72 protein-coding genes and 1 other annotated feature (1 of these 73 cut by a window edge) are annotated in these 55,342 nt (G+C 48.1%); of the genes, 3 read left to right on the forward strand and 69 right to left on the reverse strand.

The features are described 5' to 3' along the window. Positions 1–190: 190 nt before the first annotated feature. A complete protein-coding gene (locus AC0YOA_RS36080) occupies positions 191–412 on the reverse strand; it encodes a hypothetical protein (RefSeq protein ID WP_475790655.1) in 222 nt (73 codons plus the stop codon). A 103-nt stretch (positions 413–515) separates the two neighbouring features. Further along, on the reverse strand, positions 516–1,127 hold the full coding sequence (locus AC0YOA_RS36085) for a stage II sporulation protein M (protein ID WP_475790656.1): 612 nt from the start codon (positions 1,125–1,127) through the stop codon (positions 516–518). A gap of 111 nt (positions 1,128–1,238) precedes the next feature. Here AC0YOA_RS36085 and pdaB point away from each other — a divergent pair, with 111 nt between their 5' ends. Further along, positions 1,239–2,042: a polysaccharide deacetylase family sporulation protein PdaB gene (gene pdaB / locus AC0YOA_RS36090; RefSeq protein WP_210046644.1), complete on the forward strand. Its 804-nt coding sequence runs from the start codon at positions 1,239–1,241 to the stop codon at positions 2,040–2,042. 18 nt (positions 2,043–2,060) lie between these two features. Here the strand turns inward: pdaB and AC0YOA_RS36095 are convergent, their stop codons facing one another. Continuing rightward, positions 2,061–2,690, reverse strand: a complete 630-nt coding sequence (locus tag AC0YOA_RS36095) for a KinB-signaling pathway activation protein (RefSeq protein ID WP_475790657.1) — start codon at positions 2,688–2,690, stop codon at positions 2,061–2,063. Positions 2,691–2,889: 199 nt separating this feature from the next. Here AC0YOA_RS36095 and gerD point away from each other — a divergent pair, with 199 nt between their 5' ends. Beyond that, complete coding sequence (gerD, locus tag AC0YOA_RS36100; protein WP_475790658.1) at positions 2,890–3,570, forward strand: spore germination lipoprotein GerD; 681 nt, start codon at positions 2,890–2,892, stop codon at positions 3,568–3,570. Between the two features lie 100 nt (positions 3,571–3,670). Here gerD and AC0YOA_RS36105 read toward each other — a convergent pair whose 3' ends face one another. The 63 genes from AC0YOA_RS36105 to AC0YOA_RS36415 all read right to left on the reverse strand — a co-directional run bounded on the left by AC0YOA_RS36105 (position 3,671) and on the right by AC0YOA_RS36415 (position 52,446). After that, entirely contained in the window at positions 3,671–4,771 is a 1,101-nt protein-coding gene (locus AC0YOA_RS36105; RefSeq protein ID WP_475790659.1) for an Mrp/NBP35 family ATP-binding protein, read from the reverse strand. A 211-nt stretch (positions 4,772–4,982) separates the two neighbouring features. Beyond that, positions 4,983–5,756 (reverse strand): N-acetylmuramoyl-L-alanine amidase CwlD, encoded by a 774-nt coding sequence (gene cwlD / locus AC0YOA_RS36110; protein WP_475790660.1) that lies wholly within the window; start codon positions 5,754–5,756, stop codon positions 4,983–4,985. 127 nt (positions 5,757–5,883) lie between these two features. Then, positions 5,884–7,050 (reverse strand): sulfate adenylyltransferase, encoded by a 1,167-nt coding sequence (gene sat, locus AC0YOA_RS36115; protein WP_475790661.1) that lies wholly within the window; start codon positions 7,048–7,050, stop codon positions 5,884–5,886. 17 nt (positions 7,051–7,067) lie between these two features. Then, positions 7,068–7,760: a phosphoadenylyl-sulfate reductase gene (locus tag AC0YOA_RS36120; RefSeq protein WP_475790662.1), complete on the reverse strand. Its 693-nt coding sequence runs from the start codon at positions 7,758–7,760 to the stop codon at positions 7,068–7,070. Positions 7,761–7,908: 148 nt separating this feature from the next. Next, positions 7,909–8,301 carry a 30S ribosomal protein S9 gene (rpsI, locus tag AC0YOA_RS36125; protein ID WP_210046651.1) on the reverse strand — a complete coding sequence of 131 codons (393 nt, stop codon included), beginning with the start codon at positions 8,299–8,301 and terminating at the stop codon, positions 7,909–7,911. 19 nt (positions 8,302–8,320) lie between these two features. After that, positions 8,321–8,758 (reverse strand): 50S ribosomal protein L13, encoded by a 438-nt coding sequence (rplM, locus tag AC0YOA_RS36130; RefSeq protein WP_475772683.1) that lies wholly within the window; start codon positions 8,756–8,758, stop codon positions 8,321–8,323. A 212-nt stretch (positions 8,759–8,970) separates the two neighbouring features. Beyond that, entirely contained in the window at positions 8,971–9,711 is a 741-nt protein-coding gene (truA, locus tag AC0YOA_RS36135) for a tRNA pseudouridine(38-40) synthase TruA (RefSeq protein WP_475790663.1), read from the reverse strand. A 580-nt stretch (positions 9,712–10,291) separates the two neighbouring features. Beyond that, a complete protein-coding gene (gene rplQ, locus AC0YOA_RS36140; RefSeq protein WP_189000425.1) occupies positions 10,292–10,657 on the reverse strand; it encodes a 50S ribosomal protein L17 in 366 nt (121 codons plus the stop codon). Positions 10,658–10,671: 14 nt separating this feature from the next. Beyond that, positions 10,672–11,616: a DNA-directed RNA polymerase subunit alpha gene (locus tag AC0YOA_RS36145; RefSeq protein WP_210046654.1), complete on the reverse strand. Its 945-nt coding sequence runs from the start codon at positions 11,614–11,616 to the stop codon at positions 10,672–10,674. A gap of 128 nt (positions 11,617–11,744) precedes the next feature. Then, positions 11,745–12,140 (reverse strand): 30S ribosomal protein S11, encoded by a 396-nt coding sequence (rpsK, locus tag AC0YOA_RS36150; RefSeq protein WP_125663943.1) that lies wholly within the window; start codon positions 12,138–12,140, stop codon positions 11,745–11,747. An 18-nt stretch (positions 12,141–12,158) separates the two neighbouring features. After that, on the reverse strand, positions 12,159–12,527 hold the full coding sequence (gene rpsM / locus AC0YOA_RS36155; protein ID WP_210046655.1) for a 30S ribosomal protein S13: 369 nt from the start codon (positions 12,525–12,527) through the stop codon (positions 12,159–12,161). 17 nt (positions 12,528–12,544) lie between these two features. Further along, on the reverse strand, positions 12,545–12,658 hold the full coding sequence (rpmJ, locus tag AC0YOA_RS36160) for a 50S ribosomal protein L36 (protein WP_003333770.1): 114 nt from the start codon (positions 12,656–12,658) through the stop codon (positions 12,545–12,547). Positions 12,659–12,704: 46 nt separating this feature from the next. Continuing rightward, a complete protein-coding gene (infA, locus tag AC0YOA_RS36165; protein ID WP_015847200.1) occupies positions 12,705–12,920 on the reverse strand; it encodes a translation initiation factor IF-1 in 216 nt (71 codons plus the stop codon). A gap of 2 nt (positions 12,921–12,922) precedes the next feature. Next, positions 12,923–13,195 carry a KOW domain-containing RNA-binding protein gene (locus AC0YOA_RS36170; protein WP_210046703.1) on the reverse strand — a complete coding sequence of 91 codons (273 nt, stop codon included), beginning with the start codon at positions 13,193–13,195 and terminating at the stop codon, positions 12,923–12,925. A gap of 14 nt (positions 13,196–13,209) precedes the next feature. Further along, positions 13,210–13,971, reverse strand: a complete 762-nt coding sequence (gene map / locus AC0YOA_RS36175) for a type I methionyl aminopeptidase (RefSeq protein ID WP_210046656.1) — start codon at positions 13,969–13,971, stop codon at positions 13,210–13,212. Then, positions 13,968–14,621 (reverse strand): adenylate kinase, encoded by a 654-nt coding sequence (locus AC0YOA_RS36180; protein ID WP_210046657.1) that lies wholly within the window; start codon positions 14,619–14,621, stop codon positions 13,968–13,970. The genes map and AC0YOA_RS36180 overlap by 4 nt, the downstream gene beginning before the upstream one ends. 88 nt (positions 14,622–14,709) lie before the next feature. Continuing rightward, on the reverse strand, positions 14,710–16,011 hold the full coding sequence (secY, locus tag AC0YOA_RS36185) for a preprotein translocase subunit SecY (protein WP_210046658.1): 1,302 nt from the start codon (positions 16,009–16,011) through the stop codon (positions 14,710–14,712). Further along, a complete protein-coding gene (gene rplO, locus AC0YOA_RS36190) occupies positions 16,012–16,452 on the reverse strand; it encodes a 50S ribosomal protein L15 (RefSeq protein WP_210046659.1) in 441 nt (146 codons plus the stop codon). A 50-nt stretch (positions 16,453–16,502) separates the two neighbouring features. Next, complete coding sequence (rpmD, locus tag AC0YOA_RS36195; RefSeq protein WP_189000446.1) at positions 16,503–16,682, reverse strand: 50S ribosomal protein L30; 180 nt, start codon at positions 16,680–16,682, stop codon at positions 16,503–16,505. Between the two features lie 13 nt (positions 16,683–16,695). Beyond that, positions 16,696–17,193, reverse strand: coding sequence for a 30S ribosomal protein S5 (rpsE, locus tag AC0YOA_RS36200; RefSeq protein ID WP_210046660.1), 498 nt, complete (start codon positions 17,191–17,193; stop codon positions 16,696–16,698). 31 nt (positions 17,194–17,224) lie between these two features. Continuing rightward, the gene (gene rplR, locus AC0YOA_RS36205; protein ID WP_475790664.1) at positions 17,225–17,590 is read right to left on the reverse strand and encodes a 50S ribosomal protein L18; all 366 of its coding nucleotides are present in this window, start codon (positions 17,588–17,590) and stop codon (positions 17,225–17,227) included. Positions 17,591–17,655: 65 nt separating this feature from the next. Further along, positions 17,656–18,198 (reverse strand): 50S ribosomal protein L6, encoded by a 543-nt coding sequence (gene rplF, locus AC0YOA_RS36210; RefSeq protein ID WP_210046662.1) that lies wholly within the window; start codon positions 18,196–18,198, stop codon positions 17,656–17,658. 30 nt (positions 18,199–18,228) lie between these two features. Next, complete coding sequence (gene rpsH / locus AC0YOA_RS36215) at positions 18,229–18,627, reverse strand: 30S ribosomal protein S8 (RefSeq protein ID WP_189000457.1); 399 nt, start codon at positions 18,625–18,627, stop codon at positions 18,229–18,231. A 32-nt stretch (positions 18,628–18,659) separates the two neighbouring features. Next, a complete protein-coding gene (locus AC0YOA_RS36220) occupies positions 18,660–18,845 on the reverse strand; it encodes a type Z 30S ribosomal protein S14 (protein ID WP_169281342.1) in 186 nt (61 codons plus the stop codon). Positions 18,846–18,865: 20 nt separating this feature from the next. Beyond that, on the reverse strand, positions 18,866–19,411 hold the full coding sequence (gene rplE, locus AC0YOA_RS36225) for a 50S ribosomal protein L5 (RefSeq protein WP_210046663.1): 546 nt from the start codon (positions 19,409–19,411) through the stop codon (positions 18,866–18,868). Between the two features lie 32 nt (positions 19,412–19,443). Next, entirely contained in the window at positions 19,444–19,797 is a 354-nt protein-coding gene (rplX, locus tag AC0YOA_RS36230; protein WP_210046664.1) for a 50S ribosomal protein L24, read from the reverse strand. Between the two features lie 46 nt (positions 19,798–19,843). Beyond that, positions 19,844–20,212 carry a 50S ribosomal protein L14 gene (gene rplN, locus AC0YOA_RS36235; RefSeq protein ID WP_210046665.1) on the reverse strand — a complete coding sequence of 123 codons (369 nt, stop codon included), beginning with the start codon at positions 20,210–20,212 and terminating at the stop codon, positions 19,844–19,846. Positions 20,213–20,255: 43 nt separating this feature from the next. Beyond that, positions 20,256–20,519 carry a 30S ribosomal protein S17 gene (gene rpsQ / locus AC0YOA_RS36240; RefSeq protein ID WP_189000461.1) on the reverse strand — a complete coding sequence of 88 codons (264 nt, stop codon included), beginning with the start codon at positions 20,517–20,519 and terminating at the stop codon, positions 20,256–20,258. Positions 20,520–20,575: 56 nt separating this feature from the next. Continuing rightward, on the reverse strand, positions 20,576–20,776 hold the full coding sequence (gene rpmC, locus AC0YOA_RS36245; RefSeq protein WP_210046666.1) for a 50S ribosomal protein L29: 201 nt from the start codon (positions 20,774–20,776) through the stop codon (positions 20,576–20,578). Then, the gene (gene rplP, locus AC0YOA_RS36250; protein ID WP_210046667.1) at positions 20,766–21,200 is read right to left on the reverse strand and encodes a 50S ribosomal protein L16; all 435 of its coding nucleotides are present in this window, start codon (positions 21,198–21,200) and stop codon (positions 20,766–20,768) included. Before rplP ends, rpmC begins: the two co-directional genes overlap by 11 nt. Before the next feature lie 3 nt (positions 21,201–21,203). Continuing rightward, positions 21,204–21,872 (reverse strand): 30S ribosomal protein S3, encoded by a 669-nt coding sequence (rpsC, locus tag AC0YOA_RS36255; RefSeq protein WP_210046668.1) that lies wholly within the window; start codon positions 21,870–21,872, stop codon positions 21,204–21,206. A 13-nt stretch (positions 21,873–21,885) separates the two neighbouring features. Further along, a complete protein-coding gene (gene rplV / locus AC0YOA_RS36260) occupies positions 21,886–22,221 on the reverse strand; it encodes a 50S ribosomal protein L22 (protein WP_210046669.1) in 336 nt (111 codons plus the stop codon). A gap of 43 nt (positions 22,222–22,264) precedes the next feature. Then, entirely contained in the window at positions 22,265–22,546 is a 282-nt protein-coding gene (gene rpsS / locus AC0YOA_RS36265; protein ID WP_189000472.1) for a 30S ribosomal protein S19, read from the reverse strand. Positions 22,547–22,613: 67 nt separating this feature from the next. After that, complete coding sequence (gene rplB, locus AC0YOA_RS36270; protein WP_475790665.1) at positions 22,614–23,444, reverse strand: 50S ribosomal protein L2; 831 nt, start codon at positions 23,442–23,444, stop codon at positions 22,614–22,616. Between the two features lie 72 nt (positions 23,445–23,516). Next, positions 23,517–23,807: a 50S ribosomal protein L23 gene (gene rplW, locus AC0YOA_RS36275; protein ID WP_210046671.1), complete on the reverse strand. Its 291-nt coding sequence runs from the start codon at positions 23,805–23,807 to the stop codon at positions 23,517–23,519. After that, positions 23,807–24,430 carry a 50S ribosomal protein L4 gene (gene rplD / locus AC0YOA_RS36280; RefSeq protein WP_210046672.1) on the reverse strand — a complete coding sequence of 208 codons (624 nt, stop codon included), beginning with the start codon at positions 24,428–24,430 and terminating at the stop codon, positions 23,807–23,809. Before rplD ends, rplW begins: the two co-directional genes overlap by 1 nt. Before the next feature lie 29 nt (positions 24,431–24,459). Then, a complete protein-coding gene (gene rplC / locus AC0YOA_RS36285) occupies positions 24,460–25,083 on the reverse strand; it encodes a 50S ribosomal protein L3 (protein WP_210046673.1) in 624 nt (207 codons plus the stop codon). Positions 25,084–25,124: 41 nt separating this feature from the next. Beyond that, complete coding sequence (gene rpsJ / locus AC0YOA_RS36290) at positions 25,125–25,433, reverse strand: 30S ribosomal protein S10 (protein WP_005544556.1); 309 nt, start codon at positions 25,431–25,433, stop codon at positions 25,125–25,127. Between the two features lie 400 nt (positions 25,434–25,833). Continuing rightward, the gene (gene tuf, locus AC0YOA_RS36295) at positions 25,834–27,024 is read right to left on the reverse strand and encodes an elongation factor Tu (protein ID WP_210046674.1); all 1,191 of its coding nucleotides are present in this window, start codon (positions 27,022–27,024) and stop codon (positions 25,834–25,836) included. A gap of 126 nt (positions 27,025–27,150) precedes the next feature. Next, positions 27,151–29,229: an elongation factor G gene (gene fusA / locus AC0YOA_RS36300; protein ID WP_210046675.1), complete on the reverse strand. Its 2,079-nt coding sequence runs from the start codon at positions 29,227–29,229 to the stop codon at positions 27,151–27,153. A gap of 29 nt (positions 29,230–29,258) precedes the next feature. Further along, positions 29,259–29,729 carry a 30S ribosomal protein S7 gene (gene rpsG, locus AC0YOA_RS36305; RefSeq protein ID WP_189000494.1) on the reverse strand — a complete coding sequence of 157 codons (471 nt, stop codon included), beginning with the start codon at positions 29,727–29,729 and terminating at the stop codon, positions 29,259–29,261. Between the two features lie 53 nt (positions 29,730–29,782). Continuing rightward, a complete protein-coding gene (gene rpsL, locus AC0YOA_RS36310; RefSeq protein ID WP_210046676.1) occupies positions 29,783–30,202 on the reverse strand; it encodes a 30S ribosomal protein S12 in 420 nt (139 codons plus the stop codon). A 135-nt stretch (positions 30,203–30,337) separates the two neighbouring features. Then, positions 30,338–30,568 (reverse strand): ribosomal L7Ae/L30e/S12e/Gadd45 family protein, encoded by a 231-nt coding sequence (locus tag AC0YOA_RS36315; protein WP_210046677.1) that lies wholly within the window; start codon positions 30,566–30,568, stop codon positions 30,338–30,340. Positions 30,569–30,859: 291 nt separating this feature from the next. Next, the gene (gene rpoC / locus AC0YOA_RS36320) at positions 30,860–34,486 is read right to left on the reverse strand and encodes a DNA-directed RNA polymerase subunit beta' (RefSeq protein WP_475790666.1); all 3,627 of its coding nucleotides are present in this window, start codon (positions 34,484–34,486) and stop codon (positions 30,860–30,862) included. Positions 34,487–34,638: 152 nt separating this feature from the next. After that, positions 34,639–38,202, reverse strand: coding sequence for a DNA-directed RNA polymerase subunit beta (rpoB, locus tag AC0YOA_RS36325; protein WP_475772678.1), 3,564 nt, complete (start codon positions 38,200–38,202; stop codon positions 34,639–34,641). 422 nt (positions 38,203–38,624) lie between these two features. Continuing rightward, positions 38,625–39,227 (reverse strand): class I SAM-dependent methyltransferase, encoded by a 603-nt coding sequence (locus AC0YOA_RS36330; RefSeq protein ID WP_475790678.1) that lies wholly within the window; start codon positions 39,225–39,227, stop codon positions 38,625–38,627. Positions 39,228–39,328: 101 nt separating this feature from the next. Next, positions 39,329–39,691 carry a 50S ribosomal protein L7/L12 gene (gene rplL, locus AC0YOA_RS36335; protein ID WP_210046680.1) on the reverse strand — a complete coding sequence of 121 codons (363 nt, stop codon included), beginning with the start codon at positions 39,689–39,691 and terminating at the stop codon, positions 39,329–39,331. A gap of 73 nt (positions 39,692–39,764) precedes the next feature. Next, entirely contained in the window at positions 39,765–40,262 is a 498-nt protein-coding gene (gene rplJ / locus AC0YOA_RS36340; protein ID WP_210046681.1) for a 50S ribosomal protein L10, read from the reverse strand. Positions 40,263–40,321: 59 nt separating this feature from the next. Next, positions 40,322–40,485, reverse strand: a sequence feature (ribosomal protein L10 leader region). 14 nt (positions 40,486–40,499) lie between these two features. Next, entirely contained in the window at positions 40,500–41,192 is a 693-nt protein-coding gene (gene rplA / locus AC0YOA_RS36345; RefSeq protein ID WP_475790667.1) for a 50S ribosomal protein L1, read from the reverse strand. 109 nt (positions 41,193–41,301) lie between these two features. Continuing rightward, on the reverse strand, positions 41,302–41,727 hold the full coding sequence (rplK, locus tag AC0YOA_RS36350; protein WP_210046683.1) for a 50S ribosomal protein L11: 426 nt from the start codon (positions 41,725–41,727) through the stop codon (positions 41,302–41,304). Positions 41,728–41,822: 95 nt separating this feature from the next. Then, the gene (nusG, locus tag AC0YOA_RS36355) at positions 41,823–42,356 is read right to left on the reverse strand and encodes a transcription termination/antitermination protein NusG (RefSeq protein ID WP_210046705.1); all 534 of its coding nucleotides are present in this window, start codon (positions 42,354–42,356) and stop codon (positions 41,823–41,825) included. Positions 42,357–42,385: 29 nt separating this feature from the next. Continuing rightward, on the reverse strand, positions 42,386–42,595 hold the full coding sequence (secE, locus tag AC0YOA_RS36360; protein WP_475790668.1) for a preprotein translocase subunit SecE: 210 nt from the start codon (positions 42,593–42,595) through the stop codon (positions 42,386–42,388). A 20-nt stretch (positions 42,596–42,615) separates the two neighbouring features. Further along, entirely contained in the window at positions 42,616–42,765 is a 150-nt protein-coding gene (gene rpmG / locus AC0YOA_RS36365; protein WP_183604319.1) for a 50S ribosomal protein L33, read from the reverse strand. Positions 42,766–43,237: 472 nt separating this feature from the next. Further along, complete coding sequence (sigH, locus tag AC0YOA_RS36370) at positions 43,238–43,888, reverse strand: RNA polymerase sporulation sigma factor SigH (protein ID WP_210046685.1); 651 nt, start codon at positions 43,886–43,888, stop codon at positions 43,238–43,240. A gap of 303 nt (positions 43,889–44,191) precedes the next feature. Further along, positions 44,192–44,713, reverse strand: coding sequence for an NYN domain-containing protein (locus tag AC0YOA_RS36375; RefSeq protein ID WP_210046686.1), 522 nt, complete (start codon positions 44,711–44,713; stop codon positions 44,192–44,194). A 3-nt stretch (positions 44,714–44,716) separates the two neighbouring features. Beyond that, positions 44,717–45,487: a 23S rRNA (guanosine(2251)-2'-O)-methyltransferase RlmB gene (rlmB, locus tag AC0YOA_RS36380; RefSeq protein WP_475790669.1), complete on the reverse strand. Its 771-nt coding sequence runs from the start codon at positions 45,485–45,487 to the stop codon at positions 44,717–44,719. Beyond that, positions 45,484–45,933, reverse strand: coding sequence for a Mini-ribonuclease 3 (locus AC0YOA_RS36385; protein ID WP_379114377.1), 450 nt, complete (start codon positions 45,931–45,933; stop codon positions 45,484–45,486). The genes rlmB and AC0YOA_RS36385 overlap by 4 nt, the downstream gene beginning before the upstream one ends. Continuing rightward, entirely contained in the window at positions 45,933–47,339 is a 1,407-nt protein-coding gene (cysS, locus tag AC0YOA_RS36390) for a cysteine--tRNA ligase (RefSeq protein WP_475790670.1), read from the reverse strand. Before cysS ends, AC0YOA_RS36385 begins: the two co-directional genes overlap by 1 nt. Then, positions 47,336–48,004, reverse strand: coding sequence for a serine O-acetyltransferase (cysE, locus tag AC0YOA_RS36395; protein ID WP_475790671.1), 669 nt, complete (start codon positions 48,002–48,004; stop codon positions 47,336–47,338). The genes cysS and cysE overlap by 4 nt, the downstream gene beginning before the upstream one ends. 542 nt (positions 48,005–48,546) lie before the next feature. Continuing rightward, a complete protein-coding gene (gene gltX / locus AC0YOA_RS36400; protein WP_475790672.1) occupies positions 48,547–50,004 on the reverse strand; it encodes a glutamate--tRNA ligase in 1,458 nt (485 codons plus the stop codon). Between the two features lie 41 nt (positions 50,005–50,045). After that, on the reverse strand, positions 50,046–50,531 hold the full coding sequence (gene ispF / locus AC0YOA_RS36405; RefSeq protein ID WP_475790673.1) for a 2-C-methyl-D-erythritol 2,4-cyclodiphosphate synthase: 486 nt from the start codon (positions 50,529–50,531) through the stop codon (positions 50,046–50,048). 15 nt (positions 50,532–50,546) lie between these two features. After that, complete coding sequence (ispD, locus tag AC0YOA_RS36410; protein ID WP_475790674.1) at positions 50,547–51,272, reverse strand: 2-C-methyl-D-erythritol 4-phosphate cytidylyltransferase; 726 nt, start codon at positions 51,270–51,272, stop codon at positions 50,547–50,549. A gap of 82 nt (positions 51,273–51,354) precedes the next feature. Next, entirely contained in the window at positions 51,355–52,446 is a 1,092-nt protein-coding gene (locus AC0YOA_RS36415) for a PIN/TRAM domain-containing protein (protein ID WP_475790675.1), read from the reverse strand. Between the two features lie 185 nt (positions 52,447–52,631). Between AC0YOA_RS36415 and AC0YOA_RS36420 the strand changes: the two genes are divergently transcribed. Then, a complete protein-coding gene (locus tag AC0YOA_RS36420; protein ID WP_210046695.1) occupies positions 52,632–53,027 on the forward strand; it encodes a nucleoside triphosphate pyrophosphohydrolase family protein in 396 nt (131 codons plus the stop codon). A gap of 108 nt (positions 53,028–53,135) precedes the next feature. On the opposite strand, the gene pssA is transcribed toward AC0YOA_RS36420, so the two are convergent. The 3 genes from pssA to radA all read right to left on the reverse strand — a co-directional run. Further along, positions 53,136–53,894: a CDP-diacylglycerol--serine O-phosphatidyltransferase gene (gene pssA / locus AC0YOA_RS36425; protein WP_475790679.1), complete on the reverse strand. Its 759-nt coding sequence runs from the start codon at positions 53,892–53,894 to the stop codon at positions 53,136–53,138. Positions 53,895–53,987: 93 nt separating this feature from the next. Beyond that, positions 53,988–55,064 carry a DNA integrity scanning diadenylate cyclase DisA gene (gene disA, locus AC0YOA_RS36430; protein ID WP_210046707.1) on the reverse strand — a complete coding sequence of 359 codons (1,077 nt, stop codon included), beginning with the start codon at positions 55,062–55,064 and terminating at the stop codon, positions 53,988–53,990. A gap of 13 nt (positions 55,065–55,077) precedes the next feature. Then, positions 55,078–55,342, reverse strand: the final stretch of a protein-coding gene (gene radA / locus AC0YOA_RS36435; protein ID WP_210046696.1) for a DNA repair protein RadA. The gene runs 1,103 nt beyond the window's last position; 265 of the gene's 1,368 nt are visible here — the last part of the coding sequence; the start codon falls outside the window, past its right edge; its stop codon occupies positions 55,078–55,080.

The raw sequence follows: 55,342 nt of genomic DNA on the forward strand, positions 1-55,342 counted from the left end.
TTGACAGGTCGCTCATTGTTCAGTTTTCAAAGAACAAATGCTTCTTCAGTTAGGCACTATGTAACTTGGCCCTCTTTAGTAAGCTTATGTCGGCTGCCTCAGCGGCGACTTTTATAAGATACCATAGGCACTATCCACAATGCAAGCATTTTTTTTGAAATATTATGCACATGTGGATAATGGCCCGTTTTTAGCGGTATGTTCGCATATTTAGAGCGTAACGGGACAGTTCTTTTGAAGAGGCAATACGGGCATACATGCGGAAAACAACTTTGTACCGCTTGGCAATCGCTGCCTTAATATCGCCATCCAGCCGGGAATCGTTCAAATCGAGCAGCATTTCATCAAGTTCTTTGCGCAGGACATAGTCATATTCTTTGCATTCTTTGTCGTTGAACAATATTCCGAGCATAACCGGTAAGCAGCCCCCTTATATCGGTGTTACTTAAAACGGCGCCTTACGCATGTCGCGAAAGACGCCGCTTTATTGTTATGCTCAGATTTTGGGAATTTTATTACTTTCCGAGCAGCCAAAGTGTAAAGGTGCTCTCGATAACCGCCGCAATAAGCAGCAGACCTACAATGAAAACCATGGCAGGCAGCGTCCGCATGACGAACTGCTCCAAATCTTTGCCCCAGCCAGGGCGTTTGACAACCAATGATCCTATCCCTTTGAACATCATTGCACCAAATCGGAAGCCATAAGCGCAAGCGATAATGATGGCGGGAATTTCTATAATCCCATGTGGGAGAAGGCCTTTCATTAACATGATCATGGCATCTCCGCCCTGAGAAGCCGTAATGCTTGCAATATATCCAATCATCATGCCGTTGATGGCCAAGAATATGAAAGGAACGATACCCAGAATCGCTCCCAGATACATCACAATAATGGACTTGATGGCATTATTGAAGAAAATAAACACCATAAACCATAGAGTGGGGTTGCTGCTGTTATCAATGGTATCCGCCATCTGCTGGAGACCCGCCATTTGTCCCTGGATAAAGGAATCAAAACCGGGATTGGTAGCTCCTACGACAATACCGGCCAACATGATGACACAGCTGAAAATCAAATAATGGCGCATCGTACCCAAATGACGAAAAATTTCGCGCAAGCCATACATAGTGCTCACTCCTTTTTTGCATCTATTTTCGCATCTGTGACGAATAAGTTGGTGGTACGAGCATAGATTGTACTAGAACAAGCCTCAATCCAGAAAGGAGCGCCCAATCCAATGAACATGTTTTATGTAATAAACGGCCAAAGGTTGAAACGTTATTTTTTCATCGCGATCGGCATCATATTTGCAGTCGGCGTCATTTATGCGGAAAAGGACAACATCACGGTATTTTCTCCACAGCAGCCAGCCGCTATCTACAGCGTACCAACAGATAAGAAAGTAATTGCACTTACTTTTGACATCAGTTGGGGGGAGAAGCGGACCGAGCCTATTCTCGAAATATTGAAACAGAAAAATGTAACGGATGCTACGTTTTTCCTGTCTGCTCCCTGGAGTCAATCACATCCGGAAATCGTGAAGAAAATCGTTGACGCGGGATACGAAATTGGCAGTCATGGAAACAAGCATGAGAACTACAGTACACTTAATGATGATGAAATCCGAAAGCAAATCGAAACCGCTCATTCGGTTCTCACCCAAGTAACCGGCAAAACACCAACCTTGATTCGTTTACCTAACGGAGATTTTGACAAAAGGGTGCTGTCCATTGCCGAACAAATGAATTATAAAGTCATCCAATGGGACACCGATTCACTGGATTGGATGAACATCGGTACAGACAAAATTGTAAACCGCGTCGTAAGCAAAGCTCATCCGGGAGATATCGTTCTGATGCATGCCAGCGATTCTGTCAAACAAACCCATGAAGCGCTCCCTGCAATTATCGATCAGCTTCGTGAAAAGGGGTATGAATTCGTAACTGTCTCCGAACTGATCGCTCAAACCGAAGTGCAGGGCAAAACAGTTCAGGATAAACCGACCATGCTGCAGCAAATGGCTGCTTCTACAGGTTTTTAAAGAACAAATTTTGAAGAATTATACAGCCGATTTCGCATTTATTGCGGGGTCGGCTGTTCGTTTGCCCACAAGTCGGTGAAGCCACATAATTTGGTATGCATTGCAAACAAACATCGGAATCACCATAAATACGATAGCGCTCGGATTGCTTTCTTCCCCTGTCAGGGTCGGCCAAGATTCTAATATGGTTACCACGACCAATAAAAAAACTGTTGGAATAAATGCATGATTATTGGTTTGTTTCACTTTAAAATAGGCCACAAGCCACGCGGCTAAACCAAGAGCTACCGGCAACGACCAGAATATCCAATTATTTAAAAGCTCGCGATTTCCATACAAAATGTATCCAAGTCCGCCCAGCGCAAACAATGTTGTGTAGGCCTGCAGTGCATTCCATAAGTAACTTTTGCGAAGAACGCTTAGTGCGATGTAATTAAGCGTCAAATAAGCAAAAAAGCCCATTTGACTAAATGCGCCAAATAATAATCCTACCAGAAGCATCATAAGCGCATTAAATCCTGCTGCCTGAAGTCCCAAAAAACCAAAGGATTGGTCCGTCCATTGCATAATACTTCCAACTATCATGGTCACGACACCGCCAACCGCCATCGTGCTCCAGAACAGGAAAAACCATTTGCGTAAATTCACTCTTTCGTTCACTCCTCGGAAGGTTCATGCAAAACCATGTCAACCTTTATTTTACCACGTTCACAACAAAAAGCTATGTCGTGTCCATGATAATACCTTGAACATTGTCGCATACTATTCATGAACTACCACATGACAATTCAGCAATGAAGTCTTCAAAAGCCAATGAATTCTTAGTCAGAAAGGAGATGGGGTTAGCATGCTCAAACGCTTCGCGTTGATTGGTTACATGATTGCATTGACACTCATTATAACGAGCTGCGGATCCGAGCCTTCAGGTGGCGGATCAAGCGAGGCGGTCAGTTATAAAGATATGAAATCAATGGTTATTGACATACTGAAGACCGAAGATGCCCAAAAAGCACTTCAGGAATCCGCAATCGCCACAGGATCCGGAAGCTCGGGCTTTACGTCAAAATTGTTGTCTGTTCAGGATCAGGAGCAGGTCAGATTGGCAGTGAAGGAAACATTAGTCTCTCCTGATTATAATAAAGTCATTGAGCGGTTGATGCTTGATACCCGGTTTGCAGGAGAATTTGCCAATGCTGTAAACAAGCAAAACAAACAAATCCATAAGGATCTGCTGAAGGATCCATCCTATCAGAAAGATCTCATTCAAGTTCTAAAAAATCCGGAAATGGATAAAATGATTCTCGAAGTACTGCAGAGCACTCAATATCGTTCTCAGGTGATGACGATTATGCAGGAATCGATGTCCAGTCCAATTTTCCGATTGGAGATTCTGGATCTGCTGAAGAAGGCGGTTAAGGAAGAACTTAAACCTAAACCGGACGAGAAGGTGCAGAAACCTTCCGAGAAGGAAGGCCAAAGCGAAGAGGACTCTGGCGGCGGCGATATGTCCGATCAAGGCGGGGGCTAACTTTTAGTGAAAAATAAAAACCCGCTCGTACGGGATCCGGTTCCACCGGTTCCCATATAAGCGGGTTTTATATTTACAATCCAGGTATGGCTTCTGTTTCTTATGCTTCACATTTGGCAATAACTTTCTGGGCTATATCCGAATATAAACGGCCAATCTCCGTATCCGCTTTATAGACAGATGGAGAGAAGTCTTTCTCGGAAGGATGATTATCCGGCGCACCCAACGGGATTTGAGCCATTAACTCCGCATTCAGCGATTCCGCCAAACGTGCTCCTCCGCCGCGCCCGAACACATACTCCTTCTCGCCGCTTTTACTTTCAAAATAAGACATGTTCTCCACAATGCCAAGAATTTCATGCTCTGTTTTAATCGCCATGGCACCAGCCCGAGCAGCTACAAAGGCGGCTGTTGCATGAGGGGTAGTAACAATGATTTCTTTGCTTTGCGGGATCATTTGATGAACATCAAGCGCGACATCACCGGTACCCGGAGGCAAATCGAGCAGCAGATAGTCCAGCTCGCCCCACTCGATCTCTGCAAAAAAATTGCGCAGCATTTTGCCGAGCATGGGCCCGCGCCAAACGATCGGTGCATTGTCCTCAACAAAAAATCCCATCGACATGACACGAACACCGAATTTTTCAATGGGAATGACCCTTTCGTTTATCACTTCAGGTCTCTCCTCAATTCCCATCATATCCGGAACGCTAAACCCGTAAATATCGGCATCGACGATTCCGACTCTCTTCCCTTGGCGAGCAAGCGCAACGGCTAAATTAACGGTGACCGTAGACTTGCCTACACCGCCCTTGCCGCTGGCAACCGCGATAAATTGCACTCCGCTGCCCGCATGCAGCAGTGGGTGGGCTTCAAGACCAGCCGAATGGCCGCGTAAGGGTGCACGGTTCCCTTCCGAGCCGCCGGCTGATGCATTCTTCGATCCATCCACGCCTGCAGCGCCCTCCTCCGATGCTGCGGCCGTGCGGAAGCGGCTGTGAACCGTTTCTACTCCCAAACGTGCCATAGCCTCGCGCAGAGCCGCCTCAAACGCCGGCTGAGCCGCAGACTCGACGCCCTGAACGGTCAAAGAAACCTGACCCTCCTTCACCATTACATCACGGATGTTCACTTTGCCATCCTTGCTATATCGCACCGCTACAGCTTCAGCAGCTGAAATGGCTTCCTCACGAGTCAACATAAGTTCATCGTCACCTCATATTCAAATATATACGCAATACCGATCATAACGATATGTACATTATTGATTATATCACAAGAAGAACCAGCTATCGCCAGAGGAGATGTCCGGTACCGTTTTTTGCGGTGAAATATTATAAGCTAAGTATGGTGGACGCATATACTTATATTCAAAAAACCAACTCCTCCTTGCGGAGAAGCTGGCCATCTCGTTACGAGCCATTAGGAGTTCCCTTCCCCCATTTTTCTCCTGAGGAATAGCGAAGTATGCCTTGATACACGGAGGCCGCAACCATCTTTTGATAATTGGAATCCGCAAGACGACTTGCTTCGCCCGGATTTGAAAGAAATCCAACCTCGACCAGAGCACTGGGAATCTCTTCGGTAGCCTTCAACAGGTAAACCGTATTGACCTTGGCGGCCACCCGTTGGGTATTGTCCAGATTGCGTTTAATCTCCTCCTGGATGAAAGAAGCCAAAACCGCATTATCAGGATGATTGGGATAAAAGAAGGTTTGAGCGCCAGACCATTTTGGTGAAGGTATGCTGTTCATATGGATACTGATGAGCATTGAGGCGTTCTGTTCCTTCACGAATTGAGCGCGCCTCAGGAGATCCTCTGTTTTTCTTTTGCTGATTTTCTGGGTTCCTTCATTAGCCAGATCATAATCACCTTCACGCGTCATGACGACAACCGCACCGGATTGCTGCAAGTAGTCGCGAAGCTGCAGCGCAATCGCAAGATTGAGATCCTTCTCAACCGCTCCCTGTTTACTGACCGCTCCTCCGTCAACACCGCCGTGCCCTGCATCAATGGCAATAATTTTCCCGGAAAGCGGCATGGTCCAGTACGTCCATGTACGGGTCGCAGGCACTTCCTGCGTCAGCAAAAGAACCGTCAACAATACAACCGACATGCCAGCCACGATGCGTAAGGCTCCACGATATGTAATCCAGACAACGAATCGGTTACGAAAACCGCGCATACAAAAAACCACCCCAATCCCCAACAATGATAACGCAAGAGGCATGTCTTGCCTGCTCTCTTATCATCTTATGGGACGAGGTGGTCGGTTATGCGAATATCAGTTGTCCAATACAAATTGTTACTAACTAATTCACAGGCTGCTCTGACATGCCTTCGATCAGAATTTGAGCAACTTCCGGACGAGAGAACTCTGGAGGCGGACATATCCCGTCACGAAGCAGAGCGCGAACCTTGGTGCCTGACAGCGTCAGGTGATGCTCTTTATCATGCGGACATGTTTTGCTGGATGCCATGTTGCCGCATTTCTTACAGAAGAAGCTGTGCTCAAAATAAAGCGGCGTTATGCCGAGCTCCTCCGCAGAGAAGGTGCGAAGCAACTCCTGAGCCTCGTAAGTCCCGTAGTAATCACCAACACCCGCATGATCACGGCCCACAATGAAATGCGTGCAGCCATAGTTTTTACGAACCATTGCATGAAAGATAGCTTCCCTTGGTCCCGCATAACGCATCGCCGCTGGAAAAACACCAAGAAACACTCGATCCTTCGGATAATAATTCTCAAGCAAGGCAACGTAGCTCTTCATCCGCACATTAGCTGGCACGTCATCCGATTTGGTTTCGCCTACCAACGGATTCAGAAAAAGTGCATCGACAATTTCCATTGCACATTTTTGGATATATTCATGAGCCCGGTGAACGGGATTGCGAGTCTGGAATCCCACGATGGTTTTCCACCCGTTATCCGCGAAGATCTTACGGGTCTCGGCAGGATCGAAATAAAACTCATTAAACTTTTCCGGCTGAGGGCGGTTGATAACGGTTATGGGTCCACCAACATAAGTGGAAGGACGACCAAACAATTTGGCTACTCCGGGATGTTCTTGATCATCGGTTTTGAAAACATTAATGGCCTCAAGGTTCTGATCCACTTTGTAGATGCTCTCGATATCGATTACACCGTAAAGCACGCCATCTTCACCTTTCAGTGCCGCACGAGTCCCTACAGAGAGCTCTGCCGCCTTCTCATCCTCAACAGATAAAGTGATCGGAATACTCCACACAATGCCGTTAGCAAGACGCATTTTCTCTACAACAGAGTGATAATCGGCTTCGTTCAGGAAACCCGTGAGCGGCGAAAAAGCTCCAACACCAATTAAATCAAGATCAGATACAGCCCAGGTATTAATAACAATGGATGACAAGGTTGCCGCTTCCGCAACTAACGCATCACGCTGTGCTCCAGTGGCGATTCGATTGATGAGTTCGCCGCCATGCGGCTTTATGCTGCTCATTTATACAAGTGCCTCCCTTATTTATGCAATCCGCATTCTGTTTTTTCTTGTCCCGCCCAACGACCGGCACGCGGGTCCTCACCCGGCATGACCTGACGCGTGCAATGCTCGCAGCCAATGCTTGGATAGTTATTATCATGCAGCGGGTTGTAATAAATATTATTCGTCCGGATATACTCCCAAACGTCTTCGGAAGTCCAGCTTGCGATTGGGTTGAATTTCACCAGACCAAACTTGGTGTCATACTCCACTTTTTTGGAATTGGCACGCGTCGGCGCCTGATCGCGGCGAATACCGGTGATCCAAGCTTCGTATTTGGACAAAATTTTGGTCAAAGGCTGCACTTTTCGAATATTGCAGCATTGATTGGCATCACTTTTCCAAAGCTCATCCCCGAATTGTTTAGCCTGCTGCTCTGGTGTAATCTCCGGTTTAACTTCAACAAAGTTCATGCCGTAAATTTCTTTCATCTTATCTCTTGTTTCATAGGTTTCTTTGAAGTGAAAATCGGTATCCAAGTAAAACACGTCTGTACTTGCGCTGATTTTTTGCAGCATATCAACGATAACTACATCCTCCGCACCAAAACTGCAGGCAAACGTAATGTTCGGAAAGGTTTCGATGGCAAATTTAATAATTTCCTGCGGTGATGCGTTTTCCAATTCCACTGCTTTTTGCGTTATAAGTGCTTCTTTCTCAAAAAGGTTCATATCTAATGCCTCCATTAACGAATTCCTAGTAAAGTGATCTACTTTAAATTATACGTCTAATGATGGTATTGTTCAATGACTTAAATGAGCCAATATGAAGAAAAATACCCCCTCTGGCCAGCAGAAGGGGCATTTTTCGTTGATTCGTTTAACGTTTCGAGAACTGAGGCGCGCGACGAGCCGCTTTAAGTCCGTATTTCTTACGTTCTTTCATACGTGGGTCACGTGTCAGGAAGCCTGCACGCTTCAGAGCTGGACGGAATTCAGGGTCTGCTTTGAGCAGAGCGCGTGAAATACCATGACGGATGGCTCCGGCTTGACCGGAAATACCGCCGCCATGAGCAAGTACCAGTACATCGTACTTGTCCGTTGTATCTGTAAGATTAAGCGGTTGTTTCACGATCAGTTTAAGTGTTTCGAGACCAAAATACTCATTGAGGTCACGTTTATTGATAATGATTCGTCCTTCACCCGGCACAAGGCGTACACGTGCAACAGAGTGTTTGCGACGACCGGTTCCATAGTATTGAACTTGAGCCATGAAACTGTCCTCCCTCTAATTATCCGCGAAGTTCATAGACTTCCGGGTTTTGTGCTTGATGTGGGTGTTCCGATCCGGCATAAACTTTAAGTTTAAGCTTCATTTTGTCACCCAGACGGTTCTTCGGAAGCATGCCGTGAATGGCAAATTCCAGTACACGTTCTGGAGTTTTGTTGATCATATCCTGAGCACTAGTTACTCTCAATCCGCCCGGATACATGGAGTGACGGTAGTACAGCTTGTTTTGAAGCTTCTTACCTGTCAGATGAATTTTCTCTGCGTTGATTACTACAACGAAGTCGCCTGTGTCAACGTGCGGTGTGAATTCTGGTTTGTGCTTGCCGCGGATTAATGCAGCTGCTTCGCTTGCAAGACGACCCAGTGTTTTACCTTCCGCATCAATGACGTACCATTTGCGTTCAACTTCATTTGGCTTAGCCATATAGGTGGTGCGCATGGATGATCCTCCTTCTTCATTAAAACAACCGTTCTCATGTATGAAGAAACGATGTCGTTTCATCGATTCATTAACTTGTTTGATATACAATTTGGATGGCCAACTTAGTCGGGGCTGTGGGAGAGCCACTAAGAAAGCACAAGTTATATTTTACTATATACAGAACATAAGCGCAAGCATAATGTTTGGGCTATTTTTCGGTATGATTGCAGCTATTCCAAGTACTCCACTTCCCACAAATTCAGACCATGTGCCATGGCGGTCGGTCCGGCAGCAGAACGGTCCCGGGCTTCAAGAATAACAGAGACATCATCCGCAGTGAGTTTGCCTTCTCCTACAAGCAGCAGCGTCCCTGTAATGACCCGTACCATGTTGTATAAAAACCCGCCGCCTGAGATAAAAAGATCCAGCTTGCCGTCTTCCTCGTCAATACGCGCTTCATATACGGTACGTATATGCGTTGTCTTGGTTGAACGTCTGGATGTAAAGGAACTGAAGTCATGTGTGCCTACAAGGGCAGCCAAGCCTTTACGCATCTCGTCAACACGTAGAGGTGTAGGATGATGAAATCGGTAACGTCGTTCGAACACGTCCGGGAACTTATTCATATCAATTGAATAACGATACGTCTTGCGCTTGGCGGAATAGCTGGAATGAAACCCCGGCTCCACTTCATCCACGCTGCGGATAACGATGTCTGTCGGCAGTCTCGTATTAAGAGCAATCGCCCAACGCTCAACCGGAATTGCCGCTGCTGTGTGAAAATTAAATACTTGCCCGCGCGCGTGAACGCCGGCATCCGTTCTTCCGGAACCGATGATATGAACCTCTTCGCCGCTTAGCTTCTTGATGGTATCCTGAATCACATCCTGGATCGTATTTCCGCCAGGCTGCGTTTGAAAGCCATAATAGCGGGTACCGTCATAGCTGACGACCACCCTCAGATTCCGCATCCCACACCTCCTCTCCGACAAGTTGCTCAGCTGATATTGCGCGTATAGCGCGCGTATGGCGATTGTTCAGTTCTCTGTTAGTTTCTAAATCTGTTCTTGCTCCAGCTTGAACTGCTGGCAGGTCAGTCGTTGTTACTAGATGTGTTGGCTTTTGTTGATCAGCTGTTGCTTATGTTTGTCTTGTTACTCTATTGTTTGTCTGCTCTATTGCTTGTCGGTCTGCAACAAACAAACTGCTCTGTATCTTTGCCATAAAGGCTGCAAGCCTTTAAAGACACGGCAGCGAGTTCAACAGCTATATAGAGGTAGAGGCTTCTCCAACCATACCACCGATAGTCAGTATAATTTCCAGACATACTGGTGCAGCGAGAAGAATCGTAGGGCACAGAAGGGCCGAAGAGCTTACTTCCTGCCTTCCTGCCTTTGTCCACATGTGATTACCTTATCATTCAATTCAATATCATACGTGGACAACAGTATCAGCCGCCCCTTCTTTAGCTCGTACCGAAGGCTCGTCCGAGCCGAGTCGCATTTAATGGCACAAAAAAAAGGTGGCCGCAAGGTCCACCCTTTCGTTTGTTTACGCGCGGTCCACGAGTTCCAAATAAACCATTGGTGCCGCGTCTCCGCGACGAGGTCCCAATTTCAAAATACGTGTGTATCCGCCCGGACGTTCCGAGTAACGGGTAGCCAGCTCGGAAAACAGTTTTTGTATTGCATCTTGCTCGCCATCGATTGATTCGCGACGTACAAAAGCAGCTACTTGACGACGAGCGTGAAGATCACCGCGTTTAGCAAGCGTGATCAGCTTCTCTGCGATCGGGCGAAGCTCTTTCGCTTTCGCTTCAGTCGTTTGAATCCGCTCATACAGGAACAAGTCAGTGCAAAGATCGCGGAATAATGCTTTACGCGAACTAGCGTCACGGCTCAATTTTGAATATGCCATCGATTTTCCCTCCTTTATTCTTCCATACGGAGGCCAAGACCGAGTTCTTCGAGCTTCTCTTGAACTTCCTCTAAAGACTTGCGTCCAAGGTTGCGGACTTTCATCATGTCTTCTTCGGTTTTCGTTATCAGCTCTTGAACGGTGTTGATGCCTGCACGCTTGAGACAATTGTAAGAACGTACGGAGAGATCGAGTTCTTCAATCGTCATCTCTAGTACTTTTTCTTTTTTGTCTTCTTCTTTTTCCACCATGATTTCGGCATCCTTGGCTTCATCCGTAAGTCCCACGAACAAATCAAGATGCTCGGTCAAAATTTTGGCGCCGAGGCTAACAGCCTCTTCCGGCCTGATGCTGCCATCGGTCCAAACTTCCAATGTCAGCTTATCATAGTTCGTTACTTGGCCAACGCGGGTGTTCTCAACCGTATAGTTGACGCGCGTAATTGGCGTGTAGATCGAATCGACCGGGATTACACCAATCGGCTGATCTTCCCGTTTGTTACGATCCGCTTGAACGTAACCGCGTCCGCGATTGGCGAATACACGCATATGAAGCCGTGCACCGGAAGCCAGAGTAGCGACATGAAGATCAGGGTTTAAAATTTCGACATCGCTATCAGCGCGAATATCGCCCGCCGTAACGTTGCCATCGCCTTCAGCGTCAATCTCCAATACCTTCTCTTCGTCGGAATGGATTTTGAGTGAAAGCCCTTTGAGGTTCAGAATGATCTCGGTTACGTCCTCCATCACACCTGGAACCGTCGAGAATTCATGAAGCACGCCGTCGATCTGAACTGATGTTACAGCAGCACCCGGCAATGACGACAACAGGATTCTGCGTAGCGAGTTCCCGAGCGTCGTCCCGTATCCGCGTTCCAACGGTTCAACTACGAAACGTCCGTAAGTGCCTTCCTCGTTCAGCTCTACGGTTTCGATTTTCGGCTTTTCGATCTCAATCACTAATAGTCCCCTCCTTCAAAACGTCGCTCCGTTACCATGATCGCAATTGAAGTCTAATCATGTAGTATGCCAAACCTTCACAACCATTATTCACAAGTTGTCGATATTTGATACCACACCCGACTAGACTATACGCGACGACGTTTCGGCGGACGGCATCCGTTATGCGGAACAGGCGTTACGTCCTTAATGAGGTTAACTTCAAGACCAGCTGCCTGCAGGGAGCGGATTGCCGCTTCACGACCTGCACCTGGACCTTTAACCATGACTTCAACTGCTTTCATACCATGCTCCATTGCAGCTTTGGCAGCGGATTCGGCAGCCATTTGAGCTGCGAAAGGCGTACTTTTACGGGAACCTTTGAAACCAAGGTTGCCTGAGCTTGCCCAAGAGATCGCGTTGCCGTGCGGATCAGTGATAGTAACAATCGTGTTATTGAACGTTGAACGGATGTGTGCCACGCCCGATTCAATATTTTTACGGTCACGACGTTTTGTACGAACCGCTTTTTTCGGTTTTGCCATTTGAGTTATCCCCCCTTGTTATTTCTTCTTGTTCGCTACAGTCCGACGAGGACCTTTACGCGTACGAGCATTGGTTTTCGTCCGTTGACCACGAACCGGAAGACCACGACGGTGACGAACACCGCGGTAGCAGCCAATTTCGATCAGACGTTTGATGTTAAGAGAAATTTCACGACGAAGGTCGCCTTCCACCTTAACGGATTTATCAATCGTTTCGCGGAGTTTGCTGACTTCATCTTCAGTCAGGTCGCGAACGCGTGTCTGTTCACTGATCCCTGTAGTACTCAGAATCTTGTGGGCAGTTGTTGTGCCGATACCAAAAATGTAGGTCAGAGCAATGACGACGCGTTTATCACGCGGTAAGTCTACACCAGCAATACGTGCCATGTACCGTTATCCCTCCTTTATCCTTGTTTTTGTTTGTGTTTCGGATTTTCACAAATCACCATTACATTGCCTTTGCGGCGAATGACTTTGCATTTTTCGCAGATCGGCTTGACCGAAGGTCTGACCTTCATTGTGATTACCTCCCGAATTCTTTCGTTAGCAAAACCGTATACCGGCTTACTTCCGATAGGTAATGCGTCCTCTAGATAGATCATAAGGCGACAACTGGATGACCACTTTATCTCCTGTCAGGATACGGATAAAATGCATTCTTAGTTTACCCGATACATGAGCCAGAATTTGGTGTCCATTTTCCAGTTCAACCTTGAACATGGCGTTAGGCAGCGGTTCAATTACCGTACCTTCAACTTCAATGACATCTTCTTTAGCCACAGTCAATCTCCTTTCCCTTGCGCTGCTTTCTGAATCGCAAAACGCAGCTTAGCATTCGTAACACGGCCGGTTTCCCGCATGCTGTCCGTCACTTCATGACTGACGACCGGCTGCATCCTTAGATGCAGTACGTTCTTCTTCTTCGGTTGATCGAAGCGCCGCTTGTCACCGTCTGCGATAAGGACGAATTTCTCATCGACGATGCCGATAATAACAGCATAGCCGCCTTCTTCCTTACCACGCAGTATCTGGACTATGCGGCCGATTTCCGGCATATGTTCCAATGCGTTCAACCTGCCTGCTCCCTTGGTAGGGTTAATATTTCACAGCCATCTGCCGTCACGGCCACAGTATGCTCAAAATGTGCGCACCATGAACCGTCTTCGGTAACGACCGTCCAATTATCCTCCAGCGTACGTACGTAACGCTCCCCGATGTTGACCATCGGTTCAATCGCGAGCACCATGCCCGGTTTGAGCCTGGGCCCATGATTGGGCATGCCGTAATTCGGAATCTGTGGCTCTTCATGGAGGCTGGCTCCAATGCCGTGACCAACATATTCACGAACAACGGAGAAGCCAGCAGCTTCGATCACTTGTTGAATCGCATGCGAGATCGTAAACAACCGAACATCCGGTTTAACGAGCGCCAGACCAGCATAAAGTGACTCTTCCGTCACTTCCAACAGCCTGTTCGTCTGCTCACTGATACTGCCTACGCCGTAGGTCCAGGCGGAATCACCATGGTAACCTTTGTACTGCGCACCAATATCGATGCTGATAATGTCGCCATCATTCAGTTTACGTGAGCCCGGAATTCCATGTACCAGCTCTTCATTGACAGAAGCGCAAATGCTGGCAGGAAATTGATTGTATCCTTTAAAAGATGGAATGGCATTTTGACTGCGGATGTAAGTTTCCGCGATCCCGTCCAATTCCTTGGTCGTAATACCAGGACGAATGGATTGTTTCAACAACCGGTGCGTTTCGGCAACGATTCGGCCAGCTTCTCTCATATATTGCAATTCCGACTCGGATTTGCATATAATCATTCGGCTGTTCCCCGTAGAGCAGAAACAATCTCCGTCGTTACTTCATCAATCTCTCTCTCTCCGTCCACCTCGCGCAGGATCCCTTTGCCCGAGTAATAATCCAGAAGAGGAGCTGTTTTTGAAATGTACTCGTCAAGACGAGTACCGACTTTCGCTTCCGTATCGTCTGACCTCTGATACAGCTCGCCGCCGCATTTATCGCAAATGCCTTCTTGCTTTGGCGGATTGAACATAATGTGGTAGGTCGCACCACAAGATTTACAAATGCGGCGACCGGTCAGACGCGCAAGCAGCAGACCGCGGTCAACTTTTAAGTTAACAACATGGTCAATGCTTCGACCCATTTCAGCAAGCATACCATCCAAAGCCTCGGCTTGCTGTAGTGTCCGTGGAAAGCCGTCTAGCAGGAATCCTTTTTGGCAATCTTCAAGCTGCAGACGTTCACGAACGATTCCGTTCGTAATTTCGTCCGGTACGAGAAGACCTTGATCGACGTATTCTTTAGCCTTCTGTCCCAGAGGCGTGCCTTGTTTCATGGCCAGTCGGAACGCGTCACCCGTAGAGATATGTGGAATTCCGAAGGTATCCACTATTCTCTCGGCCTGCGTACCTTTACCGGCGCCTGGAGGGCCCATGAATAAAATGTTCATTAGCGTGTTCCTCGCTTTAAGCACAATAGGCTCTAAGCGGGTTCCGTTACGCTATAACTTGAACGGAAGCCCGATTTTGAACCTATCGTTATTTATTGATAAACCCTTTATAGTGGCGCTTGATCAATTGGGTCTCGATTTGTTTCATCGTATCAAGCGCAACGCCGATAACGATAAGCAGCGAGGTTCCGCCGAGTCTGACATCTGCCGGCAAGCCAGCCATTTTACCGAATATAACCGGCAAAATTGAGATGAGTGCCAAGAATATCGCACCACTCAGTGTGATTCTGGACATGACTCGTGTGATATAAGAAGAGGTTGGCTTACCAGGGCGTATGCCTGGAATGTAGCCTCCATTTTTCTTCATCTGGTCAGCCATTTGTACCGGATTAATCTGTACAAAGGTATAGAAGAACGTGAATGCCAGAATCAATATTACATACAGTACCATACCCAGAGGCGCGTCATATGTCAAATTATCCTTCACCCATACCGCCCAGCCATGTGTTGACCAGAACTGTGAGATGGTAACGGGAAATAACAAAAGCGATGACGCGAAGATGACCGGAATTACGCCTGCTCCGTTCACTTTCAGCGGAATGTGTGTAGATTGACCACCGTACATTTTACGTCCAACTACGCGTTTAGCATACTGAACCGGTATTTTTCTAATTCCCTGTTGGACAAAGATAACCCCAACTACGATCGCGACTATAACGATGAGAAGAACAACCACTTTTATGATGTTAAGAAAAAGGGTGTCTCCAGCATCAACAAACTCTTGTGTATAGATAGATCGAATGTGCCGCGGAATGGAAGCAACGATACCGGCAAAGATCAGGACCGAGATCCCGTTACCGATACCTTTCTCCGTTATCTGCTCACCGAGCCACATAAGGAAGGCTGTACCTGCTGTCAGGACGATGGCTATCATCAGATAGTCACCAAACGCTGCACCTGGAATCATTTCGTACTGGTATTGACGGTTAAATCCAATCGCCGTACCGAAACCTTGAATTAACCCTAGTACGATCGTACCATAACGTGTAATTTGTGCAAGCTTGCGTTTTCCATTTTCTCCTTCTTTTGCCCACTCGGCAAATTTAGGAATGACATCCATCGACAATAATTGCACGATGATGGAAGCCGTAATGTAAGGCATAATTCCAATCGCGAAAATCGAGAACTGGAACAATGCTCCACCTGAGAATGTATTCAGCAAACCAAACAAATCAGCTCCGGACTGGTCAACACTCTTAAATACATCTTTATTGACGCCTGGCACCGGAATAAAGGAACCAATCCGGTAAACGAGCAAGATGAACAATGTGAACAAAATCCGCTTGCGAAGGTCTTCCACTTTCCAAATGTTGGACACGGTCTTGAACAATTAGATCACCTCGGTTTTACCGCCGGCAGCCTGGATTTTCTCTACCGCAGATTGAGAGAATTTGTTTGCTTTTACCGTAAGCTGAACAGTGATATCGCCATTGCCGAGAACTTTAATACCACTCTGCGGGTTTTTGACAATTCCTTGCTCGATAAGCAACTCTGGCGTGATTTCAGTGCCGGCTGCAAAATTGTTCAACTCATCGATGTTCACAATCGCATACTCTTTACGGAATGGGTTGTTAAAGCCGCGTTTAGGAACACGACGATACAACGGGTTTTGTCCGCCTTCGAAACCTGGACGAACACCACCGCCGGAACGGGCGTTCTGACCTTTGTGACCACGACCAGCTGTTTTGCCGTTACCGCTACCGATACCCCGACCTTTACGGAATGCTTCTTTGCGGGATCCTGGTGCTGGTGTGAGCTCATGCAATTTCATCGTAGGTTGCACCTCCTTATAATTTCTTGTGCCGCAAGCGGCACTATATCTTATACTTCCTCAACTTTGACCATATGGCTGACAGTGTTCACCATACCACGGACTGCCGGGTTATCATTATGGACAACCGATTGACGAATTTTACGCAGTCCGAGCGATTGAATCGTTGCACGTTGCTTCTCGTTACGACCAATCAGGCTGCGAACGAGGGTGATCTGCAATTTTGCCATCGTGTTCCCCTCCTTAACCTAAAAGCTCTTGTACGGTTTTTCCACGCAGTTTGGCAACATCTTCAGCGCGTTTCAGGCGGGAAAGCCCTTCAAGCGTTGCGTTAACCATATTCATGGAGTTCGAAGAACCCAGTGATTTTGTAAGAATGTCGCCTACTCCTGCAAGCTCAAGAACGGCACGAACAGGACCGCCTGCAATCACTCCGGTACCTTCCGATGCCGGTTTGAGCAATACGCGTCCTGCGCCAAAATGTCCAAGAACCAGATGCGGGATCGTTGTCTTAACAAGTGGTACATGGATCAGGTTTTTCTTGGCATCGTCGATGCCTTTGCGGATGGCATCCGGAACTTCGCCCGCTTTGCCGATTCCTGCGCCCACATATCCTTTGCCGTCTCCGACAACTACAAGCGCGCTAAAGCTGAAACGGCGTCCGCCTTTTACAACTTTGGATACGCGGTTGATTTGAACTACTTTCTCAGTCAGTTCTAAAGTATTCGGATCTATACGCAAGTCGTTTTACCTCCTTATTAAGGTTTCTCAATTAGAATTGAAGTCCAGCTTCGCGAGCCGCATCAGCCAGAGCCTGTATTCTACCATGGTACAAGTATCCACCGCGATCGAAAACGACTTTCTCAACGCCTATCGCTTTCGCGCGTTCAGCGATGAGCTCACCGATTTTGCGAGCCGATTCAACGTTGCCGCCGTTGCCTACGTCAGTAACTTCTTTATCCAGCGTAGAAGCCGATGCAATCGTTACACCTTGAACATCATCAATCAGTTGTGCATAGATGTGTTTGGAGGAACGGAATACAGCAAGACGCGGACGCTGCACGGTTCCATTGATTTTCTTACGAACACGCAGGTGACGTTTCAAACGCGCTTTGTTTTTATCGCCTTTTGTAATCATTCGTTGTACACTCCTTTCTTACTGTCCTTTATGATGCTATCCGATTAAACAGCTGCAAGAGCTGTTTATTTTTTCTTACCGGCTTTACCTTCTTTACGAATAATGCGCTCACCTTCGTACTTGATCCCTTTGCCTTTATACGGCTCTGGTTCACGTACAGAACGGATTTTTGCAGCAGTTGCGCCAACGAGTTCTTTGTCGATACCACGAACGATGATCTTGGTGTTCGAAGGAACGTCAAACTCGATGCCGCCTTCAGGCGTGATTTCAACCGGATGGGAGTATCCAACGTTAAGGACAACTTTGTCACCGGCCTTGCTTGCACGGTAACCAACGCCCACGAGCTCCAGTGATTTCGTGAAACCTTCAGTTACGCCACTCACCATATTAGCGATAACGCTGCGCGTTGTGCCATGCAGGGAGCGGTGCAATTTATTGTCAGTCGGACGTTCGATTGTGATTACGCTGTCCTCCACAACCACTTTCATGTCCTTGTGAATCGTGCGGCTCAGCGAACCTTTCGGTCCTTTTATTGTAATAAAGCTGTTGTCCAAGTCGATGTTTACGCCACCTGGTACTTGGATCGGTTTACGGCCAATACGAGACATTGTTACACCTCCAATCGTTGTGACAGTTTCTTACCAAACGTAGCAGACGACTTCGCCGCCCGATTTCACTTGGCGTGCTTCTTTATCGGTCATAACCCCTTTAGACGTTGAAATGATTGCCATTCCAAGACCGCCTAGAACACGAGGGACTTCAGTGCTTTTCGTGTAAACGCGCAGTCCCGGTTTGCTGATACGTTTCAGCCCGGTAATGACACGTTCTTGATTGGGACCGTATTTCAAAAAGATACGGATAATCCCTTGTTTGCTATCTTCGATATACTCAGCGTCGCGGATAAAGCCCTCGCGTTTCAAAATTTCTGCGATTTGCTTCTTCACCTTCGAAGCAGGCATTTCAACCGTCTCATGACGCACAACGTTTGCGTTTCGGATACGCGTGAGCATATCTGCAATCGGATCAGACATAACCATTGTGAGAACCTCCTTCCCGATACTTAAGCTGATTACCAGCTTGCTTTTTTAACGCCAGGAATCTGGCCTTTGTATGCTAATTCACGGAAACAAATCCGACAAATTTTAAACTTTTGCAAAACGGAATGCGGACGGCCGCAACGCTCACAGCGTGTATAAGCTTGCACTTTGAATTTCGGTGTGCGCTGTTGCTTGATCTTCATCGAAGTTTTTGCCACTTGGTAGTACCTCCTGTGGATTACTTCGCAAACGGCATGCCCATTTGGGTCAGCAGTTCACGAGCCTCTTCGTCCGTTTTTGCCGTCGTGACGATGACGACGTCCATACCACGCACTTTATCAACTTTATCATACTCGATCTCCGGGAAGATAAGTTGTTCTTTCAAGCCGAGTGTATAGTTACCACGACCATCAAACGCTTTGTTCGATACGCCGCGGAAGTCGCGAACGCGTGGGAGCGTTACGTTAAACAGTTTATCAAGGAAATAGTACATGCGCTCGCCGCGCAATGTAACTTTAACCCCGATTGGCATATTTTCGCGAAGTTTAAAACCAGCGATGGATTTCTTCGCGCGTGTGACTACCGGCTTCTGTCCGGAAATCAAGCGAAGGTCTTCAACAGCAGTGTCAAGCACTTTGGAGTTGGAAACAGCCTCACCAACACCCATGTTGATAACAATTTTCTCGATTTTCGGCACTTGCATGACGGTGGTGTAATCAAATTTCTGCATCAAAGCAGGTGTAATGTCATTCAGGAAACGATCTTTCAATCTTGTTGTAGCCATGTAACGTGGACCTCCTTTCCGCTATCGGTCAATTAATCGATTACCTCACCGGATTTTTTAGCGACCCGGACTTTTTTACCGTTGTTGAGCGTTTTGTATCCGATACGGGTTACTTTACCGCTCTTCGGATCAATGTGCATAACATTTGAAACGTGAATTGGCGCTTCCTGCTCGATAATTCCACCCTGCGGGTTAAGCTGGGAAGGACGAGTATGCTTCTTCACCATGTTTACGCCTTCGATGAGAACACGATTTTCTCGTGGATACGCAGCAATGACGCGGCCTTTCTTGCCTTTGTCTTTACCGGTAATGACCATGATCGTGTCATCTTTTTTGACGTGCAATTTATTGTTATGGGACTCTAACACTTTTTTCAAGCGTGGCATGAGTTACACCTCCTGCATTCTTGCGTATAGTTCGCAAGATGATTTCTTAGATAACTTCCGGTGCAAGCGATACGATTTTCATAAAGTCACGATCGCGAAGTTCACGAGCAACTGGTCCGAAAATACGTGTACCGCGCGGGCTTTTGTCTTCCTTTACGATAACCGCTGCATTCTCATCAAATGAGATGTATGAACCGTCTTTACGGCGAACCGCACGCTTCGTACGTACGATAACCGCTTTAACAACATCACCTTTTTTGACAACGCCACCTGGTGTTGCTTGTTTAACGGAACAAACGATCAAATCGCCGATATGGCCTACACGACGCCCAGTACCGCCCAGTACACGAATGCACATCAATTCTTTCGCGCCAGAGTTGTCAGCAACGGCCAAACGCGTAAATGGTTGAATCATTTCAACGTCCTCCTTCCGTCCAAATGCTTAAAAACAAGCATTTTTACAAAATAATAGCTGCTTCAACGATTTCGACAAGGCGGAACCGTTTGTCTTTTGAAAGCGGACGAGTCTCCATAACCTTGACAGTATCGCCAATCTTAGCTTGGTTGTTCTCATCATGTGCTTTGAATTTCTTCGTGTATTTGATGCGTTTATGGTAAAGATCATGCTTTTTGTAGGTTTCTACAGCAATCACGATGGTTTTATCCATTTTGTCGCTCACGACTTTTCCGATTTGAACTTTGCGCGCATTACGTTCGCTCATTGTTCATCCTCCTTTCTTACGATAGAACCTGCATATCGTTCCCGGGATAGGAGCAGTTAGCTGCTAATTCCGAGTTCTCTTTCATGAAGAATGGTTTTGGCACGAGCGATATCCTTCCGCACATCACGAATACGTGTCGGGTTTTCCAATTGACCAGTGGCCAACTGAAAACGAAGGTTAAAAAGCTCCTCTTTAAAACCATTCACTTTTTGTTCAAGCTCAGCAGAGGTTAGGTTGCGAAATTCATTAGCTTTCATTTGCTTCACCACCCACTTCTTCACGTTTCACGAACTTCGTTTTGATTGGAAGCTTGTGAGCGGCAAGACGCATTGCTTCGCGAGCGATTTCTTCCGAAACACCTGCAAGTTCAAACAATACTTTGCCTGGTTTTACAACAGCTACCCACTTCTCAACGTTACCTTTACCGCTACCCATCCGAACTTCAAGCGGCTTTTGTGTAATTGGCTTAGCAGGGAAAATTTTAATCCAAACTTTACCGCCACGTTTGATATAACGAGTCATTGCAATACGGGCAGCTTCGATTTGACGGTTGGTAATCCATGATGGCTCCAGCGCTTGGAGGCCGAATTCACCGAAATGAACTTCAGTACCGCCTTTAGCGCGACCTTTCATGTGACCACGTTGTTGTTTACGGTGTTTGACACGTTTTGGCACCAACATTGATTAGTTGCCTCCTTCCTGGGGAGCAGCAGCTTTCTTCTTCGTAGGAAGGACTTCGCCACGATAGATCCATACTTTTACGCCAATGAGGCCGTAAGTGGTATGTGCTTCAGCTGTACCGTAGTCAATATCGGCACGAAGCGTATGAAGCGGCACTGTGCCTTCGCTGTATCCTTCCGAACGCGCGATTTCCGCACCGCCCAGACGACCGCTGACTGCTGTTTTAATTCCTTTTGCTCCGGAACGAATAGTCCGTTGAATGGATTGTTTCATAGCACGACGGAACGATACACGACGCTCAAGCTGTTGAGCAATGCTTTCAGCAACAAGAATTGCGTCCAGCTCCGGATGCTTGATTTCAGAAATGTTGATGTGTACTTTTTTGCCTTTGGAGATTTTAGCAAGCTCGGAGCGAAGGTTTTCAACCTCGGAACCGCCTTTACCAATAACCATACCAGGCTTGGCTGTATAGATTGTTACGTTAACGCGATTTGCAGCACGCTCGATTTCAAAGCGGGATACAGCCGCATCTCTCAATTTGTTCTTGAGATACTCACGGATTTTGACATCTTCCATAAGCAGCTCGCCGAAATCCTTGCCTGCGAACCATTTGGATTCCCAGTCACGGATAATACCGATACGTAGACCAACCGGATTTACCTTTTGTCCCACACGTTGTCCCTCCTTATTTTTCGGATACCACCAAAGTAATGTGGCTGGTTCTTTTATTAATCCGACTTGCACGACCCATGGCGCGCGGACGGAAACGTTTCATTGTTGGTCCTTGGTTTACAAAAACCTGAGCAACGACCAGCTTGTTTATATCCAATTGGTAATTGTGTTCCGCATTTGCAATAGCGGAGTTAAGCAGCTTCTCCACGATTGGGGAAGCGGATCTTGGCGTATGGCGCAAAATCGCGATTGCTTCGCCGACTTGCTTGCCGCGAATCAAATCCACAACCAGCTGTGCTTTGCGAGGTGCAATGCGGACGTGGTTAGCGCTCGCTTTAGCTTCTTGCATCGTTGAACCTCCTCTCGATCGTTCATTCGAAACTTGTTATTGATTAACGACGGCCTGTCTTCTTGTCGTCGTCACCATGTCCTTTGTATACACGTGTCGGCGCGAACTCACCGAGTTTGTGACCAACCATATCTTCCGTTACATAAACCGGTACATGCTTACGACCGTCATAAACAGCGAATGTATGACCGATGAATTGAGGGAAAATGGTTGAACGGCGAGACCAGGTTTTAACAACCGTCTTCTTGTCCGCCTCATTTAGCACTTCAACTTTTTTCAGCAGGTAGCCGTCGATAAACGGACCCTTCTTCAAACTGCGACCCATAGATGATCCTCCCTTCACGCTGGCTTTGCGTGACGCAGCGCGTCACGCGGCGGCGCTCATGCACCTATTACTTCGTACGACGACGAACAATGTATTGGCTCGATGCTTTTTTCTTCTTACGCGTTTTGTAGCCAAGGGTTGGTTTGCCCCATGGAGACATTGGCGATTTACGTCCGATTGGCGCACGGCCTTCACCACCACCATGCGGGTGATCGTTCGGGTTCATAACAACACCACGAACTTCAGGGCGTTTGCCCAGCCAACGGGAACGGCCGGCTTTACCGATTTTCACGAGCTCGTGATCCTCGTTGCCAACAGATCCGATTGTTGCACGGCAGGTTTTCAGAATACGGCGAACTTCACCAGAGGACAAACGGATAACCGCATAGCTTTCCTCTTTACCAAGAAGTTGAGCTTCTGTTCCAGCAGCACGAACCAGCTGTCCGCCTTTGCCAGGCTTCATCTCGATATTGTGGATAACCGTACCAACCGGAATGTTCTCCAGCGGCAATGCGTTACCGACTTTGATATCTGCATCTGCGCCGGACACGATTTGCGAGCCGACTTTCAGACCTTTTGGAGCGATAATGTAGCTTTTTGCACCATCCGCATAGTGGATAAGTGCTATGTTCGAGGTACGGTTCGGATCGTATTCGATCGTCGCAACATTACCTATTACACCATCTTTGTTGCGCTTAAAGTCGATAATCCGGTATTTACGTTTATGGCCGCCACCATGGTGACGAACCGTAATTTTACCTTGATTATTGCGTCCGGCTTTTTTGAAAAGCGGAGCAAGCAACGATTTCTCCGGTGTGCTTGTCGTGATTTCTTCGAACGTCGATACGGACATAGCACGACGAGCTGGAGATGTCGGTTTATACTTCTTAACTGGCACTTCGATTCCCTCCTTAACCGTTATCTTACGGCAAAGCTGATTGCCCGAGGACTACTAGCCTCAGCAATTGGCTTATACCGATTCAAAAAATTCCAGTTCATTGCTTTCCGCGCTCAATTGCACGATAGCTTTTTTCCACTCGGATGTGTATCCGCTGTGGCGACCTTGACGTTTCGGTTTACCCGGAACGCGCATAGTGTTAACACTTGTAACTTTAACTTTGAAAATTTGTTGGATGGCATCTTTGATTTCTGTTTTGTTAGCGCGGATATCCACTTCGAAAACATAACGTTTATTTGCCATAAAGTCACTTGTTTGTTCCGTGATAATCGGGCGCTTGATAAGATCGCGAGGATTTTTCATTACGCAAGCACCTCCTGTACTTTCTCAACTGCCTCTTTGGTAATAATCAGTTTGTCATAAGTCATGACATCCAGAACATTAATGCCATCGGCTGCAACGAATTTGATGCCCGGAATGTTACGGGCAGACAATGCAACATTGTCTTCGTAGTTAGCTGTTACAACAAGTGCTTTACGAGCTACCTTGAGGTTGCCAAGAATCGTTGTGAATTCCTTTGTCTTCGGTTGAGCAAACGCCAATTGATCCAGAACAATGATATCATTGTCGATTACTTTCGAAGATAGAGCCGATTTGATCGCCAGACGACGAACTTTCTTCGGCAGTTTGAAGCTGTAGCTGCGAGGAGTCGGCCCGAAAACCGTTCCACCGCCTACCCATTGTGGTGAGCGTGTGCTACCTTGACGCGCACGGCCCGTACCTTTTTGTTTCCAAGGCTTACGACCGCCGCCACGCACTTCCGAGCGGCCTTTCGTCTTATGCGTGCCTCTGCGAACCGAAGCTTGCTGAAGCAGTACCGCACTATGCAGGACGTGAACGTTTGGCTTGATTCCGAATATCGTTTCGGATAATTCGATATCGCCAACTTGTGAACCGTTCACGCTAAAAATTGCTACTTTCGGCATTTCATGTTCCTCCTTTCTTAAAGGGTTATTTATTTCTTAACCGTGAGTTTTACTTTTACAAAGCTATTTTTAGGGCCCGGAATGGAACCTTTAATGAGCAGTACATTGCGTTCGGCATCAACGCGCACGACTTCAAGATTCTGAATCGTGATCGTTTCATGTCCCATGTGACCTGGAAGGCGTTTGCCCTTTGGTACGCGGTTCGCTTGAATCGAACCCATCGAACCCGGTCCACGATGGTAACGCGATCCGTGAGCCATTGGACCGCGGGTTTGGCCCCAACGTTTGATGTTACCTTGGAATCCTTTACCCTTTGAAATACCTGTTACGTCAACAAATTCGCCCTCAGCGAACAAGTCAGCTTTCAACTGTTGGCCAACTTCATATTCGCCAATGGTAATGCCGCGAATTTCACGAACGTAGCGCTTAGGAGCCGAATCGGCTTTTTTAGCGTGGCCGATTTCCGGCTTAGTCGCTCTTTTTTCTTTCTTGTCTGAGAAACCAAGTTGTACCGCTTCGTAGCCGTCATTTTCTTGGTCTTTCTTCTGTAGAACAACACAAGGTCCTGCTTCGATAACCGTAACCGCGATTACGTTACCTTCAGGAGTAAACACTTGCGTCATACCAAGTTTTTTACCTAAGATACCTTTCATGTTGACACCTCATTTCCTCTCTTGTTTCCGTTATGCAAAAATTACAGTTTAATTTCAATATCGACACCGGATGGCAGATCTAAGCGCATCAATGCATCGACCGTTTGCGGCGTTGGGTTAACAATATCGATCAAACGCTTGTGAGTGCGCATTTCGAATTGCTCCCTTGAATCCTTGTACTTGTGTACCGCACGCAGAATGGTGATGATTTGCTTCTCTGTCGGAAGCGGAATCGGCCCAGATACACCTGCCCCGGAACGTTTCGCAGTTTCTACGATTTTCTCCGCAGACTGGTCAAGAATCCTGTGATCGTACGCTTTCAAGCGTATACGAATCTTTTGCTTTGCCATATAAGTCCCTCCTTCTATCGCCCAATTTAGTATCGGACATACTCCACGAGAAAAACCCGGCACGCCCCTCATGGCAAAGGAGCCGTGTGTGTCGGCAACCTCTCGCATCATCGCAACGTCGCAGACCAACGTTCACTATTATATCTGAATCGTTAGGCGAATGCAACATTATTTTTAGTAAATTGCAGACATATTTCAATCAGTTGGGTTTCTTCTATAATATACATCTTAATTGGAGGGATTTACGATTCAATCTCCTAATTTCAAGCTAACACATTCATCATTGTGCCTCTTTGATATTCTATAGTTCATTAATTACTCACCTGTAGATAATTGATATAAAAAAGCCCCCACCGAGGTGAGGGCTTGATCCAAGACTTGCGGCTAATGCCGCATCGTCTTATTTTTGGATGCTTGCTACTGCGCCGGCGCCTACAGTACGGCCACCTTCACGGATCGAGAAACGAGTTCCATCTTCCAGAGCGATTGGAGCAATCAGCTCAACCGTAACGGTGATGTTGTCGCCAGGCATAACCATTTCAGTTCCTTCTGGCAGGTTGATGATGCCAGTTACGTCCGTTGTACGGAAGTAGAACTGTGGACGGTAACCAGTGAAGAAAGGTTTGTGACGGCCACCCTCTTCTTTAGTAAGAACGTAGATTTGAGCAGTGAAGTTTGTGTGTGGCTTAACCGAACCCGGTTTAGCCAGTACTTGTCCGCGCTCGATATCTTTACGCTCAACACCACGAAGCAATGCGCCGATGTTGTCACCAGCTTGAGCAGAGTCAAGCAGTTTACGGAACATTTCTACGCCCGTAACAACACATTTGCGGCTTTCTTCAGCAAGTCCGATGATTTCAACCTCATCAGATACTTTAACAACGCCACGCTCTACACGGCCAGTTGCAACTGTACCACGGCCTGTGATTGTGAATACATCCTCAACCGGCATAAGGAACGGTTTGGAAACGTCACGCTCAGGAGTCGGGATGTACGTGTCAACTTGCTCGAACAGTTCGATGATTTTGTCAGCCCATGGACCTTCTGGGTTTTGCAGAGCTTCACGAGCAGCACCGCGGATAATCGGCGTGTCGTCGCCTGGGAACTCATATTCATTGAGCAGGTCGCGAACTTCCATCTCAACAAGCTCCAGCAGCTCTTCGTCTTCAACCATATCGCATTTGTTCAGGAAAACAACGATGTAAGGAACGCCTACTTGGCGGGAGAGCAGAATGTGCTCGCGCGTTTGCGGCATTGGACCATCAGATGCGGATACAACGAGGATCGCTCCATCCATTTGTGCAGCACCTGTGATCATGTTCTTAACATAGTCGGCATGTCCAGGACAGTCAACGTGAGCATAGTGACGAGCTGGCGTTTCATACTCAACGTGAGCTGTGGAGATTGTGATACCGCGCTCGCGCTCTTCCGGTGCTTTGTCGATTTGGTCAAATGCAATTGCTGCACCACCATATTTTTTGGAAAGAACGGTCGTGATGGCTGCTGTCAGCGTTGTTTTACCATGGTCAACGTGACCGATTGTACCGATATTAACGTGCGGTTTATTACGTTCAAATTTTGCCTTAGCCATTGAACTAATTCCTCCTTAATATGAAAAGATTGTATATGTGATCGGCCATAATGAGCGAGCCTATTGGGCAGGTCATCATTTGGCCAAAGTACAACTTGTAAGACTTAAGTTGTAAAAGCGATCCTACTAGGATGCGCCTTTGGATTTGGAGATGATCTCTTCCGAAATTGATCTTGGTACTTCTTCATAGTGCGAAAGCTCCATGGAGAAAACACCACGGCCTTGTGTTCCTGAACGCAATGTTGTGGAATATCCAAACATTTCGGATAGAGGCACCTTGGCACGGATGATGAGCGCGCCGTGACGGGCATCCGATCCTTCGATACGGCCGCGACGGGAGCTAAGCATACCCATAACATCGCCCATGTATTCTTCAGGAACGGTTACTTCAACCTTCATGATTGGCTCAAGCAGAACAGGACTACATTTGTCCTTGGCTGCTTTAAGCGCCATCGATCCGGCAATTTTGAACGCCATCTCCGAGGAGTCAACGTCATGGTAAGAACCGTCGACGACAACAGCTTTGATGTCAACAAGCGGGAAGCCTGCAAGAACACCGCTCTTCATTGTTTCTTCGATACCGGCTTGAACAGGGCCAATATATTCCCGCGGAATGGAACCACCGACGGTTTTGTTTTCAAAGATAAAGCCTGTTCCTGGCTCAAGCGGCGAGAATTCAACCCAGCAATGTCCGTATTGACCGCGGCCACCGGATTGACGAACGAATTTACCTTCTACCCTTGCAGGCGTTTTGAAGGTTTCACGGTAAGCAACTTGCGGTTTACCGACATTCGTTTCGACTTTGAATTCACGAAGCATACGGTCTACAAGAATTTCAAGGTGAAGCTCACCCATACCTGCTATAATCGTTTGGCCGGTCTCTTCGTCCGTATGTGCACGGAACGTAGGATCTTCCTCGGACAGCTTCTGAAGAGCGATACCCATTTTATCTTGGTCAGCCTTTGTCTTTGGTTCAACCGCAAGCTGGATAACCGGCTCAGGGAAGTTCATCGACTCCAGAATAACAGGGTTTTTCTCATCACAAAGCGTATCGCCGGTTGTTGTATCTTTCAGACCTACTGCAGCCGCAATGTCACCGGAGTAAACTTCGCTGATCTCTTGACGGGCATTAGCATGCATCTGAAGAATACGGCCGATCCGTTCGCGTTTGCCTTTCGTTGCATTCACAACATACGATCCGGAATTAAGAACGCCGGAATATACGCGGAAGAACGTCAGTTTACCTACGAATGGGTCAGTCATGATTTTGAACGCCAATGCTGCAAAAGGCTCATCATCTGCAGACCTGCGAACTGTCTCGGTTCCATCTTCAAGGTGACCCTTGATATCAGGTACATCGATAGGAGCTGGCAGATAGTCGACAACGGCATCAAGCATTAATTGAACGCCTTTGTTACGGTAAGAGGAACCGCAGATTACCGGGAAAATCTTCACTTCGCAAACACCTTTGCGCAATGTCGCTTTCAACTCGGCAACGCTGATTTCTTCGCCCTCGAGGTATTTCATCGTGAGCTCTTCATCAAGCTCGGCGATTTTCTCAACGAGTTCCAGACGAAGTTCTTCAACTTGATCCTTGTATGCTGCCGGGATTTCAACTTGCTCCGGATCTTTACCGAGATCGTCTTTATATGTGTAAGCGACACGTTCAATCAAGTCGATTACGCCGATAAAGTCATTCTCCGCACCGATTGGCAGTTGAATAGCGACGGCATTTGCGTTGAGACGAAGACGCATATCTCTGATAACATTCAAAAAGTCTGCGCCGATAATATCCATTTTGTTGACATATGCAATCCGCGGTACATTGTAGCGGTCAGCTTGACGCCATACCGTTTCGGACTGCGGCTCAACGCCTTCTTTCGCACTGAAAACCCCTACGGCCCCGTCCAATACACGAAGGGAACGTTCAACCTCAACTGTGAAGTCAACGTGTCCCGGGGTGTCGATAATATTGATGCGGTGACCATGCCATTGTGCAGTTGTAGCAGCGGAAGTAATCGTAATTCCGCGCTCCTGTTCCTGCTCCATCCAGTCCATCGTTGCTGCACCTTCGTGCACTTCACCGATTTTGTGGGTACGGCCTGTGTAGAACAGGATCCGCTCTGTCGTGGTTGTTTTACCGGCATCAATATGCGCCATGATCCCAATATTACGCGTATTTTTCAAGGAGAACTCTCTTGCCATGATTTCGTCTCCTTCCGATTATGCGAATCCTACCAACGGTAGTGGGCGAATGCTTTATTCGCTTCAGCCATTTTGTGTGTATCTTCGCGCTTCTTCACGGACGCACCTGTATTGTTCGATGCATCGATGATTTCAGCAGCCAGACGTTCTTCCATCGTTTTCTCGCCGCGGTTGCGTGAGTAGTTCACGAGCCAACGGAGACCAAGCGCTGTACGACGCTCTGGTTTAACCTCAATCGGTACTTGATAGTTAGAACCACCAACACGGCGGGCTTTAACTTCAAGAACAGGCATGATATTTTTGATGGCCGCTTCGAAAACTTCCATCGGTTCCGAACCTGTGCGTTCGTTGATAAGTTTGAATGCATCATACAGAATGGTTGCGGCAACTCCACGTTTACCATCAAGCATAATACGGTTAATTAAACGAGTTACCAGCTTGCTGTTATATAGCGGATCCGGTAAAACGTCACGTTTTGTAACTGGACCTTTGCGTGGCATATGCAGATCCCCCTTTCTTCAAGTATTCATGAAATAACATTCATAAATCAATCTTATTTTTTTACTTTCGCGCGCTTCGTGCCATATTTGGAACGAGCTTGCTTCCGGTTGTTAACCCCTGCAGTATCGAGCGCTCCGCGAACGATATGATAACGTACCCCCGGTAGATCTTTAACCCGGCCGCCACGAACCAATACGACGCTATGCTCCTGCAAGTTGTGACCGATACCACCGATGTAAGCCGTGATCTCTACGCGGTTCGTCAAACGCACACGTGCATATTTACGAAGTGCAGAGTTCGGTTTTTTTGGTGTCATTGTACCGACACGTGTACATACACCACGTTTTTGAGGCGCGCTTATGTTTGTTTCTTCACGTTTCAGTGCATTGAATCCTCTTTGAAGTGCCGGCGATTTCGATTTAACGACCTTCGCTTCGCGGCCCTTGCGGACTAGTTGATTAATTGTTGGCATGCTGCCACCTCCTTCCCAAAATAATAAAGCAGATTAGAATATTTCGGCTTATTCTAAGCCCACAGATCCAGGCGGTTCATAAAGAAACAAATGAAAGTTCTTGCCGCACAGCTTTCGGGCAAAAACGTTATTTCCTTATTCAATTTCTGGTACTACTGCCGCCATTGCAGCGCCGACTTCAATGCCGCAGGTTTCCCCGAGACCCTTCATCGTGTCCACCCATGAGATAGGCACGCCTGCCGTCGTACAAAGCCGTACAATATCATCCTTCATTCGTGGATCTGTATCTTGCGCAACATAGACAAGAACGGCTTTGCCTTGCTCCACCATCTTAGTCGTCTGTTTACTGCCGATTATAAATTGCATCGTATCCCGTCCTTCCAAGCCAAACCAAATTGCGATACTCATTTAAGAGATAACACAAAATCGGTATGGTTCAAATACAGGGGTTATGCAAGTAGGCACACTACGACATATTAGCACTTCAAGCTGCTTTATGTCAAGCAACTAGCAGCATATTTCGCAGAACGCTTCAGACATCGATCCTTTGGAATAAAATAGGGCAAAAAGCGACGGTGGCACCGTCCAATCGGCGATGCCACCGTCAGCCCTACTTCAAACATATTTGTGTAGTTTGTATCCCGCAGCGGTTGAATATTACGACTCAACCGGTACGATCTCATCCTCAGTTTTTTCGATTGCAGTTTCGATATCATCATCGTAACCTTTAAGCCGAATGCCCCGATAGCGCTGCATCCCAGTACCTGCCGGAATCAGCTTACCGATAATAACATTCTCTTTCAGGCCAAGCAGCTGATCCACTTTTCCCTTTATCGCGGCATCTGTCAGGACACGAGTGGTTTCCTGGAAGGAAGCGGCGGACAAGAAGGAATCTGTCTCAAGCGATGCTTTGGTAATACCGAGCAGAACTGGCTTTGCAACAGCAGGCTCGCGGCCAGAAAGCAAGGCATCACGGTTAGCTGCTTCGTATTCGTGAATATCGACGAATGCACCAGGGAGCAAAGTAGTCTCACCTGCATCGACAATACGAATTTTACGCAGCATCTGCTTGATCATAACCTCAATATGTTTATCGTTGATCTCAACACCCTGGTTCCGATAAACACGTTGAACCTCTTGCAGAATGTAGTTCTGCACGCCGCGGATACCTTTGATGCGAAGCATATCTTTAGGATCGATCGAACCATCTGTCAGCTCGTCTCCCGCTTCAATATGCTTGCCTTTGGCAACGCGGATACGGGAACCATACGTGACTGCATAGACTTTGGATTCTGCTTCACCCTGCACTTCAATCTCACGACGATCTTTTGTCTCGCGGATGTCTTTGATAACACCGTCGAGCTCGGAAATAATCGCTTGACCTTTAGGGTTACGAGCCTCAAACAACTCCTGGATACGCGGCAAACCTTGTGTAATATCATCACCGGCAACACCACCGGTATGGAAGGTACGCATCGTCAGCTGCGTTCCTGGCTCACCGATAGATTGAGCTGCGATGATTCCTACAGCTTCCCCGATCTCAACAAACTTACCTGTTGCCAAGTTGCGTCCGTAACAAATTTTGCATACACCGTGACGGGCGCGGCAGCTTAGAACTGAACGAATTTGCAGTTTTTCAACTCCAGCGGCAATAATTTCCTCCGCTTTGTTGGAATCAATCAATTCGTTGCGATTCAGGATGACTTCGCCTGTAGATGGATTGCGGACAGTTTCGAAGGAGTAACGTCCTTCAATACGGTCGTACAGATCCTCGATAACCTCTTTACCGTCTTGAATTTTGCTGACGGTAAATCCTTTATCCGTCCCACAGTCATCCTCACGAACGATAACATCCTGTGCGACGTCAACCAAACGACGGGTCAAGTAACCCGAGTCAGCCGTACGAAGTGCTGTATCGGCAAGACCTTTACGCGCTCCGTGAGTCGAGATAAAGTACTCGAGAACAGTAAGTCCTTCACGGAAATTCGATTTGATCGGAAGCTCAATGATACGTCCCGATGGATTCGCCATCAGCCCCCGCATCCCGCCCAATTGGGTGATTTGTGATTTATTACCCCGGGCCTTGGAGTCCACCATGAGCATAATGGAATTGTAGCGGTCCATTGATTTCATGAGAACATCCGTGATGGTATCCTTCGTTTTGCTCCAAATTTCAATAACTCGGTCATACCGCTCTTCGTTCGTAATCAAACCACGACGATACTGATTCGATACAACCTTGACTTTCTCTTCCGAATCGGCGAGAATCGCTTTCTTCTCTTCAGGAACGATAACGTCAGATACCGCAACCGTAATCCCTGCACGAGTTGAATACGTAAATCCGAGTTCTTTGATCCGGTCAAGCGTTACCGATGTTTTGGTGGTGTGATACTGTCTGAAGCATTCAGCAATAATCAAACCAAGATACTCTTTACCGACAGCGCCCATCTGTGGAACTTCTTCCATGAATTTGTGCAGATCGGTACCTTTTTCATAAACAAAATATCGATCAGGCGTTCCCTGCAGCAGGTTGACTTTCGTCGGCTCGTTGATATAGGGGAACGTGTCCGGGAATATTTCATTAAAGATAATCTTACCGACCGTAGTGGAAATCAGTGATTTCTGCTGCGCTTCGGTGAAGATCGTCTTGTTCAGCACTTTAACCGGTATAAAGATCCGCGCATGAAGGGAAACAATTCCCCGTTGATAAGAGGAGATCGCTTCGTTCACAGAAGCGAAAACCGAACCGCTTCCTTTGGCTTCTTTATTATCCATAGTCAAATAGTAGCTGCCAAGAACCATATCCTGTGAAGGTGTTACAACCGGTTTTCCGTCTTTCGGATTCAAAATGTTACCCGATGCCAGCATAAGCAGCCGTGCTTCAGCTTGCGCTTCAGCAGAGAGCGGAACGTGAACAGCCATTTGGTCACCATCGAAATCCGCATTGTACGCGGTACATACGAGTGGATGAAGCTTGATGGCGCGGCCTTCAACGAGAATCGGTTCAAACGCTTGGATACCCAAACGGTGAAGCGTAGGGGCACGGTTCAAGAGAACCGGATGCTCCTTGATGACTTCTTCAAGAACATCCCACACCTCAGGGCTGACACGCTCAACTTTGCGTTTGGCACTTTTGATATTATGAGCCAGGCCTTTATTGACCAGCTCTTTCATAACAAACGGCTTAAACAGCTCAAGCGCCATTTCCTTGGGAAGTCCGCATTGGAACATTTTCAGGCTTGGTCCGACAACGATAACCGAACGGCCGGAGTAATCGACACGTTTACCGAGCAAGTTCTGACGGAAACGGCCTTGTTTACCTTTGAGCATATGGCTGAGCGATTTCAAAGGACGGTTACCGGGACCGGTTACCGGACGGCCGCGACGGCCATTATCAATCAGCGCATCAACCGCTTCTTGAAGCATTCTCTTCTCATTTTGCACGATAATATCAGGCGCACCCAAGTCAAGGAGACGTTTCAGACGGTTGTTGCGGTTAATAACGCGACGGTACAGATCATTAAGGTCAGAGGTGGCAAAACGTCCGCCATCCAACTGGACCATCGGGCGAAGCTCAGGAGGAATAACCGGAAGAACATCAAGAATCATCCATTCCGGCATATTGCCGGAGTTGCGGAAAGCTTCAATGACTTCGAGACGTTTAATGGCCCGGTTACGACGCTGACCTTGTGCCGAACGAAGATCTTCCTTCAGCGTTTCAAGCTCGCGTTCGACATCGATATCCTGAAGCAGCTTTTTGACAGCTTCCGCACCCATGCCAGCGTGGAATCCATAGCCATACTTCTCACGGTAGCTGCGGTATTCTTTCTCGGAAAGAAGCTGCTTTTTCTCAAGCGGCGTATCCCCTGGATCCGTTACAACATAAGATGCGAAATAGATAATTTCCTCGAGTGAACGAGGAGACATATCCAAGGCAAGCCCCATGCGGCTTGGAATTCCTTTGAAATACCAGATATGCGATACAGGAGCTGCAAGCTCGATATGCCCCATACGCTCGCGACGAACCTTTGCACGGGTTACTTCAACGCCGCAGCGATCGCAAACGACGCCTTTATAACGAACCCGCTTGTATTTGCCGCAATGACATTCCCAGTCCTTGGTTGGCCCGAAAATTTTCTCGCAGAACAGCCCTTCTTTCTCAGGCTTCAATGTTCTGTAGTTGATTGTTTCCGGTTTTTTAACTTCTCCGCGGGACCAAGAGCGGATTTTATCCGGTGATGCCAAACCAATTTTCATATACTCGAAGTTGTTCACGTCCAACAAGGAGCAACCCTCCTTCGTCATGATTCACTTGTGTGTTACGCAATCAATTTGCCCGTTCAAGCCGGACTTACGCATTGATCGCGCAGTCCGGCTCTGCAACGCCGTGAGGACGCTAATGGCCTGTTATCTTATCCGATCGTACCGATCAACGGTTACTCCACGCCAACTTCCGTACCCTCGAGGTTGAGATTCAGCTTATCGCTTTGTCCGTCATCCTCGTCGTCCATTTCTTTCATTTCAATCTCTTCCTCGTTCTCGCTGAGGATCTTAACGTCCATCCCGAGACTTTGCAACTCCTTGATCAGAACCTTGAACGATTCCGGAACGCCTGGCTCCGGCACATTCTCACCCTTGACAATCGACTCGTAAGTCTTAACACGGCCGACGACATCATCGGACTTGACGGTCAAGATCTCTTGAAGCGTATAGGCTGCTCCGTATGCCTCAAGCGCCCATACCTCCATCTCCCCGAAACGCTGTCCGCCGAATTGAGCTTTACCACCCAACGGCTGCTGTGTAACCAGCGAGTATGGACCTGTTGAACGGGCATGGATTTTATCGTCAACCATGTGAGCCAGCTTGATCATGTACATGACGCCAACTGTGACCTCACGCTCAAACTCCTCACCGGTGCGTCCATCATAAAGCACGGTTTTACCATTGCGCTGCATGCCGGCTTCTTCCATGGCGTTAAATACATCATCCTCACGCGCTCCATCAAATACCGGAGTGGCCGCGTGCATACCGAGAATTTTACAAGCCATGCCAAGATGAACCTCGAGAACTTGACCGATGTTCATCCGCGAAGGTACACCAAGCGGGTTAAGAACAACCTCTACCGGTGTTCCGTCCGGCAGGAACGGCATATCCTCTTCAGGGAGAATACGTGCGATTACCCCTTTGTTACCATGGCGTCCGGCCATTTTATCGCCTTCGGAAATCTTCCGTTTCTGGGCAATGTAAGCACGAACGAGCTGGTTAACGCCAGGCGGCAGTTCGTCGCCATTTTCACGGGTAAACACTTTTACATCGACAACGATACCATCTGTACCATGCGGCACCCGAAGGCTGGTATCCCGAACTTCACGGGCTTTTTCTCCGAAAATCGCGTGCAGCAATCTTTCTTCAGCCGTAAGCTCCGTTACGCCTTTGGGGGTAACTTTGCCTACCAGAATGTCTCCTGCACTGATCTCAGCACCAACCCGGATGATTCCACGCTCATCAAGGTTGCGGAGTGCTTCTTCCCCTACGTTTGGAATATCGCGGGTGATTTCTTCCGGTCCAAGCTTGGTGTCGCGGGCTTCCGATTCATATTCTTCAATGTGGATCGAAGTATACACATCTTCTTTAACCAGCTTCTCGCTGAGCAGGATGGCATCCTCATAGTTGTAGCCTTCCCACGTCATGAACGCGACGACCACGTTGCGTCCAAGCGCGAGTTCACCCATTTCCGTTGAAGGTCCGTCCGCAAGAATATCGCCTTTTTTCACAATATCGCCTTTGCGGCAAAGCGGTCTCTGGTTGATGCAGGTACCTTGGTTGGAACGCATAAATTTATGCAGCTTTTGCTTGATCAGATCGCCTGTAACCGGCTTGCCGTCAATCAATTCAACGCGGCGCAGCCAGATCTCGTTAGCGGACACGCGCTCAATAACGCCGTCATACTTAGCGACAATACAAACGCCTGAATCCTTGGCGGATTTGTGCTCCATTCCTGTTCCGACAAGCGGTGACTTCGGAATGAGAAGCGGAACGGCTTGCCTCTGCATGTTGGATCCCATAAGCGCACGGTTGGAGTCATCGTTCTCAAGGAACGGAATCAAAGCCGTTGCAACGGAAACAACCTGCTTCGGCGAAACATCCATATAGTCAACACGATCGGTTGGCATGGTCAGGATGTTGTCAGCCTGTTTGTTGTAGCGCACAATAACGGAGTCCTCGGCGAATTTACCGCCTTCGGTCAACTGTGCATTCGCCTGAGCGATAACATAGTTGTCTTCCTCATCGGCCGTCAGATATGCGATCTGTTCGGTAACGATAGCCGTCTTCGCATCAACCCAACGGTATGGGGCTTCAATAAACCCATATTCGTTGATTCTGGCAAAGCTCGACAAGGAGTTGATCAACCCGATGTTCGGTCCCTCCGGCGTCTCGATCGGACACATACGGCCGTAGTGAGAGTTATGAACGTCACGGACCTCAAAGCCAGCGCGTTCCCTTGTCAAACCGCCGGGTCCCAAAGCAGACAAACGGCGTTTGTGCGTAAGCTCAGCAAGCGGGTTCGTCTGATCCATAAATTGCGACAGTTGGGAAGACCCGAAGAACTCTTTAATGGACGCAATAACAGGACGTATATTGATGAGCGCCTGCGGTGTAATGGCATTGGCATCCTGGATGGACATCCGCTCGCGAACCACACGTTCCATACGGGACAATCCGATGCGGAACTGATTCTGCAGCAATTCCCCAACCGAACGCAAACGCCGGTTACCCAGATGGTCAATATCATCGGTGCTGCCAACTCCGTGAAGCAAATCAATAAAGTAGTTAATCGACGAAATGATGTCGGCCGGCGTAATATGCTTGACGGCTTTGTCAATCAAGCCGTTGGCAATTACTTTAAGAACTTTTCCGTCATCATTAGGTGAGAATACACTTATAGTTTGTAGAGGAATACTATCTGCATCAAGCACACCATTAGCGACATGGTAAGTCTTGAAGCCAACATTCTTCTCCAAATGAGGAATCAATTCGTCAAGCAAACGCCGGTCAATCATTTGTCCGGTTTCTGCGAGAATCTCTCCCGTTGTTGGATCTACAAGCGTTTCAGCCAAACGTTGATTAAACAAACGGTTTTTGATATGAAGCTTTTTGTTGATTTTGTAACGTCCGACATTTGCCAAATCATAACGTTTCGGGTCAAAGAAACGAGCTACCAGCAAACTCTTGGCATTATCGAGTGTCGGCGGCTCACCTGGACGAAGACGCTCGTAAATTTCGATAAGCGCCTTCTCGGTTGAGTCGGTGTTGTCTTTATCAAGCGTGTTGCGAATATATTCGTCATGCCCAAGCAAATCCAGGATTTCCGCGTCTGTTCCAAAGCCCAGCGAGCGAAGAAGAACCGTAACCGGTATCTTCCGGGTCCGATCGATACGGACATAAACGATGTCCTTCGCGTCGGTTTCAAGCTCCAGCCATGCTCCGCGGTTCGGGATCACCGTAGCCGTGTAGTTTTTCTTACCGTTTTTGTCCACCTTCGTGCTGAAGTAGACGCTAGGTGAGCGAACCAATTGACTGACGATGACACGTTCCGCGCCATTGATTATGAACGTTCCTGTCTCGGTCATCAGCGGAAAATCGCCCATGAACACTTCTTGCTCTTTCACTTCGCCGGTTTCCTTGTTGATAAGCCGGACCTTAACCCGCAGCGGAGCCGCATAGGTTACGTCGCGCTCTTTCGATTCATCGACCGAATATTTCGGCTCGCCCAGCGAGTAATCGATGAATTCAAGCATCAAATTACCTGTAAAATCCTGAATCGGCGAGATATCCTGGAAAAGCTCAAGAAGATCTTTCTCCAAAAATTTCTCGTACGATTTTTGTTGGATTTCAATCAGGTTCGGAACTTCAAGCACCTCGCGAATACGAGCATAGCTTCTGCGCGTGCGTCGACCATACTGAACAAGTTGTCCTGCCAACTTAACCTCACCCCTCATGTCTGCTTCACAGAAAGTGAACGTACATCCTTCAATAAATCACTGTGCTCAGCAGGCAAATTCTGTTGGAAACCAGCAAAAACCGACCGTTCGTCTTGTTTGAGACGCCGATCTTGTGATACTTTCTTTCAAGAAAGAAGGAATTCCCCAAACTTTCTCGAATGAATAAAGAAAAGCCCTTATCGAAAGTTCGAAAAAAGAGCATGTTTCCGTCAGGCGCTTTCCGGGTATAAAAACGGAAAGTCTCATATCAAGTAATTTTGCCCAAAATGTGAACAATTTATGTCAAAACCGCTCTTTTACTCTCATAAAATAGCGCTTGACATTTTAGTTGACTAAAGAGAAAGAGCCCATTTTAATACTGACATTTTATAATGATATCACATCAAGCAAATGAAGTCAACAAATTCTTCCTTGCCTGGTTATGTTTTTTTGACTGCCCGAAATACCCGGTAGCCCTTGTCTTTCGTCACCTCTTCAACATTGCCAAAAATGGATTCCAGCTTCAATTCAGCCGAAGGTGCTCCTTGCTTTTTTTGAATAACCACCCACATCGCCCCCCCGGGCTCAAGCAGCTGCGCGCCTTCCTCGAATATCCGGTGAACTACCGTTTTGCCGGCTCTGATTGGCGGATTGGTGATGATGGTATCGAAGATTTGCCCTGAGATCGCCCCGAACAGATCACTCTGCAGAACGGTCACATTGGTCAGAGCGTTAAGCTTTGCATTCTCTGCTGCCAATTGTACAGCCCGCTCATTCACATCAATCATTGTTACATGTCCCTGATCCGCGAGTCTGGCTGCCGACAATCCAATCGGTCCATAACCGCAGCCCACATCCAGCACCCTCGAATTTTTTGCCAGTTCAAGCGCCTCAATGAGTACGCGGCTCCCATAATCGACAGCGCCTTTTGAAAATACGCCAGCATCTGTCACAAATTTCAGTTTTTGTCCGCGCAGCACGGTTTCATGGAACTGGCGATCATGTTTGACATCGGGGGTTTGTGTGAAGTAGTGATCCGACATCATATCCCTCCACTCTAAAGCTTGTATGTACTGCTAATCAATAAAACGAACCCCTTGAAGCCAAAGCCTCAAGGGGTTCGCCGCTATAAACAAGCTTGCTACTACTTCACTTCTACGGAAGCGCCTGCTTCTTCAAGCTTCGCTTTAACCGCTTCGGCTTCTTCTTTTGCTACTTTTTCTTTAACTGCTTTTGGTGCATTATCAACAAGATCTTTTGCTTCTTTCAGGCCAAGACCTGTAATTTCGCGAACGACTTTGATAACGTTGATTTTGGATGCGCCAGGACCGTTAAGGATAACGTCGAATTCTGTTTGTTCTGCAACTTCTGCAACCGCAGCTCCGCCGCCCATTGCTACTGGTGCAGCAGCAGTTACGCCGAATTCTTCTTCAATTGCTTTAACGAGATCGTTCAGTTCAAGAACGTTCATGCCTTTAATGGCTTCCAGGATTTGCTCTTTACTCATGGTTGAACCTCCAAATGTTTTTTGTTTTTTTGTAAATACCTATATCTGTGCCCGGTTGAGCCGGACCCGTTTTTTACGCTTCTTGCTTCTCTGCCACTGCTTTAACCGCAAGGGCGAAGTTCCGCATAGGAGCCTGCAGGACGCTGAGGAGCATGGAGAGCAAACCTTCGCGTGATGGAAGATCCGCCAGCGCTTTGATTTGATCAGCATTCATGACTTGGCCTTCAACAACGCCGCCTTTTAGTTTCAAAGCGTCATTCTTTTTAGCGAAATCATTCAACAGCTTAGCAGGAGCAACTGCATCGTCTTTGCTAAATGCAACAGCGGTTGGGCCTGTAAGAACTGCATCCAGTTCAGACAATTCCGCACCGGCGGTAGCACGACGCACAAGCGAATTTTTCAGCACTTGAAACTCGATGTTCGCTTCGCGAAGCTGTTTGCGGAGCTCGGTAATTTGCTTCACGTTCAATCCACGGTAATCTGCAACTACTGTGCAGGAAGACTCGCGGAGTTTCGACGAGATTTCGTTAACCGATTGTTGTTTTCTTTCGATAGTTTTAACGTTTGCCATTTTCGTACACCTCCCGTTATGTTCTCGGGCATCCCGCTTTCAACGAAGGATTTCTTCCTCGATGCATGAGAAAAGCCCCCGCAGCTATAGCGAAGGCCATGATGGTCCGTCAACATTTCATCCAAAAAAAGATTGAAATGAACAAACACTTTTATCATAACACCTCGGTAGGAAATTAAGCTTCAGCAGCACCTACTGTCTACGGTATGCGTATGCGATTGTTAAATGTTGCTCCTCTTAGCGGTATACGGACGCATTAACGCGTGCGCCAGGACCCATTGTCGAGGAAACAGCAATATTTTTCAGGTAAATACCTTTTGCAGCTGCCGGTTTTGCACGGTTCAGCGCTTCGATAAGCGCACGAAAGTTCTCGTTCAGCTTCTCTGCGTCGAATGATACTTTACCGATCGGAGCATGGATTTGACCTGCTTTATCAAGACGATACTCGATTTTACCGGCTTTGATCTCTTGAACAGCCTTCGTTACGTCAAACGTTACGGTACCCGCTTTCGGGTTAGGCATTAGACCTTTACCACCGAGAATACGACCCAGTTTACCAACCTCAGCCATCATGTCCGGAGTAGCGACACAAACGTCGAATTCGAACCAGCCTTGTTGGATTTTGGTGATCATGTCAGCATCGCCAACAAAATCCGCGCCTGCCGCTTCCGCTTCTTTGGCTTTATCGCCTTTTGCGAAAACAAGCACACGTTTGGTTTTACCAGTACCATGGGGAAGGACAACTACGCCACGAACCGCTTGGTCCTGCTTTCTTGGGTCTACACCCAAACGAACAGCAACTTCAACAGACTCATCGAATTTAGCTGTCGCCGCCTTTTTAACGAGATCAATCGCCTCTGAGGCTTCGTAGGTTGCTTCGCTGTCAATCAGCTTGGCAGCTTCTTGGTATTTCTTACCGTGCTTAGCCATTGAAAATTTCCTCCTCGTGTGGTTATAACGGAAAATCCTCCCTGTTGGAGATCCTCCCACTTACAACAAAAGAATATCTTTTGCTGCGCCTTAAGCATCGCAGGCTCTATTAGTCTTCGATGACAACGCCCATACTGCGCGCCGTACCTTCAACCATGAGCATTGCCGCTTCAACTGAAGCCGCGTTAAGGTCAGGCATTTTTTGCTCCGCAATTTCACGAACTTTCGAACGTTTAACGGTAGCTACTTTCTTCTTGTTCGGTTCACCTGATCCTTTTTCGATTCCTGCTGCAACGCGCAATAAAACGGCTGCCGGTGGAGTCTTGGTGATAAAAGTGAATGAACGATCTTCAAATACGGAGATTTCAACCGGAATAATCAAACCGGCTTGGTCAGCTGTGCGTGCGTTGAATTCTTTACAGAACGCCATGATGTTAACGCCTGCTTGACCGAGTGCAGGACCGATCGGCGGAGCCGGGTTCGCTTTACCTGCTGGGACTTGCAATTTTACCATCTTGATGACCTTTTTTGCCATGATGCACACCTCCTTGCTCAAATAATCCCTTTGGCCGCGGTGATGGAATCATCACGCAACCCGTATTGCCCGAAGACAACGCAGGAAAACGAAGATCAGATCTTCTCCACCTGAGTATAGTCCAGCTCAAGCGGGGTTTCCCGTCCAAACATGTTGACGTGCACCTTGAGTTTGCTTTTGTCCAGCAGAATTTCTTCCACCGTACCGACAAAATCAGCAAAAGGTCCAACCTTCACCCGAACCGTTTCCTTCAAATCGAATTCGATTTTCGGTTTAGGCTCATCAATACCCATGTGGCGCAAGATTTGCTCCACCTCATCAGGCAGAAGCGCAGTCGGTTTTGAGCCGGAACCAGTGGATCCGACAAACCCGGTCACGCCAGGGGTATTACGAACCACATACCAGGAGTCATCGGTTTGAACCATTTCCACAAGAACGTAGCCGGGGTAAACTTTACGCATGACGATCTTTTGCTTACCGTCTTTGTTTACCACTTCTTCTTCCATAGGAACAAGAACGCGGAAGATTTTATCTTCCATGCCCATAGATTCAACACGCTTCTCCAAGTTCGCTTTTACCTTGTTTTCGTACCCTGAGTAGGTATGCACAACATACCATCTTTTTTCCATTTCCATAACTAGCCACCCTTGGCCCCTTCTTAAACGATCAGTTCGACCAATGCGGAAATGCCGATGTCAAGAACCCAGAAGTAAATGGTAACCACTATAATCGTTATTACTACAACGAGAGTATAGCTTGTCAACTCTTTACGGCTTGGCCAACGAACCTTCTTCAGTTCCGCGACGCTGTCAGAAAAAAAGGAAAAAGTCGACCCGAAACTTTGCCTCATCTTAGCAAAAAATGACACTTCCACACCTCCCAATTGACCTATCTTGTCTCGCGATGAGGAGTATGTTCGTTACAGAACTTACAAAACTTCTTCATCTCGATGCGGTCGGGGTGATTCCGTTTGTTCTTGCTGGAAGCGTAGTTTCTTTGTTTGCAGTTTGTGCAAGCCAACGTAATAATTACCCGCATTGCTGTACACCTCCCGAATTACCATAAATAAAAAAAGTTCGAATCCATTAAACCCTGATTGTATGTGGAACAAGCAAGATTCAAGATTCAAAGCCCATCAAAAAAAGACCTATTTCAGGGCTACCTGAAATACTTTATCATATGCAATATGCCGTGTCAAGAAAAACGCAACTCTAGACCGGGAGTAGACCTTGAATCACCGTACAATTCCCAACCGTCCGCAGCAAAAATTGAAGATGTTCTGTTACTCCCATTATGCGCGGCATGTGAGAGTTTCAAACCTTCCCCGCCACACTTTCATATAACGGATGTCAGTTTGACAGAGGATCAGTTATAAATTAAAAAAGAGCCTGACCGGCTCCTCTGTCCATCGTTTAGAATTTATAAGCCTACATACCGCACTTTCTAGACACGTCGATCAAAAAAAGCCTGCTTCGCCGTACAAGACGGCGCAAGTCATTTACCCCATCAATCAGTTGCTGATGTTACGGATTTCCAGATACCGCTCCAGCTTACGCTTAACACGCTGCAAAGCATTATCAATTGACTTTACATGCCGATCCAAATCCACAGCGATCTCCTGATAGGAGCGCCCGTCCAAATACAGCATCAGCACCTTGCGTTCCAGATCACTTAAAATCTCGGACATCTTGTCTTCCAAACCAACAAACTCTTCCTGGTTGATAATAAGCTCTTCGGGGTCGGAAACGCGGGTTCCGCAGATGACGTCAAGCAGTGTGCGGTCGGAATCTTCATCGTAGATAGGTTTGTCCAGCGAGACATAGGAATTGAGCGGGATATGCTTCTGGCGGGTAGCCGTCTTGATCGCTGTAATGATCTGACGCGTGATGCAAAGCTCCGCAAACGCCTTGAAGGATGCAAGCTTGTCCCCTTTGAAATCGCGGATTGACTTGTAAAGCCCGATCATGCCCTCTTGTACGATATCCTCGCGGTCAGCCCCGATCAGAAAGTAGGATCTGGCCTTGGCACGCACAAAATTCTTGTACTTATTAATTAAATATTCCAGCGCTTCGCCGTCACCCTCACGAACCGCTTCTACAATATCTTCGTCCGTTCTGCAGTCATAGTCCAGCGGTTTCCACTCTTTGAGGTCGATGCTCACGAACAATCCCTCCGGCTCGAAAGGCGTGCATTGCGCAAAATTTAACCGAACGCAATCATTTTCGTTGATTAGGTTACGTGTAACACTATGCCACTACAGGAAACGATACCAAGCCATAACTAACTTCTACCAGATCCGTTCAGAAACATAGAATCAGTATACATTATGTAACCTTGGGCCGTCAATCAACTTCCTATCGATAAAACTTTAATTAAATAGAAAAATTGGAAGTTAGTCCCGTTTCAAGCGGGATTCGCGTCAAGTATTGTGACATTATTGAATGTGAATTAAAGACAAACTGAGTTAGTTCTGCCCACGGCGCCATCGTTCAAGCTTTGTCCGGACTTCCAGACTCAGATTGGTATCCAGCTCATTACGCTGATGGGACTTGTCCTCTATCGTGCGTTCGATCGCCTTGCGGTTCTGCTCGATATCGATCAGCAGCTCCCGTGCGGATATCCTGAGAGCGCCTTTGCCAAAAGCGACATGCTGCTCAACCAGATCGGAAGTCGCCACATAGAGATTGCGGCTGCGCAGCGCAAGCTCCGAAGCCAGACGTTCAATACATGAATCGGCCGTTTCTTTCTCTTTTGTATAGACTACAGAGATTCTGAACTGGTTAAAAGCCGATCCTGTGCCAGGAACCTGATGAGCATCAAATACGACCGTGACGGACATGCCTGTGAATCCCTGATAATCAGCCAGCATCTCCAGCAGCTTATCGCGTGCGCCCTCCAAATCAGTATCGCGCATTGCAGCAAGAACCGGCCATGCTCCAATCATGTTGTAGCCGTCCACAAGCAGTACATCATCACGCCGTCGCATTGCCTAGAGGCTCCGGCGCTGCCGCAGCACTTCGTACATCAGCACACCAGCAGCCACCGAAGCATTTAAAGAATTCAGATGCCCGTTCATCGGCAGCTTGATCAGAAAATCGCATTTTTCACGGATCAGCCTGCCGATGCCTTTGCTCTCATTGCCAATGACAAGCGCGAGCGGCATATCAAACTTTGTGGACGAGGCATACACATCCTGATGTGCGCCAACATCCGCACCCGCAACCCAAATTCCCGCTTCTTTCAGCTTATCGATCGTCTGTGCAATATTGGTGACCCGGGAAACAGCAACGTATTCCACAGCACCCGCGGAGGTTTTCGATACCGTTGCCGTAAGCGATGCGGATCGGCGTTTGGGAATAATCACGCCATGCACTCCCGTGCACTCCGCCGTCCTGAGAATCGACCCCAGATTATGGGGATCCTCGATTTCATCAAGCAGCAGCAGAAAAGGCATTTCTCCGCTTGAACGAGCCCTCTCCAGCAGCTCATCCAGCTCAAAATAGCGGTAGGCAGCGGCTTGAGCGACAACGCCTTGATGGGTTGTGCCTTCGGCCATTTGATCAAGCTTGCGTTTATCGGCAAACTGAACGATAATTCCCGCCTTTTTCGCCTCGGCTATGATAGGAGCCGCATTTTTCTGAGATTGCTCGGCAATCCATATTTTATTGATTTCCCGCCCGGAGCGCAGCGCCTCCATGACCGGATGCTTGCCTGCAATCCATTCTTCTTGTGAATCCTGTTGCGAATCTTGCTCAGTCATCTGTTGTCCTCCTCGAATTTGCCGATCGCTGCAGCTGGTTCGTCAAAGGCAACTGCCATTAGCTCACGAAGCCGCTCTGTCTGTTTCTCATAATACAAATAGCCGACTAAACATTCCAACGCCGTCGCCTGACGGTAATCTGCGAGATTGGCATTTTTCGGGGGGGCACCCGATTTGGCGTTCCTTCCGCGGCGGACGATGTCCGCTTCCTGCTCCGTGAGCAGCGGCTGCCACCGCTCAAGAAGCGCGCACTGGGCTTTTGCAGAAACGAAGCCGGTTGCCAGGCGGTGCAGATGATTCGACTTGTGATTCGGCTGCGCAATCAAATATTGTCGAACCATCATCTCAAAAACCGCGTCTCCCAAATAGGCCAGCACGACCGGATTTATTTGATTGGGCTGTTTGGCCGGGGGATGGAACCAAAGTCCCTGATTTCGGTCTTCCATCATTTGCGCCGCCAGCGAATGCCCTGAGGGGTATCCTCCAGAATAATCCCTTGATCCGCCAGCAAATCGCGGATTTCATCCGCGCGTTTCCAATTTTTCGCCGATCTCGCGTTCGTCCGTTCGACAATTAACGCATCAATATCCGAATCGAGCAATTCTGCAGCACCTGAAGCCGGCAATAGCCCAAGAACGCGGTCAAGGGATTCAAACGCCTTGATCAGCAGCTGCAAGCCTTCAGTTGATGCAACCGGACGCTGCAAATATTGATTAGCCTCACTGACAAGCTCAAATACAGCCGTTATTGCATCCGGGGTATTAAAATCATCATCCATTTTTGTGTTAAACTCGCTTTGAATACCCTCTATTCGGATTTGAAGCGCAGCTGCCTCTTCATCTTTCTCGCTTACCGCGACAGCCAAACGGTGATGCAGGTTGCTGTAGCAGTTGGCAATCCGCTCCACGCTGTTCTCTGCCTGCGCAAGCGTCTCATCGCTAAAGTTCAGCGGACTGCGGTAATGGGCCGACAGCATGAAATAACGGATTGCTTCCGGTTTTACCCGCTTCAACAGCTCATTGACCGTAATTCCATTGCCGAGGGATTTCGACATTTTCTCATTATTAATGTGAATATATCCATTATGCATCCAATACCTGGCGAGCGGTTTCCCTGTGAAGGACTCAGACTGCGCAATTTCGCACTCATGATGCGGAAATTGCAAATCATGTCCGCCACCGTGAATATCCAGCGTATCTCCCAGATACTTGCGTGCCATTGCGGAGCATTCGATATGCCATCCGGGGCGCCCTGCTCCCCAAGGGCTTTCCCAATACACTTCTCCGGGCTTCGCCGCTTTCCATAGGACGAAGTCCTGGCCGTTCTCCTTGCGGCGGTCCACTTCAATCCGGATACCCAGTTGCAGCTCCTGCATATTTTGATGCGACAACTTCCCATAATCCTGGAATTTGCTCGTACGGAAGAAAACATCACCGCCGCTTTCATAAGCATAGCCGGTGTTGACCAAGCCTTCAATTAAAGCCAATATTTCCGGAATATGATCGGTCACACGCGGATTGATGGTCGCCCTATGCACGCCCAGTCCTTCGATATTGCTGTTGAATGCATGGATAAATTTCTCCGCCACTTCCGCAACGGTCATATCGAGCTGTTCCGCCTTGCGTATCAGCTTATCATCCACATCGGTAAAATTAACGACATAATTCACCTGATATCCAACAGCTTCCAAATACCGCCTCACTACATCAAAAAAGATCACAGGCCGTGCGTTGCCGATATGAATATAATCATACACGGTCGGACCGCATACATACATTTTCACCTGCCCAGGCTCCTGGGATATGAAGTCTTCCTTGTTTCGGTGCATCGTATTATAAATTTGCAAAGTCATATTCTCGGATCTCCTCCAGCAATAGGTTGCTTTTGCCTCTCGCGCTCAAGCTCGGACCTTAAATTCTCAATTTCCTTGTGCATCTCACGAAGCATTTCAATGACCGGGTCAGGCAGCTGGGCATGATCCAGCCGGTCCTTCACCCGCTCGCCGTTCTTCCTGACTATTCTTCCGGGAATTCCGACAACAGTACTGTTGGACGGCACCTCCCGGAGTACAACCGAATTGGCGCCAATATTTACATTATCCCCGACCTTGAACGATCCAAGCACTTTGGCCCCCGATGCGATGACTACATTATTGCCGATTGTCGGATGCCGTTTTCCTTTTTCCTTACCGGTTCCCCCAAGAGTCACACCTTGATAAATGACGACATTATCGCCAATCTCGCATGTTTCGCCAATTACGACGCCCATACCGTGGTCAATGAACAACCGGTCTCCGATCGTTGCACCTGGATGGATTTCAATGCCCGTAAAGAAACGGCAGATTTGAGAAATCAGGCGCGCAACCGTGTACCAGCGCAGCTTATACAGGCGATGGGCAATACGATGAGACCATATGGCATGCAAACCCGAATAGGTGAATACGACCTCGAATTTGCTGCGTGCTGCCGGATCATTATAAAGCACCGTATCTATATCGGATTTTATATGGCGAAACATGGTCAAGACTCCTCTCGGAAAGGCATTGCCATCAAACTGTACCGACCGCATGATTGGTCATGCAACTCTGGGCATAAAGAAAAGCCCCTGCAGCCCGAGGGCTGCAGAGGCGTGTGGACGCGGTTCCACTCTGCTTGGAGATCCGTACAAAGACCCCCATCTTAAAGTCCATAACGCGGACGAATCGTCACGTTCTACCCCGCACTCTGCAAGCTGAATTCTCCTGCTGCACCTGTTACGGACAACAAAAGAAATTCCGCCCGCATGCGCGGATCGAAAGAGCGGCTCCCAGGCGCAATGCTGCATTTCAAGGAATGAACGACTCCCAGCCTATTCAAAATGGCAGACATCCTGCATTCATGTGCAGCTGTTCCAATTTGAAAGGTCGCTCTCTCTGGATTCCTCTCGGAAATGAACAATCCTGTTCCAAGCCTTTAGACCGATACAACTTGATAATTAGGTACTACAAGTATAGCGGACTGCCGATTAACTGACAAGTGCCCTTGCATTCAAGACGAGCCCGGTTATCGGCAAAAGATGAATTAATTTAACCGGAAACGCAAACGTTTCTCCACTTTGACTTTGCCCAGCAGAGCGATTGTACGATTAAGATCCGGTCCATGGGTCTGTCCGGTCAGCGCGGCACGTATAGGCATAAACAGCTGCTTTCCTTTGAAGCCTGTAGCCTGCTGTACTGCTTTGATTGCCGCCTTGATGCCATCAGCATCCAGGGACTCCATTGATGCCAACTGCCCGGCGAAGCCCTGCAGCACCGCTGGGACCTGCTCCTCGGCGAGCACAAGCTTCGCTTCCTCTTCATCGTTCATTTCATCCTCAAAGAATAAGTTCGTCAGCGGAACGATATCTGCAGCGCAGTGCAGTTTATCCTGATACAGCCCTATCAGGTCGCTTGCCCATTCCCTCCCGCTCTCATCCAAAACCTCCGGGAGCCGGCCGGCATTCTGTAAATGAGGCAGACAGAGATCAACTACGCGAGTCAGCTCCGTCTTTTTCAGGTACTCATTGTTCATCCAGCTCAGTTTGGCTGTATCGAAGAAAGCCGGGCTTTTGCTCAGTCTGGCGGGATCAAAGGCTTCAATAAGCTCATCGCGTGTGAATATCTCCTGCTCGCCCTCCGGAGACCAGCCGAGCAGTGTAATAAAGTTGAACATTGCCTCCGGCAGGTAGCCCAGCTTATCATATTGCTCAATAAATTGAATAATGGATTCGTCGCGTTTGCTCAGCTTCTTGCGCTGTTCATTCACAATAAGCGTCATATGTCCGAATACGGGCGGCGTCCAGCCGAATGCTTCATAGATCAGCAGTTGCCTTGGCGTATTTGAGATATGGTCTTCTCCGCGGAGCACATGACTGATTGCCATGAGATGATCATCAAGGGCAACCGCGAAATTATAAGTGGGAATGCCGTCCTTCTTCATAATAACGAAATCGCCGATTCCATCGGATTCAAAGCTGATTTCGCCCTTTACGATGTCACTGAACGTCATGGTTCGGCCTTCCGGAACGCGAAAGCGGATACTGGGTACACGGCCTTCCGCCTCAAATGACTGCCGCTGCTCTTCGGTTAAATCGCGATGCTTGCCGGAATACCGCGGCATCTCTCCGCGCGCTGTTTGTTCTTCCCGCTCCGCTTCCAGCTCTTCCTCCGTGCAGTAGCACTTATAGGCCAGACCTTTGGCAATCAAGTCCTGCCAATATTCGCGGTAAATGTCGAGCCTCTCTGTCTGACGGTATGGCCCATATCCCCCTCCGACATCAACGCTCTCGTCCCAGTCGATGCCCAGCCACTTGAGATAGGTAAGCTGACTTTCCTCGCCGCCCTCAATATTCCGTTTCAGGTCAGTATCTTCGATACGTATAATAAACTTCCCGCCCAGACTGCGTGCGAACAAATAGTTGAATAAGGCCGTTCTCGCGTTGCCGATATGCAGATGCCCTGTAGGTGACGGCGCATACCGCACCCGAATATTCTCTGACATGGTATTCAATACTCCTTCCATGATGTTCCGTTTTCAACCGATCATAGCATAGTCTTGACGAGGCAGACAACTGATTGGGCAGCAATCCCTTCGCCCCGTCCGGTAAAACCAAGCTGCTCCGTTGTGGTTGCCTTCACATTTACCTGAGATGGCTCATCCGCCTCCAGCGCACGTGCAATGACTTCTGCCATCTGAGGAATAAAAGGCGCCATCTTGGGACGCTGCGCAATAATAGTCGAATCAATGTTGCCCAATTTATAGCCGCGCTCTTTCACGAGCTGCCAGATATGCTCCAGAAGCTTCAGGCTGTCCGCGTCCTTAAAGGCCGGATCGGTATCGGGGAAATGCTTACCGATATCGCCGAGTCCAAGGGCGCCCAGTACTGCATCGCTGATTGCATGCAGCAGCACGTCGGCATCGGAATGGCCGAGCAGTCCCTTCTCATAGGGAATCGTCACTCCGCCGATAATACATGGCCGCCCTTCTACCAGTTGATGCACATCAAAGCCTTGTCCAACTCGAATCATTCCCGATTTCCCCCTCTATTCATTTCCCTGATTGTCTTTGTTCAAATGGGCCGCAAGCAGAAATTCCGCCCATGGCAAATCGTCAGGTGTCGTAATTTTTATATTGGTATAATCGCCTTCTGCAACTGTAACGGGTACACCGAGACGTTCTACGACCATGGCATCATCCGTTCCGACAAAGCCGTCCGCCGCCGCCCTCTCATGCGCTTCCAGCAGCAGGGAACGCCGAAAAGCCTGCGGCGTTTGTATCGCCCACAAGCTCCGGCGGTCAGGTGTCGCCACGATCACACCGGCTTCACCAACCTGCTTGATTGTATCTTTAACGGGCACAGCAAGCACAGCGGCTCCGGTTTTTACCGCTTGAGCCATACAAGAGCGTACGGCCTTGGCAGTTACTAATGGACGCACACCATCATGCACCATGACCCATTCCATTTCCTTGCTCAGCGACTGCAGTCCGGTCCGAACCGAGTGCTGACGCTCACTGCCGCCAGCCAGCACGGCCTTGACCTTAACCAGCAAGTTATCCCGTACAATCGATTCGACGCGGGCCGTATCATCAGGGCCTACAACCAAGACAACCTCGCTGACCTCATCCAACATCTCAAATCGTTCCAGCGTATGGACAATGATAGGCTTGTCCTGCAAGAGCAAATACTGCTTGCTCTCCTTCGTTCCCATCCGTGTTCCGCGTCCGGCCGCCACGACGACGACGCCCCAATTTGCCTGTCCTGCCTGCATGCCCTTCAACCGCCTCGCTATAAACTGTAAACCTCGATGCTCCCGCCTGATGGAGACATCATCCGTTTACTATCATAACGTGTTACTGCGCTTTTTCCAACAGCTTTGGCTTGGCAAAAATCATCCGGCCTGCCGAGGTTTGAAGAACGCTCGTCACGAGCACCTCCATCGTTGTTCCGATGTATTCCCGGCCGCCCTCCACCACGATCATGGTTCCATCGTCCAAATAGGCGACTCCCTGACCATGCTCCTTGCCATCCTTGATCACCTGAACCACAATTTCTTCGCCGGGGAGAACGACCGGCTTCACCGCGTTGGCCAAATCATTAATATTAAGTACAGAAACACCTTGAAGCTCGCATACCTTGTTCAGGTTAAAATCATTCGTGACCACCTTGCCATGAAGCACCTTGGCGAGCTTGACCAATTTGCTGTCCACTTCTCCCTCTTCCATGTCCCCTTCATAAATAAGGACTCTCACATCCAGTTCCTTCTGAATTTTATTCAGAATGTCCAGTCCACGACGACCGCGGTTTCGTTTGAGCAGATCCGAGGAATCGGCAATATGCTGCAGCTCTTCAAGCACAAACTCTGGTATTACAAGTGTCCCTTCAATAAATCCGGTTTTGCAAATATCGGCGATTCGGCCGTCGATAATGACACTTGTATCCAAAATTTTATGCTCTTCATAGCTGCTGTCATCTTCGCCATTATTACTTTTGCCGCGTTCCATAATCAAACTCATCCGTTCGGTCAGTTCCTCCCGTTTGCTAAGCCCGATCCGCATACCCGCATACCCGAGCACCAGCATGGCTGCTATGGGAATGAATTGCCCGGCGCCCGTCAATCCGGCAACCGCAGGATATAGCAGCGCAGATAGTCCCAGACCGATCATAAGCCCCAATACCCCGGAAAACAGATCCCCAGTGGGCATCGAGGATATACGGTCAGCTCCCTGCTGAATCCACCGGATCAGCGGTACTGCAAGCATCGAGGCCAGCACCAAGCCGCACAAAGCTCCAATACCGACATTCATATAATAGCTGCCGGACCGCTGCATCATCCCGTAGGAAGACTCCGTCCATAGTGTCCCTATATTCATCCAGCTGTGCATCTGAGCGCCCAGGACCCCGCCAAAACATAAACCAAACAATTGAATCATTCGTTTCATCATAATTCCACCTCCTTTACAATTATGTTCCAATTTCTCGGAGGTTAATCGTAGGGAAGGGTGAAAGTATTAGAAATTATTAACCTTGGTCGATAAAGCAGACAAATTACGCAAAACGGTTTTGAATTACTGGCGGTCGAAGCTTATAATAAGAGGAGCACTGCCAATCCCGAAACGAGGTGGAATCGATGAGCGCCCCAACATTGGATCAATTTCAGCAACAAGTGTCTGAACTGCTTTTGCGTCATCGCAGTTTGCTTGATGTTTTATCGAAATACGGCCAATCCGGTGCCTCCGTTAATCGAGCTGTTGCTAAATCGGTGACGGAATGCGGTTGTATCGAGTTAAATGCTAAAAGGCAAGAATACACAGATGAAATAAATTTGGAACAAGCCAAAAATACTCTTCATTACCACGTCAGCGGTGAATTGTGCGAGCATTGCAGAGATGCTATTAAGGGCGAGCTTGGCCGTAACCTGTTCTACATGTCAGCCATGTGCAATCTCCTCGACATTCAGCTTGACGATGTAGTTGCCCAGGAATCTGACAAGTGCTCGACATTAGGACTCTTCAACCTGACCTAAAGTAATCGCATCGCAGAGCTGTAACAGGATCATATAAAAAACAAACCGCCTGACTCATCCTTTGCGGGATGAGCAGGCGGTTTGTTTTTACATTTTTCACAGGCAGCTCTATGCACCATGCTCAGTAGGTATGATCTCTTCAAGCAATTCGGCTTGTTTCCGGCGCTTGCGATTTCGCCCTGGAAAAGGGAGACGCCGGTCAACGTTTTTTTTTAGGCCGTACAGCGCGTAAATAACCAAGGGTATAAAGAGGATCTTGGACAACTGATTATGAAACAGGATGCCCAGTACTACCGTGACGACAATGATGATAGGGACAACCCAAATCGCACTTTTGGGGATGCCCATTTTTTTGAAGCTGGGGTATTTAATTGTACTCACCATGAGAAAGGAAAGCACCAGCGTGCTTCCCATCAATACTGCAACTGATATATCCTTGTGAAACAGCGCGAGTGTTGCAAGCACGCCTCCTGCCGCCGGAATGGGCAATCCGATAAAATAACCCGGCATGCTGGATATGACATTAAATCTGGCCAACCGCAGAGCACCGCATATGGGAAACAGCGCGGTAATAATCCACGCGGCCGCCGAGCTCAGCTCCTGGAAGGCTACACTATACATAATAAAAGCCGGAGCAACGCCGAACGAGATCACATCCGAAAGTGAATCCAGCTCCTTGCCGAATTCACTTTGCGCATTCAGGGCGCGGGCCACCCGGCCATCCACGCCATCCATCAGCATCGCAATGATAACCATCATCGCAGCGATTTCCGGTTTTGAATTTTCTGGAAAAACGAGAATAATGGCGACGATACCCAAAAATAAATTCGCCACCGTAAAAAGACTCGGTATCGACTTCGTGATCATTTTGTTCCACCTCATCTTTACTATGCCCCAAAACCATTTTTTACAGTTATTAGCGATTTACATGGTTATCCACATTCTAACATTGTATGTGATTTAAATATGTCTGTCAATGAACATCTGTTCCTGAATCCGCTTCAGCCCTTCTTTAATCGCGCGCGCCCGCACTTCCCCGATGCCATCCACGGAGTCCAATTCCTCAATAGTGGCCATTAAAATATGGGGCAGCCGCTCGAAACGGTCCACCAGATTATTCATAATAACGGTAGGCAGGCGCGGGATACGGCTGAGCAGCCTATAGCCCCGAGGGGCTATCATTTCTTCAGAGGCCACACTGGTACCCGTGTATCCCAGCAGTTTAATAATTGAACTATTATCAAATAATTCCTCTGAATTCAATTTATGGATGCCTGCGCGAATTTCACGAATCTTGTCCTCATGGGGATTTTTCGCATAATCCTTTATTAAAAACCAGGCTTCTTCCTCAACGCCGCCAACCAATTCTTCCATCTGCATACTGATAAGCCGGCCTTCTGTCCCCAGCTCATTGACGTATCGTTTAATCTCCATCTTCACACGAATGAGCATCTCCATGCGTTTGACGACATGAGCCACCTCATGCAGCGTAACCAATTCTTCAAACTCCAGAGCTGATAAATTCGTAAACGCCTGATTGAGCACCGTTTTATATTTTTCCAGTGTTTGTATGGCTTGGTTCGCCTTGGTCAGAATAACGCCCATCTCTTTGAGCGAATAGCGAAGCTGACCCTGATACAGAGTAATAATGTTGCGCCTTTGCGAAATGGAAACCACCAACTTGCCGGTCTGCTTCGCAACCCGTTCGGCCGTCCGGTGCCGGATTCCCGTCTCAACCGATGAAATGGAACTGTTGGGAATCAGCTGAGTATTGGCATACAAAACCCGCTTGCGGTCCTCACTCAAAATAATGGCGCCGTCCATTTTGGCAAGCTCATACAGATAGTAAGGGGAGAAGTCGCAATTGATCGAAAATCCGCCATCAACGACCTCCATAACCTCAGGACTGTATCCAACAACGATCAGCGCGCCGGTTTTTGCCCGCAACACATTGTCCAGTCCTTCCCGAAAAGCCGTGCCTGGTGCGACCATTTGCAGCAGTTGATTCATAACTTCTAGTTGATTCGGCTCCTTCATCATCTTCCCCCTCTTATCCGAGTGCTGCCGAGAGGGCTTCTGCCACTGTCTCGACCCCAATTATTTCGATACCCGCAGGCGGACTCCAGCCCTTCAAGCTTTTCGTTGGCATAATCACACGTTTAAAGCCCAGCTTATGCGCTTCCTTGACCCGCTGCTCTGCACGCGAAACGGCCCGAACTTCTCCAGTCAAGCCAATTTCACCAAAAACGACATCGAATGGCCTTGTCGGCGCATCGCGAAAGCTTGATGCAATGCTTACCGCTGCTGCCAGATCA

It is taken from the genome of Paenibacillus sp. JT22N12, from assembly GCF_056269365.1.

Excerpts from the sequence above, each read along its gene's own strand:
- AC0YOA_RS36080 (WP_475790655.1), bottom strand. The coding sequence starts at position 412 with ATGCTCGGAATATTGTTCAACGACAAAGAATGCAAAGAATATGACTAT.
- AC0YOA_RS36085 (WP_475790656.1), bottom strand. The coding sequence starts at position 1,127 with ATGTATGGCTTGCGCGAAATTTTTCGTCATTTGGGTACGATGCGCCAT.
- pdaB (WP_210046644.1), top strand. The coding sequence starts at position 1,239 with ATGAACATGTTTTATGTAATAAACGGCCAAAGGTTGAAACGTTATTTT.
- gerD (WP_475790658.1), top strand. The coding sequence starts at position 2,890 with ATGCTCAAACGCTTCGCGTTGATTGGTTACATGATTGCATTGACACTC.
- AC0YOA_RS36105 (WP_475790659.1), bottom strand. The coding sequence starts at position 4,771 with ATGTTGACTCGTGAGGAAGCCATTTCAGCTGCTGAAGCTGTAGCGGTG.
- cwlD (WP_475790660.1), bottom strand. The coding sequence starts at position 5,756 with ATGCGCGGTTTTCGTAACCGATTCGTTGTCTGGATTACATATCGTGGA.
- sat (WP_475790661.1), bottom strand. The coding sequence starts at position 7,050 with ATGAGCAGCATAAAGCCGCATGGCGGCGAACTCATCAATCGAATCGCC.
- AC0YOA_RS36120 (WP_475790662.1), bottom strand. The coding sequence starts at position 7,760 with ATGAACCTTTTTGAGAAAGAAGCACTTATAACGCAAAAAGCAGTGGAA.
- rpsI (WP_210046651.1), bottom strand. The coding sequence starts at position 8,301 with ATGGCTCAAGTTCAATACTATGGAACCGGTCGTCGCAAACACTCTGTT.
- rplM (WP_475772683.1), bottom strand. The coding sequence starts at position 8,758 with ATGCGCACCACCTATATGGCTAAGCCAAATGAAGTTGAACGCAAATGG.
- truA (WP_475790663.1), bottom strand. The coding sequence starts at position 9,711 with ATGCGGAATCTGAGGGTGGTCGTCAGCTATGACGGTACCCGCTATTAT.
- rplQ (WP_189000425.1), bottom strand. The coding sequence starts at position 10,657 with ATGGCATATTCAAAATTGAGCCGTGACGCTAGTTCGCGTAAAGCATTA.
- rpsK (WP_125663943.1), bottom strand. The coding sequence starts at position 12,140 with ATGGCAAAACCGAAAAAAGCGGTTCGTACAAAACGTCGTGACCGTAAA.
- rpsM (WP_210046655.1), bottom strand. The coding sequence starts at position 12,527 with ATGGCACGTATTGCTGGTGTAGACTTACCGCGTGATAAACGCGTCGTC.
- rpmJ (WP_003333770.1), bottom strand. The coding sequence starts at position 12,658 with ATGAAGGTCAGACCTTCGGTCAAGCCGATCTGCGAAAAATGCAAAGTC.
- AC0YOA_RS36170 (WP_210046703.1), bottom strand. The coding sequence starts at position 13,195 with ATGCCGGAAATCGGCCGCATAGTCCAGATACTGCGTGGTAAGGAAGAA.
- map (WP_210046656.1), bottom strand. The coding sequence starts at position 13,971 with ATGATTATATGCAAATCCGAGTCGGAATTGCAATATATGAGAGAAGCT.
- AC0YOA_RS36180 (WP_210046657.1), bottom strand. The coding sequence starts at position 14,621 with ATGAACATTTTATTCATGGGCCCTCCAGGCGCCGGTAAAGGTACGCAG.
- rplO (WP_210046659.1), bottom strand. The coding sequence starts at position 16,452 with ATGAAATTGCATGAGCTCACACCAGCACCAGGATCCCGCAAAGAAGCA.
- rpmD (WP_189000446.1), bottom strand. The coding sequence starts at position 16,682 with ATGGCAAAATTGCAGATCACCCTCGTTCGCAGCCTGATTGGTCGTAAC.
- rplR (WP_475790664.1), bottom strand. The coding sequence starts at position 17,590 with ATGATTACAAAAGGCGATAAAAACAAAGCGCGTTTGAAACGTCACCTG.
- rplF (WP_210046662.1), bottom strand. The coding sequence starts at position 18,198 with ATGTCTCGTATTGGCCGTAAACCGATCCAAGTACCAGGTGGCGTAAAC.
- rpsH (WP_189000457.1), bottom strand. The coding sequence starts at position 18,627 with ATGGTTATGTCTGATCCGATTGCAGATATGCTCACGCGTATCCGAAAC.
- rplE (WP_210046663.1), bottom strand. The coding sequence starts at position 19,411 with ATGGCTACAACAAGATTGAAAGATCGTTTCCTGAATGACATTACACCT.
- rplX (WP_210046664.1), bottom strand. The coding sequence starts at position 19,797 with ATGCCACGCTTGAAAAAAGTGTTAGAGTCCCATAACAATAAATTGCAC.
- rplN (WP_210046665.1), bottom strand. The coding sequence starts at position 20,212 with ATGATTCAACCATTTACGCGTTTGGCCGTTGCTGACAACTCTGGCGCG.
- rpsQ (WP_189000461.1), bottom strand. The coding sequence starts at position 20,519 with ATGAGCGAACGTAATGCGCGCAAAGTTCAAATCGGAAAAGTCGTGAGC.
- rpmC (WP_210046666.1), bottom strand. The coding sequence starts at position 20,776 with ATGAAAGCTAATGAATTTCGCAACCTAACCTCTGCTGAGCTTGAACAA.
- rplP (WP_210046667.1), bottom strand. The coding sequence starts at position 21,200 with ATGTTGGTGCCAAAACGTGTCAAACACCGTAAACAACAACGTGGTCAC.
- rplV (WP_210046669.1), bottom strand. The coding sequence starts at position 22,221 with ATGCAAGAAGCTAAAGCGAGCGCTAACCACGTCCGCATTGCACCTCGC.
- rpsS (WP_189000472.1), bottom strand. The coding sequence starts at position 22,546 with ATGGGTCGCAGTTTGAAGAAGGGTCCGTTTATCGACGGCTACCTGCTG.
- rplW (WP_210046671.1), bottom strand. The coding sequence starts at position 23,807 with ATGAAAAATCCTCGCGATCTTATCAAGCGCCCGATTATCACGGAACAA.
- rplD (WP_210046672.1), bottom strand. The coding sequence starts at position 24,430 with ATGCCGAAAGTAGCAATTTTTAGCGTGAACGGTTCACAAGTTGGCGAT.
- rplC (WP_210046673.1), bottom strand. The coding sequence starts at position 25,083 with ATGAAAGGTATCTTAGGTAAAAAACTTGGTATGACGCAAGTGTTTACT.
- rpsJ (WP_005544556.1), bottom strand. The coding sequence starts at position 25,433 with ATGGCAAAGCAAAAGATTCGTATACGCTTGAAAGCGTACGATCACAGG.
- tuf (WP_210046674.1), bottom strand. The coding sequence starts at position 27,024 with ATGGCTAAGGCAAAATTTGAACGTAATAAACCGCACGTTAATATCGGT.
- fusA (WP_210046675.1), bottom strand. The coding sequence starts at position 29,229 with ATGGCAAGAGAGTTCTCCTTGAAAAATACGCGTAATATTGGGATCATG.
- rpsG (WP_189000494.1), bottom strand. The coding sequence starts at position 29,729 with ATGCCACGCAAAGGTCCAGTTACAAAACGTGACGTTTTACCGGATCCG.
- rpsL (WP_210046676.1), bottom strand. The coding sequence starts at position 30,202 with ATGCCAACAATTAATCAACTAGTCCGCAAGGGCCGCGAAGCGAAGGTC.
- AC0YOA_RS36315 (WP_210046677.1), bottom strand. The coding sequence starts at position 30,568 with ATGCAATTTATAATCGGCAGTAAACAGACGACTAAGATGGTGGAGCAA.
- rpoB (WP_475772678.1), bottom strand. The coding sequence starts at position 38,202 with ATGAGGGGTGAGGTTAAGTTGGCAGGACAACTTGTTCAGTATGGTCGA.
- AC0YOA_RS36330 (WP_475790678.1), bottom strand. The coding sequence starts at position 39,227 with ATGTCGGATCACTACTTCACACAAACCCCCGATGTCAAACATGATCGC.
- rplL (WP_210046680.1), bottom strand. The coding sequence starts at position 39,691 with ATGAGTAAAGAGCAAATCCTGGAAGCCATTAAAGGCATGAACGTTCTT.
- rplJ (WP_210046681.1), bottom strand. The coding sequence starts at position 40,262 with ATGGCAAACGTTAAAACTATCGAAAGAAAACAACAATCGGTTAACGAA.
- rplA (WP_475790667.1), bottom strand. The coding sequence starts at position 41,192 with ATGGCTAAGCACGGTAAGAAATACCAAGAAGCTGCCAAGCTGATTGAC.
- rplK (WP_210046683.1), bottom strand. The coding sequence starts at position 41,727 with ATGGCAAAAAAGGTCATCAAGATGGTAAAATTGCAAGTCCCAGCAGGT.
- nusG (WP_210046705.1), bottom strand. The coding sequence starts at position 42,356 with ATGGAAAAAAGATGGTATGTTGTGCATACCTACTCAGGGTACGAAAAC.
- rpmG (WP_183604319.1), bottom strand. The coding sequence starts at position 42,765 with ATGCGGGTAATTATTACGTTGGCTTGCACAAACTGCAAACAAAGAAAC.
- AC0YOA_RS36375 (WP_210046686.1), bottom strand. The coding sequence starts at position 44,713 with ATGCGACGGCGTGATGATGTACTGCTTGTGGACGGCTACAACATGATT.
- rlmB (WP_475790669.1), bottom strand. The coding sequence starts at position 45,487 with ATGACTGAGCAAGATTCGCAACAGGATTCACAAGAAGAATGGATTGCA.
- AC0YOA_RS36385 (WP_379114377.1), bottom strand. The coding sequence starts at position 45,933 with ATGGAAGACCGAAATCAGGGACTTTGGTTCCATCCCCCGGCCAAACAG.
- cysS (WP_475790670.1), bottom strand. The coding sequence starts at position 47,339 with ATGACTTTGCAAATTTATAATACGATGCACCGAAACAAGGAAGACTTC.
- cysE (WP_475790671.1), bottom strand. The coding sequence starts at position 48,004 with ATGTTTCGCCATATAAAATCCGATATAGATACGGTGCTTTATAATGAT.
- gltX (WP_475790672.1), bottom strand. The coding sequence starts at position 50,004 with ATGTCAGAGAATATTCGGGTGCGGTATGCGCCGTCACCTACAGGGCAT.
- ispF (WP_475790673.1), bottom strand. The coding sequence starts at position 50,531 with ATGATTCGAGTTGGACAAGGCTTTGATGTGCATCAACTGGTAGAAGGG.
- ispD (WP_475790674.1), bottom strand. The coding sequence starts at position 51,272 with ATGCAGGCAGGACAGGCAAATTGGGGCGTCGTCGTCGTGGCGGCCGGA.
- AC0YOA_RS36415 (WP_475790675.1), bottom strand. The coding sequence starts at position 52,446 with ATGATGAAACGAATGATTCAATTGTTTGGTTTATGTTTTGGCGGGGTC.
- AC0YOA_RS36420 (WP_210046695.1), top strand. The coding sequence starts at position 52,632 with ATGAGCGCCCCAACATTGGATCAATTTCAGCAACAAGTGTCTGAACTG.
- pssA (WP_475790679.1), bottom strand. The coding sequence starts at position 53,894 with ATGATCACGAAGTCGATACCGAGTCTTTTTACGGTGGCGAATTTATTT.
- disA (WP_210046707.1), bottom strand. The coding sequence starts at position 55,064 with ATGAAGGAGCCGAATCAACTAGAAGTTATGAATCAACTGCTGCAAATG.